The 57,671-nt window shown below is 38.0% G+C and carries 49 protein-coding genes (1 of these 49 running past the window's edge); 43 read left to right on the plus strand and 6 right to left on the minus strand.

Going from position 1 to position 57,671, the window contains the following annotated elements; all coding sequences use genetic code 11:
• On the minus strand, nt 1-251 hold a 251-nt coding region (locus BM183_RS12575), incomplete at its 3' end, for a transposase zinc-binding domain-containing protein (RefSeq protein WP_170847998.1).
• A gap of 77 nt (nt 252-328) precedes the next feature.
• On the opposite strand from BM183_RS12575, the gene BM183_RS12580 reads away from it, so the two are divergent.
• The 3 genes from BM183_RS12580 (at nt 329) to BM183_RS12590 (ending at nt 3,322) form a co-directional block, all read left to right on the plus strand.
• Nucleotides 329-628 (plus strand): uracil-DNA glycosylase family protein, encoded by a 300-nt coding sequence (locus tag BM183_RS12580; protein WP_242960985.1) that lies wholly within the window; start codon nt 329-331, stop codon nt 626-628.
• Nucleotides 629-758: 130 nt separating this feature from the next.
• Nucleotides 759-2,258 (plus strand): chitinase, encoded by a 1,500-nt coding sequence (locus BM183_RS21400; protein WP_091687231.1) that lies wholly within the window; start codon nt 759-761, stop codon nt 2,256-2,258.
• 65 nt (nt 2,259-2,323) lie between these two features.
• Entirely contained in the window at nt 2,324-3,322 is a 999-nt protein-coding gene (locus BM183_RS12590; RefSeq protein ID WP_091687232.1) for a carbohydrate-binding protein, read from the plus strand.
• Nucleotides 3,323-3,523: 201 nt separating this feature from the next.
• Here the strand turns inward: BM183_RS12590 and BM183_RS12595 are convergent, their stop codons facing one another.
• Nucleotides 3,524-4,423, minus strand: coding sequence for an SDR family oxidoreductase (locus tag BM183_RS12595; protein WP_091687233.1), 900 nt, complete (start codon nt 4,421-4,423; stop codon nt 3,524-3,526).
• Nucleotides 4,424-4,641: 218 nt separating this feature from the next.
• Here BM183_RS12595 and BM183_RS12600 point away from each other — a divergent pair, with 218 nt between their 5' ends.
• From BM183_RS12600 to BM183_RS12770, 34 genes are all read left to right on the plus strand, one after another.
• Nucleotides 4,642-5,187, plus strand: coding sequence for a PadR family transcriptional regulator (locus BM183_RS12600; RefSeq protein ID WP_170847999.1), 546 nt, complete (start codon nt 4,642-4,644; stop codon nt 5,185-5,187).
• On the plus strand, nt 5,184-6,431 hold the full coding sequence (locus BM183_RS12605; RefSeq protein WP_091687235.1) for a flavodoxin family protein: 1,248 nt from the start codon (nt 5,184-5,186) through the stop codon (nt 6,429-6,431). Before BM183_RS12600 ends, BM183_RS12605 begins: the two co-directional genes overlap by 4 nt.
• A 52-nt stretch (nt 6,432-6,483) precedes the next feature.
• On the plus strand, nt 6,484-6,921 hold the full coding sequence (locus BM183_RS12610) for a MarR family transcriptional regulator (RefSeq protein ID WP_091687236.1): 438 nt from the start codon (nt 6,484-6,486) through the stop codon (nt 6,919-6,921).
• A gap of 5 nt (nt 6,922-6,926) precedes the next feature.
• Complete coding sequence (locus BM183_RS12615) at nt 6,927-7,358, plus strand: pyridoxamine 5'-phosphate oxidase family protein (protein ID WP_091687237.1); 432 nt, start codon at nt 6,927-6,929, stop codon at nt 7,356-7,358.
• Nucleotides 7,359-7,755: 397 nt separating this feature from the next.
• Nucleotides 7,756-7,923 (plus strand): YezD family protein, encoded by a 168-nt coding sequence (locus BM183_RS12625; protein WP_242960987.1) that lies wholly within the window; start codon nt 7,756-7,758, stop codon nt 7,921-7,923.
• A gap of 182 nt (nt 7,924-8,105) precedes the next feature.
• Nucleotides 8,106-8,966, plus strand: coding sequence for a radical SAM protein (locus BM183_RS12630; protein ID WP_091687238.1), 861 nt, complete (start codon nt 8,106-8,108; stop codon nt 8,964-8,966).
• A gap of 16 nt (nt 8,967-8,982) precedes the next feature.
• The gene (locus tag BM183_RS12635) at nt 8,983-9,312 is read left to right on the plus strand and encodes a NifB/NifX family molybdenum-iron cluster-binding protein (protein ID WP_170848000.1); all 330 of its coding nucleotides are present in this window, start codon (nt 8,983-8,985) and stop codon (nt 9,310-9,312) included.
• Nucleotides 9,313-9,576: 264 nt separating this feature from the next.
• On the plus strand, nt 9,577-10,455 hold the full coding sequence (gene nifH / locus BM183_RS12640; protein WP_091687240.1) for a nitrogenase iron protein: 879 nt from the start codon (nt 9,577-9,579) through the stop codon (nt 10,453-10,455).
• A 101-nt stretch (nt 10,456-10,556) separates the two neighbouring features.
• On the plus strand, nt 10,557-11,891 hold the full coding sequence (locus tag BM183_RS12645; RefSeq protein WP_091687296.1) for a nitrogenase component 1: 1,335 nt from the start codon (nt 10,557-10,559) through the stop codon (nt 11,889-11,891).
• Nucleotides 11,892-11,934: 43 nt separating this feature from the next.
• The gene (locus tag BM183_RS12650) at nt 11,935-13,473 is read left to right on the plus strand and encodes a nitrogenase component 1 (protein WP_091687241.1); all 1,539 of its coding nucleotides are present in this window, start codon (nt 11,935-11,937) and stop codon (nt 13,471-13,473) included.
• Nucleotides 13,474-13,486: 13 nt separating this feature from the next.
• Nucleotides 13,487-14,452, plus strand: a complete 966-nt coding sequence (gene cysK / locus BM183_RS12655) for a cysteine synthase A (RefSeq protein WP_091687242.1) — start codon at nt 13,487-13,489, stop codon at nt 14,450-14,452.
• 44 nt (nt 14,453-14,496) lie between these two features.
• Nucleotides 14,497-14,856, plus strand: a complete 360-nt coding sequence (locus BM183_RS12660) for a NifB/NifX family molybdenum-iron cluster-binding protein (protein WP_170848001.1) — start codon at nt 14,497-14,499, stop codon at nt 14,854-14,856.
• Between the two features lie 3 nt (nt 14,857-14,859).
• On the plus strand, nt 14,860-15,846 hold the full coding sequence (locus BM183_RS12665; protein WP_207650148.1) for an ABC transporter permease: 987 nt from the start codon (nt 14,860-14,862) through the stop codon (nt 15,844-15,846).
• Complete coding sequence (locus BM183_RS12670; protein WP_091687244.1) at nt 15,840-16,670, plus strand: ABC transporter ATP-binding protein; 831 nt, start codon at nt 15,840-15,842, stop codon at nt 16,668-16,670. The genes BM183_RS12665 and BM183_RS12670 overlap by 7 nt, the downstream gene beginning before the upstream one ends.
• Before the next feature lie 96 nt (nt 16,671-16,766).
• The gene (locus tag BM183_RS12675; RefSeq protein ID WP_170848002.1) at nt 16,767-17,945 is read left to right on the plus strand and encodes an ABC transporter substrate-binding protein; all 1,179 of its coding nucleotides are present in this window, start codon (nt 16,767-16,769) and stop codon (nt 17,943-17,945) included.
• A gap of 404 nt (nt 17,946-18,349) precedes the next feature.
• Nucleotides 18,350-19,453: a M28 family metallopeptidase gene (locus tag BM183_RS12680; protein WP_091687246.1), complete on the plus strand. Its 1,104-nt coding sequence runs from the start codon at nt 18,350-18,352 to the stop codon at nt 19,451-19,453.
• A 103-nt stretch (nt 19,454-19,556) separates the two neighbouring features.
• Entirely contained in the window at nt 19,557-20,198 is a 642-nt protein-coding gene (locus BM183_RS12685; protein WP_330392422.1) for a class I SAM-dependent methyltransferase, read from the plus strand.
• An 89-nt stretch (nt 20,199-20,287) separates the two neighbouring features.
• Complete coding sequence (locus BM183_RS12690) at nt 20,288-20,560, plus strand: YciI family protein (RefSeq protein WP_091687247.1); 273 nt, start codon at nt 20,288-20,290, stop codon at nt 20,558-20,560.
• A 154-nt stretch (nt 20,561-20,714) separates the two neighbouring features.
• Complete coding sequence (locus BM183_RS12695) at nt 20,715-21,155, plus strand: GNAT family N-acetyltransferase (RefSeq protein WP_091687248.1); 441 nt, start codon at nt 20,715-20,717, stop codon at nt 21,153-21,155.
• Nucleotides 21,156-21,265: 110 nt separating this feature from the next.
• The gene (locus BM183_RS12700; RefSeq protein WP_091687249.1) at nt 21,266-21,940 is read left to right on the plus strand and encodes a response regulator transcription factor; all 675 of its coding nucleotides are present in this window, start codon (nt 21,266-21,268) and stop codon (nt 21,938-21,940) included.
• Nucleotides 21,937-23,673, plus strand: coding sequence for a sensor histidine kinase (locus BM183_RS12705; RefSeq protein WP_091687250.1), 1,737 nt, complete (start codon nt 21,937-21,939; stop codon nt 23,671-23,673). The genes BM183_RS12700 and BM183_RS12705 overlap by 4 nt, the downstream gene beginning before the upstream one ends.
• A gap of 212 nt (nt 23,674-23,885) precedes the next feature.
• Entirely contained in the window at nt 23,886-24,491 is a 606-nt protein-coding gene (locus BM183_RS12710; RefSeq protein WP_091687251.1) for a GDSL-type esterase/lipase family protein, read from the plus strand.
• Nucleotides 24,492-24,502: 11 nt separating this feature from the next.
• Complete coding sequence (locus tag BM183_RS12715) at nt 24,503-25,909, plus strand: MBOAT family O-acyltransferase (RefSeq protein ID WP_091687252.1); 1,407 nt, start codon at nt 24,503-24,505, stop codon at nt 25,907-25,909.
• A gap of 15 nt (nt 25,910-25,924) precedes the next feature.
• A complete protein-coding gene (locus tag BM183_RS12720) occupies nt 25,925-26,245 on the plus strand; it encodes a DHHW family protein (RefSeq protein WP_091687253.1) in 321 nt (106 codons plus the stop codon).
• A gap of 194 nt (nt 26,246-26,439) precedes the next feature.
• On the plus strand, nt 26,440-32,562 hold the full coding sequence (locus tag BM183_RS12725) for a glucoamylase family protein (protein WP_091687254.1): 6,123 nt from the start codon (nt 26,440-26,442) through the stop codon (nt 32,560-32,562).
• A gap of 20 nt (nt 32,563-32,582) precedes the next feature.
• The gene (locus tag BM183_RS12730; RefSeq protein ID WP_091687255.1) at nt 32,583-35,015 is read left to right on the plus strand and encodes a glycoside hydrolase family 94 protein; all 2,433 of its coding nucleotides are present in this window, start codon (nt 32,583-32,585) and stop codon (nt 35,013-35,015) included.
• A 179-nt stretch (nt 35,016-35,194) separates the two neighbouring features.
• The gene (locus BM183_RS12735) at nt 35,195-35,440 is read left to right on the plus strand and encodes a hypothetical protein (protein WP_091687256.1); all 246 of its coding nucleotides are present in this window, start codon (nt 35,195-35,197) and stop codon (nt 35,438-35,440) included.
• Between the two features lie 48 nt (nt 35,441-35,488).
• Nucleotides 35,489-36,382: a PHP domain-containing protein gene (locus tag BM183_RS12740; protein ID WP_091687257.1), complete on the plus strand. Its 894-nt coding sequence runs from the start codon at nt 35,489-35,491 to the stop codon at nt 36,380-36,382.
• Between the two features lie 238 nt (nt 36,383-36,620).
• Nucleotides 36,621-37,055, plus strand: coding sequence for a MarR family winged helix-turn-helix transcriptional regulator (locus BM183_RS12745; RefSeq protein WP_091687258.1), 435 nt, complete (start codon nt 36,621-36,623; stop codon nt 37,053-37,055).
• An 86-nt stretch (nt 37,056-37,141) separates the two neighbouring features.
• Nucleotides 37,142-38,902 (plus strand): ABC transporter ATP-binding protein, encoded by a 1,761-nt coding sequence (locus BM183_RS12750; RefSeq protein ID WP_091687259.1) that lies wholly within the window; start codon nt 37,142-37,144, stop codon nt 38,900-38,902.
• Nucleotides 38,899-40,746 carry an ABC transporter ATP-binding protein gene (locus tag BM183_RS12755; RefSeq protein WP_091687260.1) on the plus strand — a complete coding sequence of 616 codons (1,848 nt, stop codon included), beginning with the start codon at nt 38,899-38,901 and terminating at the stop codon, nt 40,744-40,746. Before BM183_RS12750 ends, BM183_RS12755 begins: the two co-directional genes overlap by 4 nt.
• 552 nt (nt 40,747-41,298) lie before the next feature.
• Nucleotides 41,299-41,994 (plus strand): response regulator transcription factor, encoded by a 696-nt coding sequence (locus BM183_RS12760; RefSeq protein WP_091687261.1) that lies wholly within the window; start codon nt 41,299-41,301, stop codon nt 41,992-41,994.
• Nucleotides 41,984-43,441, plus strand: a complete 1,458-nt coding sequence (locus BM183_RS12765; protein ID WP_091687262.1) for a sensor histidine kinase — start codon at nt 41,984-41,986, stop codon at nt 43,439-43,441. The genes BM183_RS12760 and BM183_RS12765 overlap by 11 nt, the downstream gene beginning before the upstream one ends.
• Nucleotides 43,442-43,606: 165 nt before the next feature.
• Nucleotides 43,607-44,722, plus strand: a complete 1,116-nt coding sequence (locus tag BM183_RS12770; RefSeq protein ID WP_091687263.1) for a hypothetical protein — start codon at nt 43,607-43,609, stop codon at nt 44,720-44,722.
• 129 nt (nt 44,723-44,851) lie between these two features.
• On the opposite strand, the gene BM183_RS12775 is transcribed toward BM183_RS12770, so the two are convergent.
• From BM183_RS12775 to BM183_RS12785, 3 genes are all read right to left on the minus strand, one after another.
• Nucleotides 44,852-47,233, minus strand: coding sequence for a cation-translocating P-type ATPase (locus tag BM183_RS12775; RefSeq protein ID WP_091687264.1), 2,382 nt, complete (start codon nt 47,231-47,233; stop codon nt 44,852-44,854).
• Nucleotides 47,234-47,481: 248 nt separating this feature from the next.
• Complete coding sequence (locus BM183_RS12780) at nt 47,482-49,218, minus strand: ABC transporter ATP-binding protein (RefSeq protein WP_091687265.1); 1,737 nt, start codon at nt 49,216-49,218, stop codon at nt 47,482-47,484.
• The gene (locus BM183_RS12785; RefSeq protein WP_091687266.1) at nt 49,215-50,951 is read right to left on the minus strand and encodes an ABC transporter ATP-binding protein; all 1,737 of its coding nucleotides are present in this window, start codon (nt 50,949-50,951) and stop codon (nt 49,215-49,217) included. Before BM183_RS12785 ends, BM183_RS12780 begins: the two co-directional genes overlap by 4 nt.
• 153 nt (nt 50,952-51,104) lie before the next feature.
• Here BM183_RS12785 and BM183_RS12790 point away from each other — a divergent pair, with 153 nt between their 5' ends.
• Nucleotides 51,105-51,974 carry a LysR family transcriptional regulator gene (locus BM183_RS12790; RefSeq protein WP_091687267.1) on the plus strand — a complete coding sequence of 290 codons (870 nt, stop codon included), beginning with the start codon at nt 51,105-51,107 and terminating at the stop codon, nt 51,972-51,974.
• 38 nt (nt 51,975-52,012) lie between these two features.
• Here BM183_RS12790 and BM183_RS12795 read toward each other — a convergent pair whose 3' ends face one another.
• On the minus strand, nt 52,013-53,296 hold the full coding sequence (locus tag BM183_RS12795; RefSeq protein ID WP_091687268.1) for a cation:proton antiporter: 1,284 nt from the start codon (nt 53,294-53,296) through the stop codon (nt 52,013-52,015).
• Between the two features lie 583 nt (nt 53,297-53,879).
• Between BM183_RS12795 and BM183_RS12805 the strand changes: the two genes are divergently transcribed.
• From BM183_RS12805 to BM183_RS12825, 5 genes are all read left to right on the plus strand, one after another.
• Nucleotides 53,880-54,782: a LysR family transcriptional regulator gene (locus BM183_RS12805; RefSeq protein ID WP_091687270.1), complete on the plus strand. Its 903-nt coding sequence runs from the start codon at nt 53,880-53,882 to the stop codon at nt 54,780-54,782.
• Nucleotides 54,783-54,908: 126 nt separating this feature from the next.
• Nucleotides 54,909-55,172 (plus strand): zinc ribbon domain-containing protein, encoded by a 264-nt coding sequence (locus BM183_RS12810; RefSeq protein ID WP_091687271.1) that lies wholly within the window; start codon nt 54,909-54,911, stop codon nt 55,170-55,172.
• Between the two features lie 249 nt (nt 55,173-55,421).
• Nucleotides 55,422-55,871, plus strand: a complete 450-nt coding sequence (locus BM183_RS12815) for a helix-turn-helix domain-containing protein (protein WP_091687272.1) — start codon at nt 55,422-55,424, stop codon at nt 55,869-55,871.
• Nucleotides 55,872-55,874: 3 nt separating this feature from the next.
• On the plus strand, nt 55,875-56,198 hold the full coding sequence (locus tag BM183_RS12820) for a hypothetical protein (RefSeq protein ID WP_091687273.1): 324 nt from the start codon (nt 55,875-55,877) through the stop codon (nt 56,196-56,198).
• A 241-nt stretch (nt 56,199-56,439) separates the two neighbouring features.
• On the plus strand, nt 56,440-57,671 hold the 5' portion of the coding sequence (locus BM183_RS12825; RefSeq protein WP_091687274.1) for an AI-2E family transporter. It continues 34 nt past the right edge of the window; only the first 1,232 of its 1,266 coding nucleotides appear in the window; its start codon is at nt 56,440-56,442; its stop codon lies off the right edge, out of view.

Below are 57,671 nucleotides of genomic sequence, written 5' to 3' on the forward strand. Positions count from 1 at the left end.
AGCTTAAAAGACATCATGGTAGAGCGGTCGTTGGAGTACTTGTTGCCACAGGTAGGGCAAAACTTGGAGTGACAGCGAAACGGAACGAATTTAAGTTCACCACAATGGGAACAGCCGTACATGGCACCGCCAAAGGAAGGATCGCCGCAGTTAATCATCTTTTCAATGTTTTCCATAACAACATGGCGAGGATGAAGAGAATATTTAATTATTTCATAATTGTCATTGAAAATCTTCTGTAATATATTCATATGACTATTATGAAACAGAATGACAAAAAAAGAAACCCCCAGATTCCCCTCATGAATGAGGGGCTAGGGGAGCTGATGTGCCGAAGACACTTTTTTATGCTCATTCATTTGTATATAAAAAAAGAAGTCCTGAAAGTGACATCTATTTAACTTATCTTTTAAAATGCAGACCCCTTCGCCAATATAACAAAGAAGAATTGAGAGCTTTCAGTAAACCATTTCTTATCCAACAAATAAAAACCATACAACCGAAATTCATCGTTTGTCTGGGAGATACCGTTGTTCAGGTGATGGTTGATGATAAGGAGGCTCATGTAAAAAATCTGAGAGGGTCATGGCATGTTGTACTTGGATATTCCTGTATTTTGATAAAGTGAAGCTTTTAAAGATGTATAAAAAATAATCTGTTGAATAAATTATACTAATTACATATTCTGGATATAAAGGATGACTAAGCTTTTAGAGATCTAAAATATTTAAAACAAATTAAAATAAGGGGGATATTTCATGAATGTTTTAAAGAAAAAATCCGTAACAAAATCACTGGTATTATTAGTAATGCTTGCTTTACTGTGGAATCTGTTCACGGCAATACCGGTAAGTGCAGCCGGCAGAGGCGCATGGGCTCCAGATACTGCATATGCAGCAGGTGATACAGTAACATATAATGGAAGCACTTATACCTGCCTTCAGGCACATACTTCCCTTGCTGGTTGGGAACCATCCAATATTCCTGCTTTATGGGAACAAAGCGGCAGTGCACCGGAACAGGCGGCAACACCTATTTTCAGTCCTGCAGGCGGAACGTATACATCCCCACAGACCGTAACTATCTCATGTATAACGAACGGTGCTGTCATAAGGTATACTACCGATGGTTCTACACCTACTTCATCCTCACCACAATATACAGGTGCAATATCTGTTGAAAGTAACATGACAATAAAGGCAATTGCTATGGTATCGGGAATGGGCAATTCAGTCATAGCCTCAGCTACTTATACAATTTCCACAACATCACCTACTGGCAAAAATCTGCTTGTTGGCTACTGGCACAACTTTGATAATGGGTTAACTCCGGTTATGGCACTCAGGAACGTATCAACCAAGTGGGATGTCATTAACGTAGCTTTTGCCGATATAGCAGGTGATGGAACCGTTTCATTTACACCATTTAATGCTACGGATACTTCCTTCTCCTCTGATGTCTCATATCTTAAAGGCTTGGGTAAAAAGGTAGTGCTGTCATTAGGAGGACAAAATGGAGCTTTAAATCTGCCTGATGGTGCAGCTAAAACAAGATTTATAAATTCACTTATTTCAACCATAGATAAATATGGATTTAGCGGTGTAGATATTGATATTGAAACCGGTATATTTTTAGGCGGCGGTGATACAGATTTCAAAAACCCCACAACTCCAACAATAGTAAATCTGATTGAAGCAATGAAAGATATCACTGCAAGATATGGTTCAAGCTTCACTTTAAGTATGGCTCCAGAAGTAGCTTATGTGCAAGGTGGTATAACAGCATATGGGGGACCTTGGGGTGCCTATCTGCCTATTATTTACGGATTAAAGGATAAGCTTACCTATATCCATGTACAGCACTATAATTGCGGTGGAAATGCAGCTCTGGACGGCAGAACTTATAACCAGGGAACAGCAGATTTTGAAGTAGCAATGGCGGAAATGCTTCTGAAAGGCTTTCCTGTTGCAAACAATTCAGGCAATATGTTCCCTGCACTGAGGCAGGATCAGGTAATAATCGGTTTACCGGCTGCTGCAGGTGCTGCTCCCAGCGGAGGATACATCAATCCTGCAGAAATGAAGAAAGCATTGGATTACCTGATTAAAGGAACACCCTATGGTGGAACATACCAACTTCAGAATGCTTCCGGCTATTCCGGATTCAAAGGCCTAATGTCCTGGTCAGTAAATTGGGATGCTCAGAACAATTACGAGTTTACAAATAATTACCGTGCCTACTTTGATACATTGAATTAGTACCGTAAACCTGTGGCTGGAATCATGGGTGAGCCACAGATAAATAAATACAAGGAGGTCTGGAAATGACTAATAAAAAGTTTTCTTTTAAAGCCCTGTCACTTATGATAATCTTAACATTATTCATATCCACATTTTGCGTAGCCTTACCGGTAAGCGCAGCCGCTAGAGGAGCATGGGCTCCAAATACTGCATATGCAGTAAATGATACAGTAACATACAGTGGAAGTACTTATACCTGTCGTCAGGCACATACTTCCCTCCAGGGTTGGGAACCATCCAATGTTCCTGCTTTATGGGAGAAAGGAGGCAGCGGAACTACACCACCAATAACAAGCGGAGTGACATTTTATGCAGATATAAACTATGGTGGAACGGCAATAACACTTGGAGTAGGCAATTATACACTGTCTCAGCTGAATGCAAAAGGAATTCCAAACGACTGGATGTCCTCTCTTAAGGTTCCCAGCGGCTGGACAGTTGAAGTATATGAGCATGATAATTTTGGTGGAACAAAATGGACATATACTTCAAGTTCTTCCTGGGTTGGCAGCGCTGTAAATGATAAAATGTCATCGGTTAAGATTTATATCGGTTCACCAGCTCCTTCAGTAACAAAGCCTTCCGAAGTTCCAAGCAACATATGGACTTATACAATAAATGTGGACAATAAATTTGGTAAAGGCGGAGATTTTGCTTTATTGCTGTGTGCTGTTATTAAAAAGGAAAGCAGCTTTGGAGCAGGCTTGCCAGGTAGTCCGTCAGCCGGCGACGGATTGATGCAGGTAGAACCAAATACACGTAATGCTTATTTATCTCAATTCAGTTCAAAATTTGGTCGTACTTATAATCATAGCAGTGAACAAGATCAGGTATGTATGGGCGCAATGATTTTAGATGAAAAGATTATTAAGTTCGGCAACATATATAACGGTTTATTGCACTATAACGGAGGAGATTACTGGTATCCGGGAGCTACAGATTCTTATGGCCGCCCTATTCTGGCAAATCAATATGCTGATGCAGTTTACGCTACATATAAGGGATACGGCGGTAAGAATTAATAGATAGGCATCTGAAAAAACAGGGGTAAAATCAAATAGGAGGCTAGCCAACTAATGACTAGCCTTCTATTTTAATGTCCAGCTCTATTTTAAATGTCTCACTAATAATATATAGCTTCCATAAAAATTAATAGTCAGCCATAAATCTGAATTCAAACAAGAAAATTCAGGTTTTTAGTGCCTATTAAATCTTTAAAGTATTTATGATTGCATCGACTGCCCGCCATCCACATGAAGAACCTGACCTGTAACAAAAGAAGAATCTTCAGAAGCAAGGTATACATAGGTGGGGCCAAGCTCAACGGGTTGACCTGCTCTCTTCATTGGAGTATCGGAGCCAAAGGTTTTAATGTATTCTGCCGGATAACTAGCCGGTTGAAGCGGTGTCCAGATGGGACCGGGAGCTACGGCGTTCACCCGGATACCTTTTGATACAAGGGAATGTGCCATGGCACGTGTAAAGCTGACGATGGCACCTTTTGTACTGGAGTAATCGATCAATAGATCATTTCCCACATATGCAGTTATGGAAGTGGTATTGATGATGGTACTACCGCAAGTTAAATAGGGAAGGACTAGTTTCGTCATCAGAAAGATGCCAAAAAAGTTAATCTGGAAAGTAGTCTCCATCTGCTCCATGGTAATGTCCTCAATACTGGTTTGAGGAAATTGAACACCAGCATTATTTACCAGTACATCAATACCCCCCAGTTTCGAAACGCAACTTTCTACAGCATTCCTGCAAAAGGCTTCGTCCCGCACATCCCCTGCAAATAAAAGACACCTTCTACCTTGTTCTTCTATGTATGACTTGGTTATCATTGCATCTTCGTGTTCGTTGTAATAAATGATACACAGGTCTGCACCCTCTTTTGCAAATGCTAGTGAAACCGCTCTTCCTATTCCACTGTCTCCACCGGTAATTATAACTACTTTATCTTTTAACTTTCCGGTGCCGATATAATTGGGGTTGTCAAAGATCGGGGGAGGAACCATCAGTGTTTCCAACCCAGGCTGTATTGGCTGGTGCTGGGGTGGAAATTGAATTGGAACCTTCTGACATTCTTCTTTATAGCCTAAGTATGGATAAAATAAGTGCATTCTCTGACTCCGATAAAAATAAGGTTATTATATTATAGTAAACTAACTGGACTATTATGTTGATATTTTCTTAACAAAGGGTGAGGTTCAAAAAATACTAAATTAATAATAAAAATATCCTTGACAAAATATAGAAATAGAAGTAGTATTATAATACAAATGATATGTCTAAACGACACATCATAATATATTAATAAAGGAGTAATTGGATGATAGAGTTGATTATTTTAGGATTTTTATCTTATAATTATCCACTCACCTTATACGACATTAAAAAGGGGATGGAAAGAAGCACCGAATATTTTGCAAGTACAAGTCAAGGCGCAATACATCCAGCCTTAGTGAAACTTGAGAAGAATGGATATATAAATTCAAAAGAAGAAGTTAAGAATAACAGGATAAAAAAGTTTTATAGCATTACTGATTCTGGAAGAGAGAGATTTAGCAAGTTGATGAGACAAGATTTGGGTCCTGATAAGTATAAGTCCACACAACTACTAAAGATGCTTTTCTTCAATGAGCTAACCAAAGATGAACGGTTGGTATCTATTAGCACCCATATTAAGTATTTTAGAGATATGCACCAAGATCTGATTCATATTAGAGATGAGGGAAGGCTTCGGCTTGAGGAAATGGGGTTATCTTTAGAAACCTTCAAGCCGGCAAAATATGAAAATGATGCTCTTGAGTTTGGCCTTGCATATTCCAGCTTTATTATAAAGTGGTTTGAAGATTATTTAAAAAGGATTGAGGAGGAGTCATGAAGATAGCGATTTTTGATTTAGGGAAAAATATGAAAAATGAATTATTGGCTCAAGAAATTAAGAATTGTTACAGGGAAAAGAATAAAGAAACTGAGGTAATTATCTATAACTCCATTGATACCGAGATAAAGGATTGTATAGGCTGTTGGAGTTGTTGGTGGAAGAGCCCTGGAAAATGTGCTTTGAAGGATGAAGCTTATAAATTGTATAAGGACTATATAAATAGTGATGAAGTGGTTATTCTTTTTCATACAGAAAATGGATTTATTGATGGCAAGGGAAAAACATTTCTGGATAGATTAATACTACATTATTTACCTTATATTAAATTAAGAAATGGTGAATGTGGTCATTTGAAAAGATATGATAAATATCCCCTTATTAACTTCTATTTTGAAAAAAGTGGGTTATGTAATGAGGAAGTGAAAGTCATAAGGAGTTATCTTGCTCGGACAGCATACCATTTTCACAGCACTTGTAAAGAACTATTGTATGAAAATGAAAAGGTACAAACAGCTGACCTGGAAACTACAAAACCTATGGATGAGGTTCTGTCAAAAGAAGTTCTGGAAAGAAAGGCAAATGGTAAATGGGTGATTTATAATGGATCTCCAAGAGGGAATCATTCTAACAGTAAGCTGATTATTGAAAAGATAATTATGGGAATGAAAGCACAGGGAGTAGAAAATATAGAGGTAAGGAACCTGATAAATATTAAGGAACATAAAATATGGGCTGAGAAGTTCAGTTCCAATGAGAATAACTTATTTGTGTTTCCCCTTTATATTCATGCTATGCCGGGTTCAGTAATGAAATTTTTTGAACAGCTAAAACCTATAAACAATAAAGAGGTGCATATGGCGTTTTTAGTTCAGTCCGGATTTCCGGAGACTAGTCAGTCGTACTATTTGAGACCTTATCTTGAGCTAATAACCAAAAGGCTGGGGGTGTCCTTCGATGGAACAATTATAAAAGGCGGTGTAGAAGGCATTCAGATGAAACCAGAAAAAGCTAACAAAAAGTTCTTTGATCAAATGGAGTTAGTAGGTAGAACCTATGCCAGCAAAGGAATTATGGATTTAACATTGAAAAAAGAGTATGAAAAAGCTGAATATCTATCAAAAGGTACCCAATTATTATTTTCTATATTTTCATTAACCGGATTAATAAACTACTATTGGGATTTCAATCTTAAGAAAAATGGTGCTTATAAAAAAAGATTCGCAAAACCATACATGGAATAAGAAGTTAACAAATTTAGTCCTATATAGTAATATACCGTATAGGAGGATTAACATGTTGGAAAAAACAAATGGAGGATTTCTTATTTCTCAAATAAAACAGATACAAGGAAGGATTTTTGAAAAATTACTTAACCAGGCAGGTATTGAAGAATTTAATGGTGCCCAAGGAAGAATTTTATATGTGCTTTGGCAAAAGGATTCGATACCAATAGCAGAACTGTCAAAGAAAACCGGCCTTGCAAAGACCACCCTTACAAGTATGCTAGACCGTTTAGAGAAAGCAGCTCTTATCTATCGCAGGTACAGCGAGACGGACCGCAGGCAGATAAACATAGTTTTGACTGAAAAGGCGAAGCTGCTAAGTGTTAAATACAACCGTGTGTCTATGCAGATGAACGAAATATTTTACAAGGGTTTTACCGATAACAAGATTATTCAATTTGAAATATTACTAAATAAAATTTTAAAAAATCTTACAGAAAGCGAGTGAATAAAATGACAAACCTATTAAAAAATGAAATTGCCGACCTGGTTGAATCTGCGAAAATCGTATATGTTTCTTCAATTGATGAAGCTGGTTTTCCAAACACAAAAGCCGTGCTATCCTTACAGCATGATGACTTGTTTACCCATTATTTTTCAACTAATCTTTCCGCGAAAAGAACCCAGCAATTTTTAAAAAATCCCAATGCCTGTATTTATTTTTGCAAGGAGGCAGAGTTTAAGGGTTTGATGCTTATCGGTACAATACAAGTCTTAACGGACCTGGAGCATAAAACAATGCTTTGGCGGGAAGGCTTTGAAATCTATTATCCTGATGGAGTAAATACCGAAGATTATTGCGTCTTAAAATTTACTTCTCAAAAAGGCAATTATTATCATGGGCTAAAGAACAATTCATTTGTAGCGGAAGATTTTATAGACTGAAGGGTTTCAAAATAACAGGCCTTGCTTTTTTCTCAGCAATATTGTGAACAGAAACGGGTAATTCCGCAGTTACTCTGTGTGGAAGCGTTAGAGCCTTATTATGAAAAATTGGGGTTTAAAAAATTTTCTCTTGGAATGACACGAGGTGTACTCCACTAAAAATATGGGAAGATTCTATGCCTTTGGAATGCCGAATAAATTAGAATACATCATCTTAACCACAGGTTGGAGTCTGTGGTTTTTTATATATTAACGTATATTATTTATAAATAAATAATTAATCATATTAAACTTATTGACAAAGTGGGAATTAAAGGATATACTATCAAAAAAGAAAAATATTTTATATCTTTTCCAATAGAAATGAATAATTTTCTGTATGAGAGGTGATAGGTGAGTGGAGGTAAAAAAAGACATTTCCATGAAAAGAAACAGTGTAAATGGAAAAGATCTACAAACAATAATTGAATTTATTGAATCCATACAGTTTGGTTCAATAACAATTATAGTGCAGGATGGACGAATCGTACAGATTGAGAAAAATGAAAAGGTGAGAATGAAATAATCTTTGATTAAGTTGACCGGATAACTGGAGGCTTAAGAAAAACACATTGTGTTTTTCTTAAGCCTTTTGCTTTATAATCTTTTGCTTATAAACAGTAAAAAATGAATGGTTATCCTATCCGGCAGCAGAATAGTTCTTAAATTGTAACCCATAACTATAACTTTTATTTTAAGAGGTGTCTTATGGAAAGAGATGTGAAAAAATTGCATCCTTGCTTTGGTAGTTTACCTAATACCGGCAGAATTCATTTGCCTGTATGCCAGAGATGTAATATTCAGTGCAATTTTTGTGACAGAAAGATAAATGATTATGAGAAACGTCCGGGTGTTACAGCCTCTATACTAGAACCGGGAGAGGCTATAGCTATTTTAGAGGAAGCATTAAAAATCTGTCCGGAAATTACAGTAGCAGGAATTGCTGGACCGGGAGATACTCTGGCCTCAGATCATGCAGTAGAAACCTTTAAATTAATTAAGAATACCCATCCCCATCTTCTAAGATGTATGAGTACAAACGGTCTTTTGCTAAATGAGAGGGCACAGGAGCTTATAGATGTGGGCATAGACAGTTTAACTGTAACAGTGAATGCAGTAGCACCAGAAATTCTTGAAAAAATTGTATCGGGAATTGTATACCATGGAACATACATAAGGGGAACAAAAGCTGCTGAGCTGCTTATTTTTAACCAGTTGGAAGGAATTAAAAAAATGGCGGCTGCCGGTACTGCCATAAAGGTTAACACCGTTTTAATCAATGAAATTAACAAAGAGCACATAAAAGAGGTAGCAAGGACTGTAAAAGCAGCCGGTGCATCTATGTATAACATAATTCCTTTGATTCCACAGTATAAATTCAGACACTTGAAAGAACCGGGATGCGGTGATATTGATGGTGCCAGAAGAGAGGCAGGGGAGTATATAGATGTATTCAGACATTGTCAAAGATGCCGGGCAGATGCAGTTGGAATTCCTGGTGTATTGGATGTAGCCGGGCAGCTTTATAAAGGAAAAATAAAGATAAGGGAAACTTTTTCCCATGGTTAATAGCAGGAGGGATGTATTGGGTTATCGAATTGCAGTTGCATCAAAGGATGGAAAAGTAGTAACGGATCATTTCGGTCATTGCAGCAAATTTATAATTATTGAAGTTGATAATGAGAACTACCGATTTATAGAGCAGCGTTTAGTGACTCCGCCCTGCCGGGGAGGAATCCATACAAAAAGTGGTATAGAAGAAGTTTTAACTACTATAGAAGACTGTATGTATATACTGGTGTATCAGATTGGCCAGGGAGCAGAAAAAATGGCTTTAAAAAACAATTTTATAGTAATCACTTACAAAGGATTTGTTACAGATGCCTTAGACCAGATTATGTCCGCTCATCCTTAAGAAAGATAGAATTACAAAACCATTTTTGGCTATAGTTTTAAAGTTATCTGTTGATTAAAAAGAAGAACAGAAAGAGAGTTAAAAAAGTTTCATAAGCTATAACTGCGTTTCGTTAATATTGAAAAAATATTATGTAAGTAGTATAAGCATGATTCGTTATTTGTACCATGTTGAAAGAAAATAATACAAGAAAGGAAAGCCACAAACAATTCTTTCGACGACTTTATGTGGCGGCATCCATATCAGGTATGCATGGAGTAAGAGATGGCTAAGAAAGTAAAACAAATCGCTATTTATGGAAAAGGAGGAATTGGGAAATCAACAACAACCTCCAATATAAGTGCAGCGTTATCAAAGCTGGGTTATAAGGTAATGCAGTTTGGTTGTGACCCCAAAAGTGATTCCACCAATACATTGAGAAACGGCGAATACATTCCCACCGTATTAGATACTCTGAGAGAAAGAGCTGCGGTAAAAGCAAATGATGTGATTTTTGAAGGATTTAACGGCGTTTACTGTGTGGAGGCAGGGGGGCCGGCACCGGGTGTAGGCTGCGCCGGAAGAGGTATTATTACGGCGGTACAATTATTTAAGCAGCAGCATGTTTTTGAAGATTTGGATTTAGATATTGTAATTTATGATGTATTGGGAGATGTTGTCTGCGGAGGATTTGCAGTTCCCATTAGGGAAGGAATAGCAGAACATGTATTTACGGTATCATCAGCGGATTTTATGAGTGTATATGCTTCTAACAACTTATTTAAGGGAATTCATAAATACTCTACCAGCGGAGGAGCATTGCTTGGAGGAATAATTGCCAATTCCATTAATCAGCCTTATGCAAAGAATATTATAGATGATTTTGCTACAAGAACCGGAACCAAGATTATGCAATATGTTCCCCGTAGTGTTACCGTTACCCAAAGTGAGTTACAAGGTAAAACAACCATAGAAGCAGCACCGGATTCAGCACAGGCAGGTATTTATACGGAACTTGCAGAAAGAATAGCAGAACATGACAAATCTGATATACCCAATCCTATGGATACGGTTACATTACGACAATGGGCCTCTGACTGGGGAAATCAGCTCCTTGAACTGGAAACAGGTGTTATAGCGGGAGGTGCTAAAGCCGGAATCTAAAAATAGACGAATCGGTACTAAAGTCTAAATACATGATGACATAAATGGAATATAAGAAAGCTCATAATGGGATTAATCGAAATGGAAAGGGAGGTTTTATTTTGGCGGAATTTATTGAGAGGGCAAAATTTTCTTGTGCTCTTGGAGGAGCACTTACAACAATTGCAGGAATACCAAGGGTGGTACCCATTGTACACGCATCAGGAGGTTGCGCCGCAGCTTTATCCGGTACCTATAATTTAGCCTCAGGATACCGTGGCACCGGATATTGCGGCGGTACTATGATACCTACGACGAATATATCAGAGAATCATATCGTATTCGGCGGAGAAGAAAGACTGGAAGAACAAATAGAGAATTCACTTGAAATACTGGATGGAGATTTATTTATTGTTGTGACCGGATGTCAGGTAGAAATTATTGGTGATGATGCGGTAAATGTAGCAAGACGTTTCAGGGATAGAAATGTAATCGGAGCCAATACACCGGGTTTCCTAGGGAATACCTTTCAGGGCTATGATGCCGTTCTTAATGCCATTATTAGTGAAGTAATTGAAGCTTCTGAGGAGAAGGAAGAAAAAGTAGTCAATATTTTAGGGGTGGTTCCCGGCCATGATGTATTTTACAGAGGTAATCTGGATGAAATAGTACTTCTCCTAAGTAAAATCGGAGTAAAAGCAAATACCTTTTTTGGAACGGGAGAAAGTATTGCTTCTATCAGGCAATACGGAAAGGCTGTTCTAAACCTTTTGTTTTCAGGCCAGGCAGGAGTTGCCCCTGCTAAGTTATTTCAAGAGTTACATAATATACCTTTTATATCTGTTGATGTACCGGTGGGACCTACAGGTACAGAAGAATTTTTATACCGGGTGGGTAAGGAGTTAAAGATTGATAAGGCATCCATTGATAAAGTAATCCGGGAGGAAAGAAAAGAGTATTATTCTTTTTTTGAAAGAATTGTGGATATTTATTCAGACATGGATTTCCAAAGATATGCTCTGATTGCAGCAGACAGCTATTATGCATTTTCATTAACCAGATTCCTGGCCAATGATTTAGGTTGGATACCCCACCTTACGGCTATTAATGATATTGATGATGTTAATGACAGAGAAGAATACTTATCGAAATTTAATAGTCTTACTTCTGAAACAAAACCAACAGTAATATTTGAGGAACATGCTGGGGCAATTTTAAATGAACTTCGTAAAACCTGGCCTAATAATAACAATCAGAAATACTATGATGCATTCAATGCAGCTTTTGTAGTGGGAAGCGGTATTGAAAGAAGTCTGGCAGAAAAATTAGGGGCAGGATTTTTATCCGTAGCCTTTCCGGTAAGTAATCGTGTCGTGCTTAATAAAGGGTATACAGGATTTAGGGGCGGTCTTACTTTAGTGGAAGATTTAATCAGCCAATTGGTGGCAGCCAGATAGGATTGCCTGTTGAGTTCTGTAGATTTCAGAAAGGATGAAAAATATGTCAAATTCAAGTTATGTTAACAGTCTTACTTATAATTATTTAACATCGGATGCCCCACCTACCAGAGAAGAAAGAATCGGTGTCTGTCACGCTTTTTGCGGTTCCTGTGGTGAATTAAAAGATGGGCTGAAATCCGGTTGTGCTCAGCTGCAAAACCGTAGATTTTCACAAAGCGGTGGCTGTCAGTTAACTCTTGCGGTAGGTATCGTAAGCAGTTTGACCAATGTGGTTATGATTATACATTCTCCCCTTGGATGCTGTTCTAATTTTGTAGGAAGCGGCGGGCTTAGAAAAACTATGAGAGCCTCCAAAGGTAAAGTGGATGAGGACTTTATCTGGCTTCATACCAACCTGAACGAGTTGGATGTTGTACAGGGAGGTATTGACAAATTAAGAAAAACCATTCTTTATGCGGAGAAAGAATACCATCCTGAGGCTATTATTATTGCCAACGGCTGTGTGCCCGGGATTATAGGAGATGACATTGATTCTTTGGTAACAGAATTATCTGACAGAATATCTGCTAAGATTGTTCCTGTTCATTGCGAGGGCTTTAAGAGTAAATACGTGGCCTCTGGTTATGACTCGGCCTACCATGGAATTTTAAGACATCTTATTAATCCTGCTCAAAAGTATGAAAAGGTAATTCCTATAATAGACAGGGACTTAAAGGAGGAATATCGAATCAGCCGTACTGTCAATATCTTTAATGTGGGTTCAAACAGTAACGGTGATGAAGTGGAATTGTCAAGGCTTGTCAGTGCTTTAGGTCTTATACCCAGAGTGCTGCCCCTTCATTCTTCATTGGGTGATTTGGAAAGAATAGGAGAGGCGGCCCTGAATGTAAGTATTTGCGCTACTCACGATGACTATTTGTTAGGGCATTTAAAGGAACGCTTTGGTACAGATTATTTAATAGATACACTTCCTATCGGTATTAAGAATACCAACCAATGGATTCGCCGGATTGCTGCTTACTTTCATTTGGAAGAAGAGGCAGAGAAATTAATTAAATTTGAAAATCAACAGCTTATAGCTTCTTTGAAACCCTTGAAGGAAGCCTTAAAGGGGAAAAGTGTATTTGTTGGGGGCGGAGAAACAAGAATCATAACTACAGCGGAATTCTTCTATTATCTTGGTATGGAGTTAGTTGGAGTTAAAGCCCATAATGTGGACCGGTTTGTTGAAGATATACTGGATGATATTAATGAGCCCGGACTTGTAATCGAGGTGGCAGCAGGTATGCCTGCTGAGGAACTAAACTTACTAAAACGTCTGCAGCCTGATTTATATATCGGGCATTTAAATGCCAATGGATGGGTTAGTAAGCTTGGCATACCAAACTTTCCTTTATTTGGCCAGACTTTAAATTATATGGGATATTCCGGTGCATTTGAATTGGCAAGAAAAGCGGTTAAGATTCTTAAGAATACTAATTTCTTTAAGAATGTATCTTCTAATATTTCGTTGCCCTTAAGCAAAGACTGGTATGAAAGAGACCCGAAAGAGAATATTAAAGAAGCAGCTAACTATTAAAGGAGGTTAAAAAATGAGCAAAGTTGTAGAAAATCTAACCCAATTAATTGGAAACACACCTATTTTAAAACCTTTGGCATTTTCTGAACTGGCTAAAATAGAAGATGCAGTACTGCTTCTGAAACTGGAATATTTTAATCCCTTAGGAAGTGTAAAAGACAGAATCGCTTATGCAATGATAAGAGAAGCAGAGGAAAAAGGGCTTCTAAAGAAAGAGACAGTTCTTATAGAACCCTCCAGCGGAAATACAGGAGTAGGGCTTGCCTTTGTGGCAGCCGCAAAAGGATATAAACTTATTATTACCATGCCGGATTCCATGAGTATTGAAAGGAGAAGCCTTCTTACGGCACTTGGAGCAGAACTGGTATTAACACCAGGTACCCTTGGTATGAAAGGGGCAATAAGGAAAGCAGAAGAATTAAATATTCAAATCCCTGATAGTTTGATTTTACAACAGTTTGAGAATAAAGCAAATCCTAAAATACATAAAGAGACTACCGGACCTGAAATCTGGGAAGCAACAGAGGGAAAGATAGATATTCTTGTTGCAGGGGTAGGTACGGGAGGAACCATAACAGGAGCAGGAACTTACTTAAAGGAGAAAAATCCGGATATAAAAGTAATAGCCGTAGAGCCACAAGCCTCACCTGTTCTTTCGGGAGGAAATCCCGGTCCCCATAAGATTCAGGGAATCGGTGCAGGATTCTTTCCGGAAATATTGGATTTATCCGTTATCGATGAAATATATAGAGTAAGAAATGAAGAAGCAATAGATACTGCCAGAGTTCTTGCAAGGGCGGAAGGACTTTTAGTGGGAATATCATCCGGAGCGGCGGCATTTGCGGCAGCCTTAATAGCCAAGAGGCTGGAAAACAAAGGGAAAACGGTTCTGGCAGTATTACCGGATACAGGGGAGAGATATCTTTCAACAGAGTTATTTAATACGGATTCTGCCCAAAAAAGCAGAATCTGGTATTAGGTATCCGGCAGACAGGAAAGTTGAAAGTAGAAATGAGGTGTTTTATGAAGTACCGTGTGGCAATCGGCACAAAGGACGGCAAGAATATAACGGAACATTTCGGCACCTGCGGTCATTTTCAAATAGTGGAAATAAACCAGGAAAACGGTGAGACTACAGTGATTGAAAAGAGAATTACAGTTCATCTGGAGCAATGTGGAAATCATCTTGAGGATAACATTATTGAAAAAATAAAAGCGCTGAATGATTGTCATATTATTTTGGTAAAACAAATAGGAGGAAGATCTGAAAAATTACTAGTTCATTATGGATTCATTCCTCTTACAAATTCCGGGCCAATAGATGTAGCTTTGGCTAAGATTATTAAATTTTACAAGAATCAGATTTTTAAAAGGGAGGAATAAATTTTGGCTGAAAGAAAAGAAATATTAAGGGATAAAAAGATCCGTTTTGACTACAGATCAGCCATTCCCAGCTTAACATTAATTGTCGCCCTTCTGACGGAAATACTTATACCGAATCATATGGATGCAAAGTACAGAACTTTAACGAATTTTAAAAGTGTTCTAATTACTTTTACGGTAGTTTCCCTATTACTTTTATTGATTTCAATATTCCATGAAAAAACAAGAAACCGCTATGTACGTAAAGGCTGGTTTCTTGGAGGAACAGTAGTATTTATTACAATGTTAAATCTGGTTACAGTGAAGCTGCTGTTACTGCCTCAGATTTATTTTCCCAGCATTAACAGAATATTAAATGTCTACATAGAAGATAAAAACCTGCTGCTTAAGTGCCTTATCAGTTCTTTTACTTTGTTAGTGGAAGGACTGCTATTTGGTACGGTAATAGGTATTATAACAGGTATTTTGGTGGGCTGGAGTAAAAATTGGAATTACTGGATCTATCCTTTAATCAGGATATTAGGTCCCATACCTTCTTCAACCTGGATACCACTTACCTTAATTATATTTCCTACCTCCAGAGGGGCGGCTATTTTTCTGATTGCCTTTGGTGTTTGGTTTCAGATTACGATTTTAACCAGTTCGGGAATACAAAGTGTGAAACAATCCTATTTTGAAGTATCCTCCACATTAGGTGCCACAAATTTGCAAAACTTATTATTTATTGCTATACCCGATGCCCTGCCCTCCATGTTCTTAGGACTTTTCAATGCTACCTGCAGTTCTTTTGTGGCACTAATGGCTGCTGAAATGTTTGGTGTAAAAGCAGGAATCGGTTGGTATATCAACTGGCAGAAGGAAATGATAGCTTATTCCAATGTATATGCAGGACTTATTCTGATAGCCGGTTTTTGCTACCTCTTTATAACAGTACAGTTTAAAGTCAGGGATAAGTTACTTAGCTGGCAGAAAGGGGTGATTAAATGGTAGATACGAAATCCCAGGCATCCTGTATTCATTCCCATACTGGTAATATAAGAGCAAGAGATATTTCAAAAGAATTTATAAGACCGGATGGTGAAAAAGTGATTGCCTTAAGTAATTTAGACGCGGATATTAAAGCAGGGGAATTTATCTGCCTTATTGGTCCCTCTGGATGCGGAAAGTCCACTCTTTTAAGATTAATAGCAGGTTTAAATGAACCAAACAGCGGAGATATCAAACTGGACGGGCAGACAATCAAAGGTCCCGGATATGAGAGGGGTCTGGTGTTTCAAGATCCCACTCTTTTTCCCTGGCTTACGGTTCATGACAATATAGCATATGGATTAAAAGTGCGCCATGTATACAAACACAAGAAAGAAGAAATTCATGAATTTATACAGCTTGTTGGACTGAAAGGTTTTGAAAAATCCTATCCACATCAACTTTCCGGCGGTATGGCACAACGGGCAAGTCTTGCAAGAGCGTTGGTAAATCACCCCAAAGTACTGTTACTGGATGAGCCTCTTGGTGCATTGGATGCATTTACGAGAATGAATATGCAGGATGAGATACTAAGAATCTGGAAGGAAAGGGGAACCACGATGATTATGGTCACTCACGATGTGGATGAGGCTATTTACTTAAGTGACAGAGTATTTGTTATGACGCCAAGACCTGCCAGGATAGAAAGAATCATAGATGTGAATATAGGAAGGAATGAGAGTCTGGGAAGACAAAGAGACAGTGGGGATTTCTTGCAGCTTCGTTCAAAAATACTGCAGATACTGGATTTTACCGGAAAAGTACAACAGCCGGAATTTTACTTGTAGATATGGGGATGGAAAGAGAAAACAATAAAAATTATAAAATGAAAAAATTATGGAGTTAACAAATAAATGAAAATAAGTATGGGAGGAAGAAAATCTATGAAAAAGGCCATAAGGTTTACAGCAATCTTTTTAACAATGGCATTGTTTACACTCTTATTTACTGCCTGTCAGAAGGCGGAAAAAACAAATGTCAATGACAGCACGGTGGCTGTAACAGAAGAAGCAAAAGAAAATGGAGATAATGCATCTGATGAAAATAAAGTGAAAGAAGTTGCTGCTAATGGGAATACAACTTCTGATAAAGTTTTGGAAGATGGAATTATTAAAATATTATATGGTTCCAGTTTGTGTGGCATTCCTCTGCATATAGCCAAACAGCTTCAGTTTTTTGAAGGGGAAGGTTTAGTGGAAGGTGTGGATTATGAATATGTGACTTCAAGTACGCCGGGGGTTGAAATGCTTTCTACCAAGCAGGCTGATGTAAGCTTTGGTCTAGTTGCAGCTATGCTTGCTCCTTTGGATAATGGGCTGGAAGCGAAAACTGTGCTTGGCATACATACGGGGTGTATTCAAATCATAGCAGGTGCTGGTTCAGGGATTAAAAGTGTAGCGGATCTTAAAGGCAAAAGAATCGGTGTTACCCAACTGGCTTCATCAGACCATATTGTTACACAGCGCGCTTTGGCAAGTGAAGGAATTGGTTCTACAGCTGATAATATGGAGGTTGAATTTATTGTATATGATAAAGATAATCTTCCCATTGCTCTAAAAGAAGGAGCTGTGGACGCTATAGCCATTGGTGATCCGAAGGCTACCATACTTGTTAATGAAGGAACCGGTATTTCCATATTTAATTCTGCCACCTCAGAGCTGTTAAAAGATGAATATTGCTGTGCACTATGGGCAAGAAATGAAACCATAGAAAAACAGCCTAATAAATTAGCCAAAATAGTAACTGCAATACAAAAAGCTTCAGTATGGGTAGATCAGAATAAAGAACTGGCAGCTGAAATTCAGTTAGATAATGAATGGCTTGTAGGGGATTTGGAAATTGATATTGCTACAATTAAACATTTTAAATATCTCCCTTCTGTAAGCGGAGTTAAAGAAGCATTAACAAGAAATATTTTTGATATGAAGGATCTAGGACTTATCAGGAAAGATACGGATGCAGAACAACTTTCCAGAACAAGCTTTGCAAGACTTGAAGGAGTTGCAGATGAATTAACGGATAAGGTAGAACCACCGGTTGATCCTGCTTTACATTTAAAATAGAAGATATGAAAGATGGCTTATTCCAGCTTATAATGTGTGGACCCGATTCAAAGGACTAAGAAACCCTTGAGCACCCATTACCTGGGGTTCGGGTATATCACAATGGACTTAGGCATGCAGAGACAGTGTTTCTTTTATCTTAAAAAGGAAAATCTATTTTAAGAACTTGTAATGAAGATTAAGAAAGAAAAGAGGTTACTTATAATAGTAACCTCTTGCTATTTATGCATACAAATGATAAATTTATAGATATAAATTTTCCGGACAAATATGCCCATAGATTGGTGAGAAATTTACGGGTTTTATTACATCATATATAGAAGTTAAAGTGAAATTATAGTGGATGGAACAGAACCCATAATGGAGTTTTATTACATCATATATAGAAGTTAAAGGGGGAACAAATGGATAAATTAAAAGTGATAACTGCAGTTATGGTTATAGCTGTATTTTTAGCAGCCTGTCAAAATAAAGATGAACATTCAGAATCAAAGGAACCTGATATTACAGATGTATCGGCTGCTGAAATAGAAGACGGGAATTCAACGATAGTAACTTCTGAAGAGCAGACATCTTCACAGGAAACCCTAAAAGAAACAAAAAAAGCAGATGCCAAAATTATAGAGCAGAATATACAGGAGCTTATAAAAAACGGTAGCCGGAAATGGAATACGGATAGTGAACTTTTGGCTGCGAACTACTTAAAGAAACAAATGGAGAGCTACGGATATAATATCCACATTCAAGAATTCCCTGCTTATGAGTTTGATATAATGGCATCAGGAAATGGCGATTATTTTAATTTAAATCCCTATAATAGTGAAGCCATTGGAACAGGGCATAATGTTATAGCAGATATTAATACAGGAAAAGAGACAGATAAAGTCCTTGTAATGACTGCCCATTATGATACGGTATCAAAAGAACTTGGTATTATAGATAATACTTCCGGAGTAGTAACGCTATTAGAAGTTGCACGTCTGGTTTCTGAATTACATCTTCCTTTTAATCTAAGATTTATATTTTTTAGTTCGGAAGAAAGGTTTTTATATGGATCCAGGTACTATGTATCATCCTTAAGTTCAGAAGAATTGAGTAAAATAGCAGCATGTATTAATGTTGATATGGTGGGATATAAGAATGGGCAGGAGTTAATTGTGGCAACTCCTTACTTTGCTGACGACATTAATATTGTACACAACTCAGTGGATGGGGTAGAAAATTCCCTGGCCAAAGAATGGCATAGGATATTCCCTGAACTGGAAACCTTTGTTAAGGTTGAATCCTCAAGCGACCATTTCTCCTTTGAGAAAATGGAAATACCCAATATGATGATCACACAAAAATATTTCGATGTGGAGACAACCAGAAAGACCGATTCCGATCTGGACAATTTATCAATTACTGAATTGGAAAATACTATAAACTTAATAAAAGAGTATATTGAAAATTTAGATATATCAAAAGTTTATTATGAAAACATTCCATTAGTACCAGCAGTTAAGTAGAGAAATATCAGGAAACAAAAGCCAAATCAGCTATTCAGGTATTTTTTCTTACGAAGTGCCTTTGAAACACAAATACAGTCAGGCTCCTTAAGGAGTTAAACAGATGACATTAAATTTTTCATGGTGGATTGGAGAGGAAATGATGGGAAATACAGATAAGTTTGAAATGATAGCTAATATATATGACACCTCTGAAAGAGTCCAAATTGCTAAGGTATCATCAGATGCCATTCGTGAATGTTTATTTGATACTAAAAGCAAGAAAGCTATAGATTTCGGGTGTGGAACTGGTCTTGTAGGAATGGATTTGTTAAAGGATTTTAATACTATGCTTTTTCTGGATACATCACAAAACATGATTAATCAAATTAAGCAAAAAATATCCGGTTCTAATATACAGAATGCAGATACACTATGCTTTGACTTTGAAAAAGATAGTCTTTTGGATTTACATGCTGACTATATTTTTATGGCTCAGGTTTTACTCCATATTAGCGATGTTGAATTAGTGTTATCAAGATTATATGAGGTTCTAGAAGAAAGCGGACATTTACTAATTGTAGATTTTAATAAAAATGAAGAAATAGTTTCAGATATAGTTCATAACGGATTTGACCAAATAGAGTTAACGGATATTATGACTAAAATAGGATACAGGAATATTCGATCTAAAACTTTCTATACTGGAAGTAAAATATTCATGGGACATGACGCATCTTTATTCATTCTTGATTCTCAGAAGTAGAGCCAAAAATATTTATTATTATGCTGGGCTTAAGAATCTTAAGATTAATTGAAATTAGAAATCTTTAATACAAAGGAGCTGGAACAATAATGTATGTATACTTAATGAATAACATAAAGCCTCTCAATGAGGAGCTCATAAAAAGCCACGTGGAGCATTTAAAAAAATTAAAGAGCCAAGGTAAACTTGTACTTTGCGGGCCTTTCACGGATTATCCAGGAGGAATGGTTGTTTTCTTGGCTGAAGATTTGGCTGAAGCCATGAATATAGCAAAAGCGGATCCTTTTATTGCTTCAGGATGTAAATCCTTTGAGATTAGAACATTGGAATCAGCCAATGACGAAAATAATTATTTATTGTAGAATAGATAATTATTTTTAAAATTGAAGTAACATTTATCTTTGACGAAACTCCCTTATGTACCAAAGAGAGACGAGTTTGAATAGGTAAAAGATTCATTAATATTTAATACTAGCTACACAATTTAATAAAAATTATTAAACAATTGAGGTATAAATGAAAGATAATATTTTAGTTTTAGAAGCCAAACAAACAAATTATGAAGAATTACGGGATATATTCTTTACTGTCCGCCGAGATACTTTTCACTGGATAGATCCAAAAGAGTTGAAATTATCAGATTTTGACGAAAGTACAAAAGATGAGCTAATATTGGCTGCATTTATAAAAAATAAAATTGTTGGATTTGTATCAATTTGGGTACCAGATAAATTTATTCATAATTTATTTGTACTACAAGACTTTCAAGGTAAAGGTGTTGGAACAGTTCTTGTTAATGAAGCCATTAAAAAGGTAGGGCTGCCATTAACCTTAAAATGTGTAAAATCAAATACGAAGGCTTTTAATTATTACAAATCCCACAATTGGAAAATTGAAAAAGAAGAAATGGGCAGTGAAGGGTTATATTATCTAATGAAATATAGTAATCCTTCATAGATGAGTATAGGTTGCAATTAAAAATGAAAATAGTAAACCTTGAACTGCTATTTATGACTAACTAATGTTAATTCTAATTAAGCTTGTAATGACACAGATGGAGGCATGGGATGAATAAAATATTGGTTGTTGAAGATGAAGATATTTTACGTGAAGTGATAGTAGACTATCTAATGGAGGATGGATATCAGGTATTAGAGGCTGCAGATGGTGAAAAAGCTTTTGAGCTGTTTCAAACAAATTCCGTTGATTTAGTTATTTTAGATATTGTTCTTCCAAAGATTGACGGTTGGTCAGTATGCCGCAGAATACGGAAAAGTTCCGGTATCCCTATAATTATCTTAACCGCCCGCTCAGATGAGGATGACTCCCTTCTGGGATATGAGCTGGGAGCAGATGATTATCTGATTAAACCTTATAGCCCCCGCGTTTTAATGGCAAAAGTGAAACGGTTTCTTGAAAAATACTCAAGTACTGTGGAAGAAATACACCTGTCCGCTTGTGGTATTGTCATAAATATAGGATCAAGGCTTGTTTCTGTTGATGGTATTACAATAAATCTCACACATACAGAATTTGAGATTCTCCTTTACTTAATGCAAAATAAAGGAATTGTAATTACCAGAGAGCAATTAATCTCTAAAATATGGGGATATGATTTTTATGGTGATGAAAAGACAGTGAACAGCCATATCAGAAACCTGCGTGCCAAGCTGGGAAATAAGGGAAGCTGTATTGTAACGGTCATCCGTTCTGGATATAGATTTGAAGAGGAACAGATATGAAGAAAAGTATTGTTTTTAAATGGTTTGTTCTGACAGTTTTATTATTCTCTACCATGTTCTTATTCGTTGGAATCACGCAAAATTACTTTTTTGAGAAATATTATATTAATGAGAAATCAGATACCCTTGGAATGTATATGGACGAATACTCGGAAATAGCAATAAAAAAAGGAGGGGAAGCTGCATCTGGAGAGTTATATAGGAATAACCATGTTTGGATTACTAAGTTGGATGAATATGGACGCATTTGTGATGTGGAAAATTACTATATCGAAGTGGAATTGCAGAATGAATCCCAGAGTACTTTGCGAATTCCAATGTATTCCTTTGAAGGAGAATATTCTTCAGATGTACTCTCTTTATTAGAGGCAGGTGAAGAAGTGATTATAGATACAGTGAATATAGCAGACGAAAGGATACCTTATCTTATACAGACTGATTCCACGGGAGCGGTAAATTTAGATATTGCAAACAAGCTCCATGGCCCTTATGCAGATAAAGCTTATAATCACCTTATCACTGGCATATTAAGAGGAAGGATAACGAAAACTGAATTCCCTGAGCAAAGTTCCTATATTTTGTTTCCTTACAATGAACATTATTTTATAAAACAGGTAAAAGAATTTCAAGTTGGTCTGTTGGCGGACAATGGGAAACCCCTTCAGCATACGAAAGAACTCAGTGCAACAGAAAATTTTGCAGAATATAAGATCATTATTAAACCAGTTATTGAAAATGGTGTAACGAAATATATTTTTGCTATGACTTCTCTTCAGCCGGTAGATGAAGCAGTGGCGGTTATACGGCAATTCTATCCATACTATTTTGGATTTACCTTTCTATGTATTATATTTTTAGCATTTATTTTTTCAAAGTGGCTGGCAAAACCACTGATATCTATTAATCAGGTAACAGGGAAAATAGCAAACATGGATTTTACAGAAAAGCTGCCGGTACGTTCTGCAGATGAAATTGGTCAGCTATCCCAAAAAATTAACTACCTGTCGAATCAGATGGAAACATATATTGGTCAGCTTAAACAGGATCTTGATAAGGAGAGAAAGCTGGAAACTATACGGAAGGAATTTATTGCAGGGGTATCTCATGAACTGAAGACGCCTCTTGCTGTTATGAAAAGTTGTCTGTCTATTTTAAGAGACGGAATTGCAGCTGAAAAAAGGGAACATTACTTTCAGGCCATGGAAGACGAAATACAGCGGACGGACTTGCTGGTTGTTAATATGCTGGATCTGGCTAAGTTTGAATCTGGTACCTATAAGCCTGAAATGGCTCCTTTTGAAATAGATATGGCGATTACCGAAGTATGCAGGTCACTGGCTGAGCAAATAAAGAAGAAAAATCTCTCTCTTACATTAAGTATTTGTTCTCAAATGGTAGTTGGTCATAAAGGTCTAATCAGCCGTGTTATCACTAATTTTCTAAGTAATGCAATTAGGCATACTGAAAATGGACATACAATCGTAATTGCTGTAAAATGCAATGAACAGACTGCAGAAATCAGCGTAGAAAATCAGGGGAACCCCATATCGGAGGAATACAGAAAAAAGATATGGGATCAATTCTACCGGGTAGAGGCACGGACATCCAAAGCAGGTACAGGTCTTGGACTATCCATATCCAAGGAAATACTGGAGCTTCATCATGCAGTTTATGGCGTAGAAAATACGAAAGATGGCGTACGATTTTTCTTTACTCTGCCAATACAGCCGTAAAATATTATTATATTTAATATGAAAGATATATACTTTAATTGCAACACCTCTTATTCAAAAATTAAGATTTAACCGATGAAACAGCTATGGAGAATTCTTCATAGCTGTTATTTTAAAATAATTATTTAATATCTAAACTTTATCCTATCTGCATCTGTTCTGCATCAAACAGATGTAATATCTATGTATCAAATAAGAAAAGAGGTTTTTATATGAAAAAAATAATGATCAGTTTCCTAATAGGTATTTTACTGGTTGGTGTAACTGCCTGCGGGAACACAAAGGACGAAAAAGATATTGCAGCTAATTTTAAGAACAGTGTACTTATGGGAGATTCCATTACCGAGGGCTTTGCCATTAATGAAATTCTACCGCTGGAAAATGTAATAGCCGGGGCGGGAGCTACAGCCGGTTTTACTTATGATGATATTGACACTTTGGTTGAAAAGAAACCGGATAACGTCTTTATCATGTTAGGATCCTGTGACATACTCATGCCTGTGGATGATCCTAAAGAATTATTCAGAGATGATTTAACGAAATTAATCAACTCGATAAAGGAAGAACTTCCTGACTGTAAAATATATCTTCAATCCATAACACCTGTAACACAGGAGACAATAAAACAAGAACCCCGCTATGAAGGAATAGATGAATATAATGAACTTATAAAGGAGTTAGCAGACAAGTTATCGGTAGATTATGTTGACATAGGAACAATAGTAAAGGAAAATACCCATTTATTTGCCGAAGATGGTGTTCATTTCAAGAAAGAATTTTATAACATATGGCTAAAAGAACTCTCTAAATCATTATAGGGGGTGGACATATGGTTTTCAGCAGTCTGTTTTTTATATTTGCTTTTTTACCGGTTACAGTCATTTTGTATTATTCTTCAGGAAAGCATCTCAGGAATATTGTTCTGCTGGTCGCAAGCCTGTTTTTCTATGCATGGGGAGAGCCTGCCTATGTGTTATTGATGTGTATATCTATAATAATTAATTACTATATAGCAACTCTCTTTGGTAGAAATGACATCTGTAATCGAAAAAATAAGTTTTATTTAATTATAAGCCTGGTGTTCAATTTAGGCTGCCTTGCATATTTTAAATATTTTGGCATGATCATAAGTACAATAGCATCCATGGGCAATTGGAAATTGAATGGGGGAACACCAGCACTTCCTATAGGAATTTCCTTTTATACCTTTCAGTCTCTATCCTACGTGATTGATGTATACAGAGGCAAAACAAAGCCTCAGAAAAACCTGATAATTTATGCTCTTTATATAACTATGTTTCCCCAGTTAGTGGCAGGTCCTATTGTAAATTATGGAGATATTGAAAGACAGTTAGCTGACAGGAGGGTTAATTTAAAGGAATTTTCCTTCGGAATACGGCGTTTCCTATGTGGACTTGCAAAAAAAGTTCTTCTTGCCAACAACATAGGTGTATTCTGGTCTAATGTAAAAAATATGCCAGGTACAGAAATTTCAATGGTCATGGCATGGGCTGGAATTATTGCTTTTACATTACAAATTTACTTCGATTTTAGTGGGTATTCAGATATGGCCATTGGTTTAGGAAAAATGTTTGGATTTCATTTCAAAGAAAATTTCCAATATCCATATATTTCACAAAGTATCTCGGAATTTTGGCAGAGGTGGCATATCTCTCTGGGATCATGGTTTAAGGAATATGTATATATTCCTCTAGGCGGAAGCCGTGTCGGTAAGTGGAAACTGATACGGAACTTATTCATCGTATGGTTCCTCACAGGACTCTGGCATGGTGCAAGCTGGAATTTTGCTTTATGGGGATTATATTTTGGAACTTTAATTTTTATAGAAAAAGTAGTTTTTCGTAAAAGTATGATGGTTTGGCCAAAGGCTATTCGGCATATATACTCCTTGTTCTTTGTTGTTATAGGTTGGGTATTTTTTGAATTTACTAACCTGACGGACATATTTTGCTTTCTGAGGCTCATGTTTGGAATTAAGGTAAATTCCTTTGCAGATAATCAAGCAATTGTTGAACTAAAATCTTATATCATATTATATATGGTTTGTATCATTGCCGCTTCCCCATGGCCAAAGAAAGTGTCATTGTATTTTAGAAATACCTATAGTAATTTTTACAGGTTAGCCGTTAACATATATTATTGCATACTGTTGTTCTTTTCAACAGCATATATGGTCGCTTCCACCTATAACCCATTTATATATTTTCGATTTTAAAGGGAGGATTCATAAATGAATAATAAAAAATACTTTGATATTATAAAGAATTTTCTAGATATGGTTCCAATTTTATTTATACTTGCTATGTTTATATTACATCTGGTTCTTCCCAATAAAACCTTTTCAACAGAGGAGCGGCGTTATTTAAACCAATGGCCCTCTTTTCATATTGAAAAAGTATTAAATGGTAGTTATGGTACTAAAGTCGAATCCTATTTTTCAGATCAGTTTCCTTTTCGTAATTTTTGGATTCAAATTCAGGAAGATTGCAATCAAATTATACATGAAATAAAAACTGAAGAAAATTATAGTCATACAAACTACCTTAAATAGATATTTAGCCATGGCCAAGGTTCGTAGGAACAAGAAATTTTGTATAAATTTTATAAATCTGACAGGAAATTAATAAGAAACATAAAAATTGGCACAATATAATATTGTGCTATTTTTTTTGGAAAAACAGACAAACTATCTGTAAGAAGATACTAATCTTGTCAAAGGATTTCTTAAATAAGGAGGAGCTTCAATTGCTGATCATCTTGTTGGAAGGAATTAATTTTTATATAAATTCACCGTTTTTGCTGATTATTTTATTGATATTAATTGCATTGATCTGTTTTGTTTTATTAATGCTATATTATAGGTACAACCATATTGGTAAAAAAGTACATTTTCCCGTTTGTTTACCTGATGAAGGAGAAAAACCGGGTCACAGTGAATGGGAGAAACAGATGCTTGATCTGGCAGAAAGCCATGATCAGGTCAGACTAATCGGATACAGCTTTGTTCTTAATGACTATAATCAGGCTGCCTATAAAAAACTGAATAAAATTAGGGACAGCATCTCTGTCCTGTCCACTGATATTATTTCCCTGATTCCGGCAGCACGCTGGCTCTTTGACAATTTCCAGATGATGTACCGGGAGATTAAAAAAGTGCGTACCTCGGGAAACAGTTATGCGGTATTGCCAATCCTGAAGGTAAAGGAATACCGTAACTTTCCACGTATATATGTTGTGGCTAAGAAAATGGTGGCCCTTACCGGCGGACACCTAAGTGAAGAAAATATTTCTGTGATGCTGAAGGCTTATCAGCAGAAGATTTCACTTACGGACAAGGAAATCTGGGTTTTGCCGGAAATGCTGGGATTTTGCCTTCTTGAAGAAATCATTGTAATTGCGGATGAGATTCTTCATATAATTGATGTGAAGTCAAAGGCTGATAAATTCCTTAGGGAAAAGCTGGAGGAGAAGCAGGGATTGGTAGATATATCGGCGTTGCTTTGCGAAATAGAAGATAACCTGAAACTGAATTACTCGTTTCATGCCCATGTAATATACCTGCTGAAAAATATGTCTTTTAATGAAGCATCCATTCAAAGGTATTTGGAATATCATTTTGCTTCCTTAGATAGACAGGTAAAAACCTCTGACATATTTTTGGAGGAAGGAAGGATTGAATCATTCCTTGAGACGAATATCAGGACTTTAATTGTCAGCCTCAGGGATATTGATGAAGTGGATGAAGAAAAATTCTTTGAAGAATATTCCTGCCTGGAGCAGATTTTGTCACAGGATCCGGACGGTGTTTATTCAAAGATGGATTTGGAAGCCCGGGGAATGTACCGGGGAGTTATCGTTAAATTATCCCTCCGTTATCAGCTGGCGGAGGAAAAGATAGCGAAAGATTGTCTGGAACTGGCAATACAGGGAAGGGAGGATCTGCACTGTTCTCATCATGTGGGTGCCTATCTTTTGGGCAAGGGTTACCCTATTCTGAAAGCAAAGGTATTAGGTAAACCTATCCCACAAAACCTAAAGAAAAAGAAAAATGTAAAGGGCATCATTTACTTCCTTTCTCTGTTCCTTATTATTCTGGGGCTGAGTGCCTGCCTGCTCTATGGCTTCCGAACCTCTGGTGCCATACAGCTTACCATCCGGTCTGTAATTACCCTTCTGGTGGTAATGCCGCTATTAATGGGTATTTCCATAGAGATTACTAATTTTATATTTACCAGAAGAATAATGGTTAAGAAGATTCCTTCTCTTAATTACTTGAAAGAAATACCTGAGGAAGCAAGAACATTTGTAGTCATGCCAGTTATCGTCTCCTCCAAGGAACAGGGGATTGAGTATATGAACCGCCTTCAGAAGAATTATCTGGCAAACCGGCAGCCCAACCTTTACTATGCATTGCTCCTTGATTTTGAGGATTCTCCCCGCCAGTTCATGCCGAAGGATAAGGTGATCCAGAGTGCCCTTGTTGCACGTATGGAGGAACTGAATGAACTCTACCCATCAGAACACCAGCGGTTTTCACTATTTTTCCGCTACCGCAAATGGAATGAGGCGGAGAACTGTTATATGGGCTGGGAACGCAAGAGAGGAAAGCTGGAAGAGTTTAATAACCTTTTAAATGGGGTCAAAAAGGAGAATACCACTTTTTCTTCCGTTTTTTGTGATGATGAGCTTCTTACCACCTTCCGATATGTTATTACACTGGATGCAGATACGAATCTGATTCGTGACAATGCTTCAAAACTGGTGGGATTGATTGATCATCCTTTAAATAAACCAATTTTGGATCCCGTAGATCAAAAGGTAAAGGAGGGCTATGTCATAATTCAGCCTTCGGTAAGAAATCATATTGCAGATAAGAACGGCAGCAGGTTTACGAAAATCTTTGGAGGAGAATCGGGACTTGCTCATTATGGAACTGTAATATCGGATATCTACCAGGATATTTTCAACGAAGGTATCTATATCGGGAAGGGCATCTATGATATTAAAGCCTTTCACAAGGTCCTTCATAATAAGGTGCCGGAAAACCGGATACTCAGTCATGACCTTTTTGAGAGCTGTTATGCACGAACGGCTTTTTCCAGTACTGCTAAGATTATGGACAATTTCCCTAACAGCGTTTTATCTTTCACCAAAAGGGAACACCGATGGCTGCGAGGGGATTGGCAGCTGCTGCCCTGGTTGTTTATGAAGAAGACCCCTGACGGGAGATGCCTAAGCCCATTGTCAAAATGGAAAATCTTTGACAACTTAAGACGAAGCCTGGTTCCCTTAAGTAAAACTCTGTTCGTCTTACTGAATCTGGCATGGATGCCAAAAGCATATTACCTTTGGATACCATTGGTTTTCTTTAATGATATATTTAACCTGATTATTTTATTGCTTGCAGTAATTACCCAGAAGCTGATCCGGCCAAAGCTTGCTCTTGTTTATAAAGGCTTTTTTAAGGAGCTTGCTGCCATGTTGGAAAGAGCATTCCTGGAGTTTACAATCACTCCCTACCGTGCCTATGTGGCATCAGATGCAATTGTCAGAACCCTGTATCGGATCTTTATCAGCAAAAAGGATCTGCTTCGCTGGAATACGGCAGAATCAGTAGATGCCTCCATTATAAATACCAGAAAAGGATATTTTCTTACTATGTGGAGCTCTCTTCTTCCGGCATTGGCAATTTTGATGATTTTATTCATGGGATATTTGAGCCCGGCAGGAATTATTCTGTCAGTAATCATTATTGCCGACTGGAGCATTGCTTTTGAAATTGCATACCGTATCAGCCAGCCGGAAAAGAAGCATCATCAGAGGGATAAAGCGCAGGACAGAGGAGTACTTTTGGATACTGCCCGCAGAACCTGGCAGTTTTTTAAGGATTTTACTAACAAGGAGAATAACTGGCTTTGTCCGGATAATTACCAGATTGGGGTAGTTGAAAAAGTCAGTGAAAAAACATCTCCCACCAATATCGGACTTCAATTTTTGGCAATCCTGTCAGCAAGGGATTTTGGGTTTGAAACTCTCAGCTCTACGGTAGAAGCCGTGGAAAAACTAATGGATACAGTTCAGAAAATGCCGAAATGGAAGGGACATCTCTATAACTGGTATCATATTAAAACCCTGGAAGTTCTGGATCCTGCCTATATATCGACTGTAGACAGCGGTAATTTCCTGGGACATCTGGTGGCCTTAAAAAACGGCCTTCTGGAACAGATTGACAAACCAGTTTATCCGGATAATTTTCTTTCTGAACTTAAGATTGCGGTAAAGAACAGCAATAAGGAAATTCAGCAAAGAACAGGAAAGCCTGGGGGAAATGAGCTTAAAATGGGTTATACAAGGATAGGTGAGCTAATAGAAGATGTTGCGGATATATGGGAAAATTTAAACGAGAGGGATCTTAGACCAGTAAAAGATTACCGCTATACCCGGAAGCTGATGAACCTCATTGATAGTTTTGTTATTGAAGCTGCGGTTTTAAAGCTGAAGGAAGAAAGTTTTTCCTCCCATCCTACCCTTCGCCGTATTGCAGCTGAGGGAAATAAATTTGCTAATACCATGATTAACCGGATTATAGAACTTAGTAATAAAATAGATAATATTTTAGAAAATGTTGATTTTCGTTTTTTATTCAACAAAAAGAGAATGTTATTCCATATCGGATATCACGTACCCTCCCACATGCTGGATGAGGGTTGTTACGACCTGATGGCATCGGAATCAGCACTTACAAGCCTTCTTGCCATAGCGATGGGGGAAGTACCATTAAAACATTGGAATAAATTAGGAAGACCCCTGACTATCGTTAAAGGTATTCCGTGCTTTGTATCCTGGAGCGGTACCATGTTTGAATATCTGATGCCCAATCTTGTATTCAAAGAATATGAAGGCTCAGTTTATGCACAGACCTCCAGAGCAGCGGTATTCCAGCATATGAAGTATGCAAAGGATTCCGATATACCTTGGGGTATATCAGAATCCCAATATTACCGTTTTGATTTACACTCAAATTACCAGTACAAAGCCTTCGGTGTTCCAAAAATAAGGCTTCAGCCGGTCCGTAAGAATCCCCTTGTGGTTGCTCCCTATGCAACAATGCTGGCACTGGATATCGCAGGAGAGGAATCCATGAGAAATCTTAAGCGGCTGAAGGAATTAGGAGCCTTTGGGGATTACGGTTTCTTTGAATCTATAGATTTTAACGTACCGAATTCTGTGGAATTGACACCCTATTGCATTGTGAAATCCTATATGGCCCATCATCAGGGGATGAATCTGGCTGCCATTAATAATTATCTGAATAAGGGTATCCTTAGGGAAAGATTTCATGGGGAGATGATGATAAAGGCAACAGAAGTCTTACTGGAGGAAAAACGCCAGTCCCATTTGATTTCCATTGCCAAACGTGGATATACAATAAAGATCGGTAAACCTCTCTTTAAAGAAATTATTTACAGTAATCGATATGTTAACAGTGTGGCAGTGAATCCAACCGTTGCAAATTATCTGTCAAATGGCAAGTATTCACTGATGATAACTTCTGATGGGGACGGTTTCAGTAAATATGATGACCGGATGCTTTACCGCTGGAGATCGGATATTTATGCAAATACAGGCAATTATATTTATATTAAAGATATGAAGCAGGGGAAGATTTGGAGTACCACCTATCATCCTACAAAGACGGAGCCTGAGGATTATCAGGTAGTATACTGTCCCCATAAAGCGGAATTTAAACGGAGGGACGGGGATATCTCAACACACATGATCGTAAGCCTGGATGCGGATCATAATCTGGAGATACGAAAGGTCACACTTACCAATCACGGGAATGAAGAAAAACAGTTGGAAGTGACCAGTTATCTGGAGGTGGTGGATGATACCCATCTGGCAGAGATAAGCCATCCTGCCTTTAATAAACTCTTTCTGGAAAGTGAGTATTTGGAAGAACAGGAAATCTTTCTTGCAAAAAGACGGCGCAAGAAGGAGGAGGATAATCCTTATCTTATGCATATGGTAAGAACAGGAAGAAAGTTATGCAAAAAAGTAGAATACGAAAATGACAGAAAGCGCTTTATAGGAAGAAATAACACCTTAGAAAATCCGGATTCAGTAGTTAACAGTATCACCTTTTTCAATAATTCGGGCTTTTGCAATGATCCCATTATGAGCCTGCGGGCGCAGTTTTGCATAGAGCCGGGTGAAACAGCCTGTATTTCTTTCATTACCGGAGTGTGTAACAGTAAAGAGGAAGCAATAAAAATAGGAGGGGAATTGAATGTATGTTACCGGATTGATGATATCCTGGAGAAATTCCGGCTTCAAAAGAACCTGGAGTTAAAGTATTTGGAAATAACAAGGGCTCAGCTAAACGCCTTTCAGGATCTGATCAGCCCCATCTTCTATCCTGCAGGTATTTATCGGGGGCCGGATGAAAATATAAGACGGAACTTTAAGAATCAAAGTTTCTTATGGAAATTCGGCGTATCCGGCGATAATCCCATTCTGCTTTTAACGGTTCGCTCCATTGATGAGGAAAGAATCGTAAGGGATGTATTAAAGGCTTACGAATATCTGAGAATCAACCGTGTTATGGTGGATCTGATTATCCTTATTGATTCTAAACATGGTTATCTTCAAGAAGTAGATGAATTAATTAATGATATGACAAGTTCACTTCGGATTTATGATTCCGGAAGCGAGAAACCAAGCTTTTTTACATTGCATACCTATGATATGATACCGGCGGAAATTGATTTGCTGTACACGGTAGCCCGGGTGGTATTTTCAGAGAAGACGGGAATTTATTTTACCAATGTAAAAGAAAATCAGTATGAGTTACTTGAGGAATATTAGGTTTTAAGGAGGAAAAGGCTTTGAACACAGCATATGTACCAACGATACAGGAGAAAGAAACAGGAAATTATGAATTTTTTAACGGCTTCGGGGCATTTGTCTGTGAGGGCAGAGAGTATGAAATTCTGCTGGAAGGTAATAACAGACCGCCGGCACCCTGGATTAATGTTGTCTCAAATAAGAACTTTGGCTTCCAGATATCGGAGTCGGGCGGGGGTTTTACCTGGAGTATCAACAGCAGGGAGAATAAGCTTACACCCTGGTCCAACGACCCTGTAAGTGACATGGCCTCCGAGGCGATCTATATTCTGGATGAAATAACCGGTGAGGTGATAACGCCCATGTCCCTTGGAAGATCTGACCGGGGCATTTACCGGGTAAGACACGGTTTTGGCTACAGCAAATTCCTTCATGAGGAAGGACTCCTTAATCAGGAACTGACGGTTTTTACTCCTCTGGATGAATCATTGAAGCTATGGAATCTTAAGCTGACAAATCACTCTGATAAAGTAAAATATTTAAGCCTGACCTATTATGTGGAATGGGTTCTTGGCACCCAGAGGGAGCAAACCAGTCCCTATGTTCTAACTTCTTATGACAATGAGCACGAATATTTATATGCTAAGAATATTTACACCCTGAATTTTCAAAACAGCTATCCTTATCTGTTTTCCAGTGAGATGATTGTCGGTTATACTGGAGACAGGCAGGAGTTCCTGGGACAGACAGGCAGTATCCGGGAACCTCGGGGAGCTGAAGTCAAGCTATCCTGTAATACAGGAGTGTGCTATGATCCCTGCGGAGCAATTCAGGTATCTGTGGCAATACAGCCCCAGGAAAGTAAGACTGTATTGTTCGGACTTGGGTACAGCAGCAACCTTAACGAGATATATAAAATCAGGTACAAGTACAGGGATGTGACCGCTTCAGAAAAGGAGCTTGATAGGGTGAAAGCCTACTGGAACAGGTTATTAGGGACAGTTCAGGTGAAGACGAGAGACAGGGCTATTGATATTCTGGTTAACGGCTGGCTGCTATATCAGACTGTATCCTGCCGTATTAATGCAAGAGCAGGCTTTTATCAGTGCGGAGGGGCTTATGGATACCGGGACCAGCTTCAGGATACCCTTTCCCTTCTTTTTACAGAATCAGATATTCTGCGCAGTCAAATACTAATTGCCTGCAGCAGGCAGTTTGAGGAAGGGGATGTCCAGCATTGGTGGCATCCTCCGATGGGGTTAGGGGTAAGAACGAGAATAACCGATGATTTACTATGGCTGCCTTATTGCACTGCCGCTTACATCCGAAGTACCGGAGATACCACAATTTTAAAGGAGCAGGTGCCTTATATCAAAGGTCCGGTACTGGAGGAAGATCAGCATGATGTAATGTTTACCCCTGAAATATCCCAGCGTTCCGAAAGTGTTTATGAACATTGTAAAAAAGCCATCCAACGGACTGGTTTTGGAGAACACGGACTTCCTCTCATGGGGGGAGGTGACTGGAATGACGGTATGAATGAGGTAGGAATCATGGGGAAGGGAGAGAGTGTTTGGCTGGCCTGGTTCTTATATACCGTATTGGGTGACTTCATTCCTTTGTGTTATCTTGAAGGCGATGGGGCTTACGGCCAGGAACTGGAGAAGAAGCGGGAAACCCTGCTAAAAAGCATTGAAGAACACGCCTGGGATGGGGAGTGGTATCTTCGGGCCTTTTATGATGACGGCTCGAAGCTTGGTTCAAAGGAAAATGATGAGTGCAGAATAGATTCCATCAGCCAGTCCTGGAGTGTGATATCTAAAGGGGCGCAGAAGGAACGGGCAAAAACAGCAATGCAGTCGGCATGGCGTTATCTGGTAATGGAGGAAGAAGCACTTTCTTTACTTTTGGCACCTCCCTTTAATAAAACAAGCAAGAACCCAGGATATATCAAGAATTATATCCCCGGTATCCGGGAAAACGGAGGCCAATATACCCACGCGGCAGCTTGGCTGGCGATTGCTACATCCATGCTCCATGACTATAATATGGCAGAAACCCTGTTCACCATACTTAATCCCATTCACATTACGAAAAACCGGAAGGATGCCCTTAGATACGAAAAGGAACCTTATGTTATGACAGCTGATATATCTCTTAGCCCCCCCTATACCGGAAGAGGTGGTTGGAGCTGGTATACCGGTTCCGCAGGCTGGATGTATCAGGGGCTGCTAAGCTGGTTTTTAGGCATTCGTAAAGAGGGGAATGAGCTGATCATTGATCCGGCAACACCGGCAAGTTTTGGCGATTTTTCCATTGAATATAAGTATGGCAGTTCACTCTATGAAATCAGAGTTGAGAGCAGAAGCAAGGGAATGCTGACAACGGAAACAATCATTGTGGATGACAGGTTGGTACAGGGGAACAGAGTTATGTTGGAGGACGACGGAGAAAGGCATCGGATTATAGTATAGTTCCTTGTTTTTATGGTTTACAATCAATAGGATTGAGGAAATCGGACGGCAGTTAAATGGAAGTTCCTCTACATTGATTCATAGCGTGCTGGTTGCTAGGGGAAAGGGAATAAGTAATATTTAAATACAATATTGACAGAAATAATACTAAAGCTTATACTTTCGATATCCAATACTCCATGCTTGTGTCAAAAATCATTTGCTGGATATACGGTATCCTAAATCCCAAGTATGTTGCCCTTGGAGGACCTGACTTTAGAAAAGAATGCATTGGAGCAATCAGGGATAACTTGTATGCCTCACTTCCCCATAATATGCTTGCTGAAATCCTCCATTCACCGGATATCCGGCATGATTATTATGAGGGCATGGCTTTTCTTACGGCAGGCAGGATTTTTGATGATGTTCAATTCTTAAAGGAGTAACAGAAAAAAAGCGCGGAAAGCCGCAGCAAAGTATCAGGGGGAATTTTAATGTCAAAAGTTGATTTGCATATTCATTCGAAATACAGTGATGACGGTGAATTTTCAGTTACAGAAATCTTAGATAGGTGTAAAGGGTTAGAAATGAAGCTGGTGTCTATTACAGACCACAATTCCGTAAAGGCTGTAGCCGATGCACTTGAATGTAATGCAGGACTTCGCGTTATATCCGGCGTGGAGCTGGATTGCACCTATAAAGGCATGAATTTTCATTTACTAGGTTACAGTTTTGACCATACACGAAGAGAATTTTCAGAAATTGAGCAGGACATATTTACCCAAGAGATGGGGGCGGCGGAGGAAAAAATCCACTTATTTCGAAAAGCAACCGGTATTCCGGTTAGCATAGTTGAGGTTGTTACCGCCGCAAAAGGCGGCATTATTACAGGAGAACTAATCGGGGAGATTGTTCTGGCAAAAGAAAATGCCTCAGAGTTCGAGGTGTTAAAGCCATATTTGCCAGGCGGAGTAAAAAGCGATATGCCAAATGTTCGGCTCTATTGGGACTACTTTTCTCCGGGGAAACCGGCATACGTACCAATCCGATATATCTCCCTACCGGACGGGATAAAGCTTATCCATAAAGCAAATGGATTTTCTGTATTAGCTCATCCCGGTCAAAATTTATCCAATCATTATAATGTGCTAAACAAAATCATAGCGGAGGGTATTGATGGTATTGAAGTTTTTTCATCCTATCATTCTCCGGAGGAAAAAACTTATTTTCTTAATGTTGCGAAACAAAACGGATTGCTGATTACCTGTGGAAGTGATTTTCACGGAAAGAATAAGCCTAATATACAGATTGGCTGTCACGGTTCCACATTAGATGATAGAGAATTGATTGAAAACATTATTGAAAGACAGGGATCAGGGGCTTTATAGCTGGCACGTTATGATTTAGATGAAACTGTAAAAACACAAATAGAATAGAGGAAATCCAAAGGCATCAGCATGAAAATTCTGGTGCCTTTGTTTTCATAAAAACCAATATGGTTGATCCACCACTATAATAGTGGCTTTGGAGCAAAAGAAGAACAATTAAAAAAAATCTTGACAAAAAATATATAACAGGCTAAAATACTAACAGTGTTAGGCTATTATTGAAAGAAGGTGTGTATTAATGGATTACATGGAGTTAGCAAAACAATTTCTTCATAACTCTTACCAGTTTCGGAAGCGGGGGCATCAAAAGAAAATTGATGAAACCATGCAGGGAGAAGCTTTTGCCATACTATATATTTTAAGACAAGGGGACATCGTCTTGCCAAGTGAGATCAGCAATGAAATGAATATAAGCTCTGCAAGGGTTGCTGCTATGCTGAACAGCCTTGAGAACAAAGGGCTTGTCACACGGCAAATTGACAAAAGTGATCGAAGAAAGATTTTGGTTGAACTTACTCAGGAAGGAAAAGAACTGGCAGAAAAACATAATCAAATGGTTGTTAACAATACAGCGCGGATGCTGGAGCTGTTAGGTGAGCATGACGCCAAAGAATTGGTGAGAATTATGGGAAAGCTGGCCATGTTAGCACCGAAAATTACACATTGTGAATAATGCGGCCGATATTGCGGCCGTAAAAAATACTCAGATTACTAACACTATTAGTATGTATCATTATTAGGAAAGGCAGGAATCAATAAATGTTAAAGATTTTTAAATATCTAAAATCAAAAGAATGGCTTCAGATTGCTGCCAGCCTTGTGTTCATTGTGGCACAGGTTTGGCTGGATTTGAAACTGCCTGATTATATGTCCCAGATTACAATGCTTGTGCAAACGCCGGGAAGCGCCATGAGCGACATTTGGAAGCAAGGGGGATACATGCTTCTTTGTGCCCTGGGAAGTGTTGCATCTGCCATTGTTGTAGGTTTTTTTGCTGCACGTATTGCTGCGTCATTTTCACAAAGGCTTCGAAGCATGCTGTTTTCCAAAGTAGATTCTTTTTCTATGGAAGAAATCAACAGGTTTTCAACTGCCAGCCTTATTACCCGTTCCACCAACGATGTTACACAAATTCAAATGATTGTAACAATGGGGCTTCAATTGATTATAAAAGCACCTATTATGGCAGTTTGGGCAGTTACTAAAATTGCAGGCAAAGGTTTTGAATGGTCCCTTATAACCGGAGCCGCAGTTTTGATACTAGTTGCTACTATCGCTTTCATCATGATCTTTGTTATGCCGAAGTTCCGGAAAATGCAGACGCTGACAGACAACTTAAATAAAATTACCCGTGAGAACCTCACAGGACTACGTGTTGTACGGGCTTACAATGCCGAAGCTTATCAGGAGGAAAAGTTTGAAAAAGCCAATGATGATTTAACTGGAACACATCTTTACACCAGCCGTGGTATGGCTGTTATGATGCCAATGATGAGCATGATTATGAGTGGGCTTTCCCTGGCAATCTACTGGATTGGCGCATACTTAATCAATAATGCTGAGGCAATGGATAAACTAGCTATTTTTTCCAATATGGTTGTATTCTCCTCTTATGCCATGCAAGTTATCATGTCATTTATGATGCTGGCAATGATGTTTATAATTCTCCCAAGAGCGTCTGTGTCCGCCAAACGTATTAACGAGGTATTGGACACTGAGCCGACTATACTTGACGGCAGGGAACATAGTGGAAAACCGGGACATATTGGGGAGGTTGAGTTCAAGAATGTAAGCTTCAAGTATCCCGGTGCTGCTGATTATGTTTTGCAGAATATCAGTTTTACTGTAAAGCAAGGTGAAACCATAGCTTTTATCGGTTCTACCGGAAGTGGTAAGAGCACATTAATTAATCTAGTACCGCGTTTTTTCGACGTTACGGAAGGTGAGGTACTGATTGACGGAGTGAATGTTAAAGATTATGCCGGAGAATCCTTATTCAATAAAATCGGCTATGTTCCCCAAAAGGCAGTTTTATTCAGAGGTACAGTCAGTTCTAATGTTGGATACGGTGAGAACGGAAAAGAAGCCCCCACTGTTGATGAAATAAAAAGAGCTGTTTCGATTGCTCAAGGCACAGATTTCGTGGAATCTATGAACGGGCAATATGAAGGGGATATATCTCAGGGCGGTACCAATATATCCGGTGGACAAAAACAGCGGCTTGCCATTGCTCGTGCTGTTTGTCGGAAGCCGGAAATCTATATCTTTGACGACAGTTTTTCCGCACTGGATTATAAAACCGATCGTATACTGCGCAGAGCTCTAAAGGAAGAAACTGCCGGAGTCACAAGTATGATTGTGGCACAGCGTATTGGAACTATAATGGATGCTGACCAGATTGTTGTTCTTGACGAGGGCAGAATGGCAGGTAAAGGTACCCATAAAGAACTTCTTGTATCATGCGAAGTATACAAAGAAATTGCAATGTCACAGTTTAGTGAGGAGGAGCTTGTATCATGAGTGAGAATACAGAGAAAAGACAAATGCCCATGGGCGGACGCCGGGGTATGGGCGGCGTAGTGGAAAAACCGAAAAACTTCAAAGCAACATGGGCGAAACTGATAGAATACAGCAAATCTTATGTACCGGCAATTATCATTGCTTTATTAGCGGCAGCTATCGGTACCCTGCTACAGATCGTCGGCCCGGATAAGCTCAAGGATATGACAAACGAGATTGCTAAAGGGCTTCCGGCTTTGATTAATGGAAAACCTATTATTGGAAGCATTGATATGAATGCGGTAATAAATATCGCATGGCTGTTAGTATTTTTCTATGCAGGTTCGGCTCTGCTGAGCTTTGCACAGAGCTTTATCATGGCTACGGTCACCCAGAAAATCTCAAAAACTATGCGTACAGACATCTCCCAGAAAATAAACCGTCTGCCCCTCAGATACTTTGACAAATCCAGTTATGGCGATGTGCTCAGCCGTGTTACCAACGATGTTGACGCCATCGGGCAAACCCTGAACCAAAGCATTGGATCCCTTGTCACCTCCATTACCATGTTTGTTGGCGCTTTGATCATGATGTTTTATAATAGCTGGATTCTTGCTTTGACTTCAGTAGGAGCAAGTTTGATTGGTTTTGTTTTAATGATGGTTATCATGAAAAAGTCCCAAAAACATTTTGTATCTCAACAAAAAAGTCTAGGAAGTATTAACGGTCACATTGAGGAGATTTATTCCGGCCATAATGTGGTTAAGGTATATAACGGTGGTAGAGAAGCAAAGAAAACTTTTGAAGAAATCAATGAGAACCTATATAACAGTGCATGGAAATCACAATTTTTATCAGGGCTTATGATGCCTATAATGCAGTTTATTGGAAACTTCGGTTATGTGGCTGTCTGCGTAGTTGGCGCGGCTCTGGCCATAAACGGTACCATCTCTTTCGGTGTAATCGTTGCATTTATGATGTATATTCGTTTGTTCACCCAGCCACTCTCACAGATGGCACAGGCCGCAAATAACTTACAAAGAGCAGCCGCTGCCGGAGAGCGTGTATTTGAATTCCTGGATGAAACGGAGCTTGAGGACGAGAGCCATAAGGCTAAGACTTTACAGAATATACAAGGTAATGTTGAGTTTAAGCATGTCAAATTTGGATATACTCCCGAAAAGACAATTATCAACGATTTCTCCGCTAAGATAAAGCAGGGACAGAAGGTTGCAATTGTGGGGCCAACCGGTGCAGGTAAAACTACTATTGTGAATCTGTTAATGCGGTTCTACGAATTGGATGGCGGTGAAATTTTCCTTGACGGGACACCCATCAGCCAAGTGCCCAGAGAGAACGTTCATGAACAATTTTGTATGGTTTTGCAAGATACATGGCTTTTTGAAGGTACTATTAAGGAGAATATTATTTTTAGTAAACAAGGTATTACCGATGAACAAGTTATTAAGGCTTGTAAAACCGTTGGTCTTCATCATTTCATCAAGACTCTGCCGGATGGCTACGATACTATTTTGAACGACAAAGCCAGTCTGTCCGAAGGACAAAAGCAGCTTATCACTATAGCCCGTGCTATGATTCAGAATGCGCCGTTACTCATACTTGACGAAGCAACCAGTTCGGTGGACACCCGCACCGAGCGCATCGTACAGGCGGCAATGGATAAGTTAACAGTTGGAAGAACTTCATTTGTTATTGCCCATAGGCTTTCCACAATCAAAAACGCCGATATGATTCTTGTAATGAAGGATGGTGACATTATTGAAAGCGGCAGCCACAATGAACTACTTGATAAGGGTGGCTTCTATGAGGAACTGTATAACAGTCAGTTTGAAGCGGTAGCATAACCATATTGAGGCTGTTTGTCTGCTTGAATAAGCCCATCAGACTGGAACATAAGAGTCTATGCTTTTCTTTTTGAGAAGCATGGGCTCTTTTTATTGCCAAAAAACCCAATCAATCCTGATTTAGCCTTAATAGAAAAGCAATCCATTTTATTTCATAAATTGAACAATCATAATTAACCTTCCTATCCTATTATAAAATTAAAATTAATAAAAATCATCTCATCCTTAGTGGGGGTTTTTATAGTATAATAAGTTTAATAAAACTTTTAAAATTGATTATTTCCCAAGATTTTAAGTAAGATTTACGAAATCATATGGATTATTTTAAATTTTGTTGAAATTGCTTAATATAAAAGAGGTAAATTCAAATTGGTAAAGAGACTTAGGTATCTGTACGAATAATTTACCGAGATATAAAAGAGTTGTATCTCCCCAGAATATTTATATATACAAAGGGTAGAAAGGGTAGAATTACCTGGTGGAAAATTATGTATTTGATGTACCTTATTATAAAGAAAATGTATATTTCCGACGAAAAGGAGTGGTTGCGTAATGAATGAAAAAGTTCTGGTGATAGAGGATGAGAAAAAGATAGCAGATGCAATTATGTATGCGTTAAAAAGGGAAGGGTATATTGCGGAGGCTGTTTATCATGGAGAAGCAGCTATGAAGAAACTGGGGGAGTTTCATCCGGATGCCATTATTTTAGATGTAATGCTTCCTGGTTTGGACGGATATGAAATTCTTAAGAAGCTCCAGGATAAAGGAAGGATAGGAGTTATCATGGTAACAGCAAAAGAGGATATTGTTAATAAAATACTGGGACTTGAACTGGGAGCGGACGATTATATAACAAAGCCTTTTGATATGAGAGAACTCCTTGCACGCTTAAAATCTTTGTTACGGAGAATGCAGATTGCGGAAAAGAAGCAGGAGTCTGCCAAGGTTATTCTGGGAGGAATTGTACTTTATACCAATAAAAGAACAGCTTTTGCAGGAGATAAATCCCTGGATCTGACACCGAAAGAATATGATCTGCTAGCTCTTTTATTGTCTAATCCGGACCTGGTCTATACAAGGGAGCAGCTTCTTAATCTGATATGGGGGATGGATTATATTGGAGGAACACGTACTGTGGATATTCATGTCCAGCGGGTTAGGAAAAAGCTTGGCAAGGAATTTGACGATGTAATTCAAACGGTTTACGGGATTGGCTATAAAGCCTTAGGAGGCAGCAGTGAAGATTAGTATAAAAATAAAATTCAGTCTGTTTCTTGCTGGTTTGCTGCTTCTGGTAGTTTTTTTACTAAGTCTGCTGGTTTTACGAGGCATAAAAAGTAACCAACAAAATCAGTATGAACAGTATTTAGCCGGGCAGGGGAAGACTGCAAATACGTATTTTATTCAGAGTATTTTATCGGAAGAAAACAAGGTGCCCCAGACCTTTCTATCAGAAAAAGGGCAGAGGTTTGCAGAGCAATTGGAATTGATCAGTGGTTTACCCCTGGTTTTATATGATAGGCAGGGAGAACTGGTCAGTAAAAAAGTGACGGATACGGAGTCGGACAATATAAAGAAAACACTGGGATATGCACTAAATAATAAGACTGCGTATCTTATGGAAGGAGATTCACTGTACTACCTGACTCCTTTAAAAATCGGAAATGATCAGGTAGGTGTCATACAATTTTATTATTCTCTATCAGAGCATCATGCATTTTATAATAATATCAGGCAGTTGTTTATCTATATAGGAGCTGGTTTATTTATTCTGAGCTTCTTTCTTGGCAATATATATTATAACTCCTTTGCTACCGGCATAATAAAGCTTGATAAGATGGTGGATAAGATACGGGAAGGTCACTATGAAACCACCGTATTAAAACGTAAGGATGAAATCGGTAAATTAAGTGAGGGAATTCATGCAATGAGCGGGCAGATTATGAGAACCATACAGGGTATGGAAGCCGAACAGAATAAACTTAAGCTTGCCGTTGATAAATTATCTCTGCTTGATAAGCAGCAGAAGGAGTTTATTGGTAACGTGACCCACGAATTTAAAACTCCCTTAACCTCAATTAAGGCATATATTGATTTATTAGAAATGTATCCGGATGATGAAAAACTTTTGCAAACTTCGATAGCCAATATTAAGAGTGAAACCGAACGTTTATATGAAATGGTAGATAAGGTATTACAATTATCTTCTCTGGAGAAATATGATTTTGAATTGAAATTTGAAAAATTAGCGGTTAAGCAGGCAATTGAGCGGGTGCTAAAGGGCTTAAAGGGCAGGATGGATAAGTTTGGAATCGGGCTTAATAGTGATCTGAATGAAGCCTATATTGAAGGGGATAAAGACAGTTTGACAATAGTACTGATTAACCTTTTGGACAATGCCATCAAATACAATAAAAGAAACGGAGCCATTTTTATTAAAGCTTATGTATGGTCTCATCAGGTGTATATTGAAATATCCGATACCGGTATCGGTATTCCCAAGGAATTGATTCATAAAGTGTTTGAACCTTTTTATATGGTGGATAAAAATAGAGCAAGAGAAAGTGGCGGAGCCGGCTTAGGATTGTCACTTGCCAAAAAACATGCAGAATTAATGGGTGGTACTATTGTTCTGTTAAATACCGGGATTGAGGGCACCAGTTTCAGAGTCACCTTTCCGACGGTGATAAACTAAAGTATATGGCTTGTGTCCACATGGAGCAAGAACTGCTTACAGACTTGTTTTATGGGATTTGATTTAATGTTTACATTTTAGATACAATTGTTTACAGGAAATCTATAATTGTATATTGTGCGGAAACAAATTCTTGATAATCTATATCTCAAGGAGGTGATTTATATGAAGAAGACACAAATAATAAAAATAATATGTGCTCTTATTTTATTAGTAACTACAACAGGCTGCAGTGCGGAAAATAAAAAAGATAAAGTAACAAGGCAGGAACCCGGAGGTTCCATAACAATTATTGATAATGCTGGCAATGAGGCAGGTAATCCTGGTGTCTCCATAGTCAGGATTGATTCCTATGAGAATCTGGAAATCTCTGATTGGCTGGATTCAGATACCCTTATTGTTTCAAAAGAAAATCAGTCTCTGGGAAAAATGAGTCTGGAAGAATTATCGGATTCTTATCCAAGAAGCCTTTACCGGTATAATCTTAATACTAAGGAATACAAGCTGTTAAAAGAACAGAAAGAACTTAACCTTGGAGGGGCAAAACTATCACCTGATAAGAAAAACCTGTTATACTATGGCTACAGTCTGGGCGATCCTTCCTATTATATGCTTAATATTGAAAGCTTGAAAAGTTTTAGTATTTCAGGTGAGCCTATAGGAAATGCAGGGAGTGCTAAATGGGCTGATAAAGATACCGTTATGGGAGCCGGATATGTGAATGGTGCCTATTCTGCCACTACAGAAGGCCATATTACTTCTTTTGAGGAATTGGATCAAAAAGCTGTATTAATTATTGAGAAGATAAAAGATACGGTTTACTACAACACTGCCGATGATGCTACTTTGATGGCTTTAAATCAGTCTAATAAAGATATAGTGAGTCTTGGACTGACCAATGTTTCTGGGGTATATCCCTCTCCGGATGAAAATCAGATGCTGGTTTTACAGTATAACGGATCAAAACAGATTCTATTACTTTGTGACAGGGATGGAAACAATATTAAAACCATTGCCGAAGGGATTGAGCTTGGGGGAGTATCCTGGTCTCCTGATCAGCGGATGATTGCTTACAGCATAAAGGGAGATGGAAGGGGTACTGGAGCTGGCAGTTTGAACATATATGATATGTTAACCAGCAAGTCCACTCAGATCGCGGTGGATATCGGAAATGCAAATACCTGCTGGAGCCCATCCGGTGAAGAACTTGCTTATTCCCAGTGGGATGGAAAACAGTATAATAGCAGTATTGTTTATTTGGAATATTCCTTGCAGAAATAGTTGCAATAACCAAAATTAGAAAAATTACTTTAGAAAGTCAGCAGTATGCTGTAGTATGGAGGTGGGGAAATTTATTTGAATTTTCCCACCTCTTCATTGTGTGCCCACCATGGGCATAATCACTATATACTAGTTTCCAGATACCAGCACCTTTTTATCCTGCTCAAACTTAAAAACCAGGTCTACCACCTTTGACAGGATAAGTATGATTACCGGACAGAGTAATGCAAGACCGGCAAAGAGTAGAACGGCAGGTAAAGAAAGTGGAGCCACATACAAAATACGGGCAAACAGGAAGGTTGCAATATAAAATCCGAAAAATGCAGTGATACAAATAAATGCACGCACCAAATTAAAGGGGCGGCAAGCCTTAAAGACTGCCAATAGGCCAACAAAGCTGGTAATGTAATACATAACCGTATTAGCCGCCGTGCCGGAGACACCGACAAGTGGCGAAATGATGGCCGTCAGTATTATATTAATAAATACCAGTATCGCATATGGAGTGGCCCTGCTAATGACATTGGGCAAAAATCTGCCCCGGATAGGGCTATTGTCTGGCTCCAGCATCAGAAGGAAGGATGGGTATGCTTCTACCGCGAAATCATATAAAGTGACTTGTATGGGTACAAAGGGAAATACCTGCATGGTAAATAAGGACAGAATGGACAACAGCATGGAATAGATGGTCTTAATTAAAAAGACACCGCCGAACCGTGTAACATTGTTGACAACGCGGCGGCCCTCCATTACCATATCCGGCACCACAGTAAAATCCGAATCCAGCAGGACAAGATTAGCTACCTGTCTGGCTGCGTCACTGCCGTTTCCTACAGCAATACTGCAATCGGCTTCTTTAAGAGCCAGCACATCGTTCACGCCATCGCCGGTCATGCCTACAGTATGACCTTTAGCCTGAAGAGCTTTGACAAGTTGGCTTTTCTGCTGGGGGGTAACTCTACCGAAAACACTGTACTGTTCAGCTGCCGCCGCTATCTCAGTTTCCGTTTGTATCTTTGACATATCAATATAATCACCGTAGTTTTTCAAGCCTGCTTTCTTGGCAATACCGGAAACAGTAGCAGGGTTGTCCCCAGAAATGATTTTGATGTCCACTCCCTCTTTGTGGAAAAAAGTAAGGGTTTCCCTGGCGTTTTTCCGAATGGGGTCATCCAACTCGATTACCGCTATCAGTTTCATGGCGGGCAGCATGGTATCTACAATGGGATCTTTTGTGTAGGCAAGGCACAGGATGCGTCGCCCGGCATTCTGTGCTTCCACAGCCTCTGACGGCAGCAGAGTCATATGATGTTTTAGCACCATTTCAGGGGCGCCTACCACAAGAGTCCCTATATTCTCAAAAGTGACAGCGCTCCATTTCCGTTCAGAGGAAAATGGTATGCTATGGAGGGCCCTAATAGGACAATCTTCAGTAAAATACTCTTTTAGTGCAGCAAAAGTAGCGTTGTTGTCCTGCAAAGCCCCTACAAAACTGGAAATAGCCTGACTTGCTGAGATTGATAATGACTCATCGTCAATAACATGGAAGGCTGAAACACACATTTTTCCCTCTGTAATTGTGCCGGTCTTATCAAGGCAAAGGATATCCACATGGGCCAGCGTTTCCAGGGCATATAAGTCCTGCACAAGCACCCGCTTCTTTGACAATTTGACAATGCCCACCACAAGGGATGTGCTGATAAGCAGCACCAAACCTTTGGGCAGCATCCCCAAAAGACTGGCAGAAGAAGAGACTACCGCATCATATAGGGAATCGCCCCTTATCACAAAGGATTCAACAAACAACAGAACCCCAATGGGAACTATGAAATAGCTGGTAAACTTCGTTACCTTCCGCATGGACATCAAAAGTTCGGATTTTGCTTTTTTGTACCTTTTAGCACCTGTAGTCAGCCTTGCTACAAAATTGTCAGCGCCAACATGTTCGACCTTGGCATATCCGTTTCCGCTGACAATAAAACTGCCGGAGAGCAGCTTGTCCCCAGGTTTTTTGAACACAGGGTCAGCTTCTCCGGTAAGCAGGGATTCGTTTACTTCCAGCTCTCCCTCTACAACTATGGAATCTGCACATACCTGATTCCCCCTTTGCAACAGGGATATGTCATCCAAAACCAAATCTTCCACAGGAATTCTCTGGGTTTTGCCATCCCGTACTACCCACGCCATAGTGGCGCTTAGCAAGGACAAGTTCTCCACCATCTTCTTGGCGTGAAATTCCTGAACAATGCCAATCAGCACGTTGATAGTCACAATCACCATAAAGAACATGTTGGAGTATGCGCCAACCAAAGCCAGACATATCCCGATTGCCAGATTGTAGGCATTGAAAAGGGTCAGAACATTATCCTTGATGATTTGACCGGTGGTTTTCGTAATCTTTTCCTGTGCTATATTTACATAACCCTGTTCTATCCGGGTTTCAACCTGCTGTGCTGTAAGTCCTTCTTTGACAGATGGATGATACCTTATTTGTCTATTATTTTCATTCATATTTGGTCTCCTTTGGAAGTAGTCTTGGCATCAAAACACTGTATTTGTTCTCTTTTTATGCTTTAGTATTCTAACAATAAACTATATTTAAGTCAAGGATCCATCCACATATTCCCCTTAGCCCAGCATAAACTAACGAAGAATTTTTGATGACTCTATTTGTATATAGAAAAGATGCTCCTTTCAATTCATGCTACATGGACGCTCATCTTAAACCCTACTCAGCATGGTATATGGACTACAATAATTTAAACAGGTGCGAACTGACTGTTATATAGTTTTTTATAATAACTTCCATTATTTAATAGCTGAGTATGAGTTCCACTCTCTACAATATTACCATTATCCAATACCAAAATCAGATCTGCCTCCCGTATTGTTGAAAGCCTGTGGGCTATAACAAAACTTGTCCTGCCTTCGATCATTTTCAGAAATGCTTTTTGAATGTGTATTTCCGTTCTGGTATCTATGTTACTTGTGGCTTCATCCAAAATAAGCATAGGCGGATCAACAAGCATCACTCTGGCAATGGTAAGGAGCTGTTTTTGCCCTTGAGACAAATTTTCACCAGCATCTGAAATAAGGGTGCTGTAACCCTTAGGTAAACATTTTATAAAGCCGTGAGCGTCAGCAGATTTAGCCGCAGCAATAATTTCTTCATCTGTTGCATCTGGTTTACTATAAGCAATATTATCACGTATGCTGCCTGAAAATAACCAGGTGTCTTGCAGCACCATCCCAAAGCTGCATCGTAAATCATCACGGGCGATATCCCTAATATCAATACCATCCACAGATATGGAACCACTATCAACATCATAAAATCGCATAAGTAAGTTTACGAGAGTCGTCTTACCCGAACCGGTTTGACCAACTATGGCTATTCTGGTTCCGGGCGCTACGTTCAGATTGAAATCAGTAATCAGAGGATGGTCGGTGGTGTATGAGAAATTTACATTTTTAAAGTCAATTTCACCTTGACTATTTTTAATGCTAATGCTTTCCTTATCATCAGGTTTTTCTGACTGCAGATCAAGAATATAAAATATACGCTGTGCTGATGCAGCCGCAGATTGTATCTGAGTAAATACTCCGGTTATTTCGTTAAAAGGTTTTGCAAACAGACTTGAGTAAATTAGAAAACTTGATATATCACCAACTGATAGCTTGCCTGAAATAGCTAAAATACTTCCTATCACCCCTATGGCAATGTAGGTAATATTATTTACAAGACGGGTAGTTGGGCCGGATAATGAACCATAGAACTGAGATTTTACACCGGAACTATATAAAATATTGTTAATCTTCTCAAACTCTTTATAAGAACGTTCTTCATAATTAAAAGCCTTAACAACTTTTTGTCCGTCAATAATTTCTTCAATATAGCCATTTAATTTACCTAAACTTTTTGCTTGAGTCTTAAACATTTGCTGTGAACGCTTGGTAATAAACCGTGCCATCAGAAAGGAAGCCGGAGCAGATATTAGAACAACAACTGTCATAATTGGGCTTATATACAACATAAATGCTACGGAACCTATTATAGTAACAATACCCGTAAGTAATATTGATATAACTTGAAGCATTCCATCAGAAATTGCATCCATATCATTTATAAAACAGCTTATTGTATCGCCATGGGCATTGTTGTCATAAAATTTTAGGGGTAAAGTATTAATTTTATCAATAAGCTGATGACGCATATCATTAACAATTTGATAGGATACCCGGTTGGCTAAATAGGTCAAAAGCCATACAAATAGATTACCAATGGCGTATACTATGGCGAGAATAATTAAAATCCTGAATAATGCTCCGAAGTCTACCGCTCCTATTCCAGTCATATAGTCAATAGACTTACCAATCAGCATCGGTCCAATCAAGCTGGAAACAACACTTAAAATGGCAGCTATAAATGAACTGTATACATAGCATTTATACTTACTGATATATTTTGAAATTCTTGTCAATGTATCTTTGCTCATTTTGATGCCTCCTCATTTGAAAGCTGTGATAGACATATTTCTTTATATACTTCACAGTTATTCATAAGTTCCTTATGTGTACCAAAACCCGCAATATGTCTGTTATCAAATACAATAATCTTGTCAGCTTGCTTTATTGTGCTTGCTCTTTGAGATACAATAAGAACCGTCATATTTTTACTGCTTTCAGTAATTGCCCGTCTAAGTTTTGCATCGGTGGCAAAGTCCAATGCACTTGAAGAATCATCCAATATCAGAATATCAGGCTTTGAAACCACAGCACGGGCAATGGTCAAACGCTGTTTTTGACCGCCTGAAAAATTTAATCCACCCCGAGATACCTGAGTGTTATATCCCTCCGGCAGTTTGGAAATAAATTCATCAGCCTGTGCAATTTTGGCTGCTGCTTTAATTTCTTCATCTGTTGCATTTTGTTTTCCCCAACGTATATTTTCAGCTATGGTCCCAGTAAATAGCACAGCTTTTTGAGGTACAATGCTGATTTTATTACGTAGTTCGTGAAGATGATAATCTTTAACATTTATACCGTCTACAAAGATACTGCCTTCCGTCACATCATAGAATCTAGGAATAAGGTTAACAAAAGTAGACTTTCCGGATCCGGTACTACCTATAATTCCAATGGTCTCACCACGTTCAAGAGTGACCGAAATATCCTCAAGGACCTTATCACCTGTATTATTGTAAGCAAAGGACACTCTATTAAACTGAATGGATGGGGAGGTGCCGCTAATAACATGCTGAACTTGACTTTCGCTGTCCTGTATTGATGTGCTTACTGCCAACACTTCATTTATACGGCTGGCAGAAGTAACTGCCTTGGTGAATATAATCACAAGATTGGACACAACAATTAGCGCCAACAGTATTTGAGTAATATAATTGACAAATGCAATAATCTCCCCCTGGGAAAGCCTTCCTGCATTGATATGGAATCCGGCAAACCATAATATAGCTATGATGGCAGCATTCATAACAAAGGATGTCATAGGATTAAGCAATGCAGATACCTTACCAACATGAATTGCAGTGTGGGTCAAATCATCATTGGCAGCATAAAAGCGTTTCTTCTCGCTTTCAGTCCTGGCAAATGCGCGGATTACCCTTACTCCGGAAAGATTCTCACGCAAGATTAATGCGATTTTATCAAGCTTCTGTTGATATTTACGGTAAAGAGGTGAGGATTTACTTATGACAAGGTACAATATAACAGCAAAAACAGGGGTAGCAGCTAAAAAAATCAATGATAACCGAAAGTCCATTATCATGGACATGATAATAGCACCGATACATATAAATGGTGCCCGTATGACGAGACGTATCAGCATGGCTACCGCTAGTTGAAGTTGATTTACGTCATTTGTAATTCGATTTATAAGGGATGGTGTACCTAATGTATCTATTTCCGCATAGGAAAGAGTGGATATATGTTTGAAAATGGTATTTCTCAAGGTGGTACCGAACCCCTGTGAAGCCCGGGCCGCATAATACTGGCATATCATGGAGCAACAAAAACCCAGTATTGCCATCAGAAGCATAACCCCGCCCATTTTAAGTACATATTCTATGTTACGTTTATCAACTCCATTGTTAATGATAAGTGCCATAATTGTGGGCAGCAGTAACTCAAAAGTTGCCTCCAGCAGTTTAAAAGCCGGACCAATTATACATTCTTTTTTGTATGGTTTTAAAAAGACTGCAAGTTTGAACAAATATATCAACCTCCAATTTATAATTTTAGAAATATATTGCATATTTTCATATCTCCGGCTATGATTATAGCATACGAACTTCCATATGAATAATATCTGTTTCGTATACGTAATATATGAAAATCATATAGATAATAATTATTGGAGGCTTTTATGGATATTAAACAATTAAAATATTTTCTTACAATTGCAGAAGAAGGACAGATAACTTCTGCTGCTAAAAAACTTAATATGGCACAGCCGCCATTAAGTCAACAGCTCAAGCTGCTGGAAGAAGAACTTGGGGTGAAGCTTGTAGAGAGGGGCTCACGGCACCTGAAGCTAACGGATACGGGAAAAATACTTATGAACAGAGCACGTCAAATTTTAGAGCTAACCAATTCAGCAGTAAAAGAAGTCAAGGATTTCAGCAAAGGATTACAAGGAACCTTATCTATAGGTACGGTTTCCTCCTCAGGAGCAACACTTCTAAATGAAAGTGTGTTAGAGTTTCACAAGGAGTATTCTGGAATTGAATTTGAGATATATGAGGGTAATACTTTTACACTTATTGATTTATTGAATAAAGGTATTATTGAGGTGGGCATTGTAAGAACGCCCTTTAATGCTTTAAATTTTGAGTGTAAATATGCAAAGACTGAACCTATGATAGCAGCGATACCAAGGGAATACTATTGGGAACCAGCTAAGTATTCTATATCAGTCAGTGCACTAAAAAATAAGCCATTAATCATTTACCGCAGGTTTGAACAACTAATTTGTGAGACTTGTATGGAGTATGGTTTCGAACCGCAGATATTCTGTAAATGTGACGATGCACGAACCGCACTTTTATGGGCAAATGCAGGGGCTGGAATAGCTATTGTCCCCAAATCTGCATTTGAACTTGCAGCTAATAGTAATTTGCTTTACAAAGAGATAGAAAATGAAAAGCTGAAAACTAAGATAGCTGCCATATGGGTAAAGGATAGATATATTTCTCCTCTTGCATCGAAATTTATAGAAAGCTTTGGAATCGTGTAGAGAAAATATAATTGTGCACTCTTAAAAAGTCATAGTGATCATGAACTTCTCTGAAGTACATTTAGATCTTCTTCCTGTGTTTCATCAACTGTTAGCTTAGCTTTATCGTCACTAATGGTCAGTTTCTCTTTTTTTATTGAACCAGAATAGATCAGTGCAATCTTAGCACATGCAGGCCCAATTAACTCGTATAAAACCGAAGAGGATAATATTATTGTCAACAGCATATTACCCATGGCATCAGGTAAAACTCTTTTGCCTAAAAAAGCAAGGCCAATTGCAACCCCGGCTTGAGGGATCAGGGCTAACCCTAAATAATTTCGTACAGCTTTTGGAGTTTTAGCCATCCTACAACCCAGATAAGCACCAAGATATTTTCCGGCAATCCGAATTATAAAATATGATGCACCTATTATCCCTAAAGTGTTAAAGGAGTTAATATCCAAACTCATTCCCGATAATACAAAAAAGATTGATAAAATAGGGGGAGTGAATTTTTCAACCTGCTTATATAACTCCTTGTCTTTTGTCATGTTGATATATGTGGTGCTAAATAGCATACAAGATAGTAAAGGAGATATATCCACTGCGGCACATAGACCTGCAATGCCCAAAAGAAGTGAAATTGTTAATATCAGCCGGTTATCTTCACTCCGTTTCGAGGTCATAAGTTTACTTAGTCCAATTCCACTTACAAAGCCAATTGCCAATGCCCCTATATTATAAGCTAAAGGAAGGACTATTTCAGAAACAGAAACACTTGCCCCGGTATTGGCATTGATAACGGCAGTAGCGATGCTAAATGCAACAAGACATACAGCGTCATCCAGTGCCACCACCTGCAATAAGGTATTAACAAAGTTCCCACGTGCATGATATTGGCGGATGGTAACCATAGTGCTTGCAGGTGCCGTTGCTGTTGCAATAGCTCCTAAAAGCAGGCAAAAGTTCCAATCCAAACGGAATATATAATGCATACATATGGTAACAAGTATTCCGGCCAGTAAAGATTCCAGTAAAGTAATCACAATGATACCAAATCCGGTTTCCTGAAAAGCCTCTTTTTTAAAAAAACGCCCCACACCAAATGCGATAAAGGCTAAAGCAATATCGCTGACAAATCCCATATTTTTAACTATGTCAGAAGGAACCAGATTTAAAACATAGGGGCCGATTAAGACACCGGCAATAATATAACCGGTTACGTTAGGCAGCTTTGCCAGTTTTGTAATACGTGTAAGCAGAAATCCGGCAAGCAAAATTACTGATAACGATAATAGAACAATTGTTGTGTCATTTAATTGACTTAAAATATTTTTCATTGATTAACTCTCCTCTAAAATACAATATTTTCAAATGCGGCTAAAAACACACATGTCAAAGTCCAATATGATGATGATATCAGACAGCTAAAAATGTAAAGAAGTTTTAAATAATTTCGACTGTCACGAAAATAAAGGATATCAAATTTACTTAACATCATCAAAAGAAGTATTACATTGATTATTACTCTAATCGAAAGCAAATGTGTAATATGGATTAACCAATCCGCTGAAATGCTGATTGGTATACAAAAAAGCAAAAGTGCAATATTTACTACAATTACACCTAACCAACCAAACTGTTCTTTTCCAACCCTAACAATCTGTATATAGTGGGATGAGAATCCATATTTAACAGTATTTTGCCTTAATAAGCGAAAGTGCTTGTTAAAGTATCGGGACGAACACGGAAGGGGCTTAATAACATTAAAGATTAGAATATGCCAAATAAATAAAAGCTTTTGTCGCATTATCCTTGCCTCCTCTCTTGACTTATGCTATCATTATAATCACAAATTGCATAAAGTAAATTTATTATTTATTAGGATGTCATAACAAATCATTATAATTGGAGATGGACAAAATGATTGATTCTAAGCTTTACACCTTATTAGCGGTAGTTGAATTTAATAGCTACACACATGCGGCAGAACATCTTTCTTTGACGCAGCCAGCCGTAACTCAACATATAAAACAATTGGAAAAGGAATTAAATATTAAAATTTTTAACCGTGTTGGAAATGAAATAAAGCCCACAAATGAAGGGAATATCGTAATTAGATATGCCCGGCGGATTATTGCTTTATATCAGAACATGGAACAAAGTATTATAGACGAACAACGTAATATAAGACGGTTTACCGTTGGGATTACCCATACTGCTGAGAGTAATGCTGTGGCAGAAGTGTTAGGAAAATATAGTGCTAAAAATCCCGGTACCAGTATAACGATTATTACTGACTCTATAAGTAATCTTTATGATATGCTTAAGAACTATGAGGTGGATCTGGCTGTTGTAGAGGGAAAAATGCAAGATGACAGTATTAATTCTCTTTTACTTGATACCGATTCTTTGGTATTGGTTGTATCGAATAATCATCCTCTGGCAAAAAAAAGCATGGTAACCATCAATGAGTTGAAAAAACAACCATTAATTCTTCGCAGACCATCATCGGGTACCAGGAACCTTTTTACAGCACACTTGGAAAGTAATAACATGTCACTTGATGAATTCAATGTTATTTTAGAAGTAGATAATATAGCAACTATCAAAGACCTGATAAGACGAGATATAGGCGTCTCAATACTCTCCCGCAGTGTTTGTCTGAATGAGCTTAAGAAAGGCAAAATAACAGTATTACCTATTGAGAATCTAAGCATGATTCGAGAAATTAACGTTTTATATCACAACGATTTTAAGCATGTAGATATTTTGAAAAACATTATGAAAGAATACAGTAAGGTAATAAAGTTCTACGCCTCTTAAGCCAACCTTTAGTTTCCGGTTATTTTGGGTATAATAATTAATATATCTTTTAATTTATAATAAAAGTGTGTCCTAAGGCGAACTATTTATTAAGTATTTATATATTTATACGAAAGGGATGATAAAATGGCAAAAGAATCAATGTGTCAAAGTTGTGGTTTACCATTTAACGATGAACATGCACATTTCATGACAACTGAACCAGATGGAAGTATAAGCATTTACTGCACAAACTGTTATAAAGACGGAAAATTCACTGATCCCAATCTATCTATGGAAGAATTGATTGAGATGATTGTACCTGTTTTAGGAAAAGCAATTGGTGAAGAAGAAGCAAGAAAAGAAATGGTGGCTTTACTACCAACTCTTAAGCGTTGGAAAAAGGAATAATAAACGAGAAAACTTAATACAATATTTATGTTTTATAAATACTTCCATCAGTTAGGAGGATAAGAGTCTATGTTTTTTTATTAAGAAGCATAGCCTCTTTTTTGATACTATTATAGAAGAAATATTGGGAAAAAGTATTATGTAACATGGAATGCAACTGTAATGTAACATTAAGAAACCAAAACTTGATTGAGTATTTATAGTATTTTGATATACTTTAGAAGTACATAAAAAACACGGAGGTGCTATATGGGTTTAGGTAATAAGATAGCAGATGCCAGAAAAGCAAAAAATATGACACAGGAGCAGCTGGCAGAATTAATGTCTGTAACCAGACAATCAATTTCGAGATGGGAATCAGATCAATCTTGTCCGGAGATGGATAAGGTTGTTTATTTAGCTGAAATTTTAGGGGTAAGCTGTGACTACCTTTTAAAAGACAATTATGACAAGACAGAGACAAAAAAAGAAGGCGGCAATGTCATCACCCGTCTTTTGTATGGATTAAAAGGTAAAAGTGTCCGTTTAAGTTTTTATACTAACGAGGTGGATTATGATCTGGCAAATACAGACTGCACAATAGTAGACTTTGATGGTCAATGGATTAATGTTGAATATACAAAGGGCAAGAAAACAGAAACTAAGCTTTTGCCGGTATCATCAATACTCTCTATTAAGTTTGTAAAGGAGAGGAGGTAGTATATGGAATATTTAGGTTTTATTTTTGGAATCATTGCATTTACCTGGTGTATGAATTTAAAATCACAAGTTGACAAGTTAGAGCGTATTCTAAAAGATAATGGTATGCTTGATATAGAAAAAACCTCTTTAAAAGAGATTATTGAGAAGAATATAGGAAAGCATGGGAGAATTAACCTGGAAAATAATGCAACGGATTATGAGATATTATCAAAAGACTGTATACTTAAGGATGTGGATGAGGACTGGCTGCTGTTAGAAGTTGAAAAATCAGGAATTCAAAAATTGATAAGAATTGAATCAATTAAGGGTATACAATTTAAATAGTTCTGTTTGACATAACAGAGCTTGCAAAATGTAGTCGAAGCATGGATGCTATAGCATTCATGCTAAAGATTGCAATCAGGAATATAGAAGCAAGGGATTCCTAACCTCCGAAATAGCGGAATGGAAGCGGTACCGGACCTTATTTCTCACCACTTTTCATAATTATTTAATAATTAATAAATTGATTTACTGAGGGGTAGTCTGTATAATTGTTGTAAAACGTTAACAGAAAGGAATAATTATGGCAAAAGTATCAGAGAGTAAATCACATAATTTATCAGAGAAAGAGCAAAAAAAGTGTGAAAATCCGGTAAATGAAAGGGTTGAAGAAACAAAGGACCAGAGAATACAATTACTGGCTAATAAGAATTATTTGACCATTAGCATATATGCACTTTTTGTTATTGTAATAGGGGCATTTATCATATATATGTTTGTTAATATGAAACAAACAAAGACAGTTATCTCTAATTTTATCAATAATATATCCCCTTTTATCGTTGCCTTATTTATAGCATTTTTAATTAATCCTATGATTAAGAGACTAGACAATTTTTTGCATCATGTTGTAAAACTTAAGTCCAAAGGTTTAAGGATATTTATATCTATGCTTACTTCATACCTGTTAGTAATTGGGGGATTAACCATTACGATTCTTTATGTAACCCCTCAGTTAATTCAGAGTATTTCAGATTTAGTGTCTAAGCAATCTTTAATGCGTGACGAAGTGTACAACTTTTTTTCAGGTATATATGAGAAATATCCCGACTTGAATCTGGAGTCCGTTGTTCAGTATGTAGAAAATATGATACCTGATTTATTCATTCAGGGAACCCAGTTACTAAGCAGTATGATACCAAAGTTATATTTGTTCTCGGTATCTTTAATTAAAATGTTCGTTAATATTTTGCTTTCTATAGTAATTTCCTGCTATTTGATACTGGACAAGAAGAATCTTAAATTTAATGCCAAAAGAATTATCTTTTCCGTAATGTCCGAAGAAAAGGCGAGAGGTTTTATTCAGACAGGAAAAGAATGCGCAAATATTTTTAACAAATTTATTGTAGGAAAATTTATCGACTCCCTTATTATTGGTATCTTATGTTTTATCATAATGTCCATACTAAGGCTACCTTATTCTATATTAATCAGTGTTATTGTAGGAATTACCAATATGATACCATATTTTGGTCCCTTTATCGGTGCGATTCCGGGAATAGTAATTTATATTTTTATCAATCCTATCCAGTGCCTGATTTTTACCGTTATGATATTTTTACTTCAGCAGTTTGATGGCTTGTATTTGGGACCTAAAATTCTTGGAGAATCTACCGGTTTAAAACCCCTTTGGATTATACTTGCCATAACTTTAGGGGGAGCTTATGCAGGTGTGGTAGGAATGTTTTTAGCAGTTCCTGTAGTTGCAGTAATAACCTATCTAATGGATAAGGTTATCAAGAAGCGTTTGGATAG

The organism is Anaerocolumna aminovalerica (assembly GCF_900115365.1).
In the GTDB taxonomy this organism is placed as follows: domain Bacteria; phylum Bacillota; class Clostridia; order Lachnospirales; family Lachnospiraceae; genus Anaerocolumna; species Anaerocolumna aminovalerica.

Bases quoted from the DNA above. Each gene is read 5' to 3' on its own strand.
- BM183_RS12775 (WP_091687264.1), bottom strand. From the start codon at position 47,233: ATGAATGAAAATAATAGACAAATAAGGTATCATCCATCTGTCAAAGAA.
- BM183_RS12745 (WP_091687258.1), top strand. From the start codon at position 36,621: ATGGATTACATGGAGTTAGCAAAACAATTTCTTCATAACTCTTACCAG.
- BM183_RS12605 (WP_091687235.1), top strand. From the start codon at position 5,184: ATGAAGATAGCGATTTTTGATTTAGGGAAAAATATGAAAAATGAATTA.
- BM183_RS12590 (WP_091687232.1), top strand. From the start codon at position 2,324: ATGACTAATAAAAAGTTTTCTTTTAAAGCCCTGTCACTTATGATAATC.
- BM183_RS12815 (WP_091687272.1), top strand. From the start codon at position 55,422: ATGGGTTTAGGTAATAAGATAGCAGATGCCAGAAAAGCAAAAAATATG.
- BM183_RS12675 (WP_170848002.1), top strand. From the start codon at position 16,767: ATGAAAAAGGCCATAAGGTTTACAGCAATCTTTTTAACAATGGCATTG.
- BM183_RS12805 (WP_091687270.1), top strand. From the start codon at position 53,880: ATGATTGATTCTAAGCTTTACACCTTATTAGCGGTAGTTGAATTTAAT.
- BM183_RS12810 (WP_091687271.1), top strand. From the start codon at position 54,909: ATGGCAAAAGAATCAATGTGTCAAAGTTGTGGTTTACCATTTAACGAT.
- BM183_RS12680 (WP_091687246.1), top strand. From the start codon at position 18,350: ATGGATAAATTAAAAGTGATAACTGCAGTTATGGTTATAGCTGTATTT.
- BM183_RS12630 (WP_091687238.1), top strand. From the start codon at position 8,106: ATGGAAAGAGATGTGAAAAAATTGCATCCTTGCTTTGGTAGTTTACCT.
- BM183_RS12780 (WP_091687265.1), bottom strand. From the start codon at position 49,218: ATGAGCAAAGATACATTGACAAGAATTTCAAAATATATCAGTAAGTAT.
- BM183_RS12670 (WP_091687244.1), top strand. From the start codon at position 15,840: ATGGTAGATACGAAATCCCAGGCATCCTGTATTCATTCCCATACTGGT.
- BM183_RS12615 (WP_091687237.1), top strand. From the start codon at position 6,927: ATGACAAACCTATTAAAAAATGAAATTGCCGACCTGGTTGAATCTGCG.
- BM183_RS12710 (WP_091687251.1), top strand. From the start codon at position 23,886: ATGAAAAAAATAATGATCAGTTTCCTAATAGGTATTTTACTGGTTGGT.
- BM183_RS12795 (WP_091687268.1), bottom strand. From the start codon at position 53,296: ATGAAAAATATTTTAAGTCAATTAAATGACACAACAATTGTTCTATTA.
- BM183_RS12715 (WP_091687252.1), top strand. From the start codon at position 24,503: ATGGTTTTCAGCAGTCTGTTTTTTATATTTGCTTTTTTACCGGTTACA.
- BM183_RS12700 (WP_091687249.1), top strand. From the start codon at position 21,266: ATGAATAAAATATTGGTTGTTGAAGATGAAGATATTTTACGTGAAGTG.
- BM183_RS12595 (WP_091687233.1), bottom strand. From the start codon at position 4,423: ATGCACTTATTTTATCCATACTTAGGCTATAAAGAAGAATGTCAGAAG.
- BM183_RS21400 (WP_091687231.1), top strand. From the start codon at position 759: ATGAATGTTTTAAAGAAAAAATCCGTAACAAAATCACTGGTATTATTA.
- BM183_RS12770 (WP_091687263.1), top strand. From the start codon at position 43,607: ATGAAGAAGACACAAATAATAAAAATAATATGTGCTCTTATTTTATTA.
- BM183_RS12705 (WP_091687250.1), top strand. From the start codon at position 21,937: ATGAAGAAAAGTATTGTTTTTAAATGGTTTGTTCTGACAGTTTTATTA.
- nifH (WP_091687240.1), top strand. From the start codon at position 9,577: ATGGCTAAGAAAGTAAAACAAATCGCTATTTATGGAAAAGGAGGAATT.
- BM183_RS12820 (WP_091687273.1), top strand. From the start codon at position 55,875: ATGGAATATTTAGGTTTTATTTTTGGAATCATTGCATTTACCTGGTGT.
- BM183_RS12690 (WP_091687247.1), top strand. From the start codon at position 20,288: ATGTATGTATACTTAATGAATAACATAAAGCCTCTCAATGAGGAGCTC.
- BM183_RS12790 (WP_091687267.1), top strand. From the start codon at position 51,105: ATGGATATTAAACAATTAAAATATTTTCTTACAATTGCAGAAGAAGGA.
- BM183_RS12750 (WP_091687259.1), top strand. From the start codon at position 37,142: ATGTTAAAGATTTTTAAATATCTAAAATCAAAAGAATGGCTTCAGATT.
- cysK (WP_091687242.1), top strand. From the start codon at position 13,487: ATGAGCAAAGTTGTAGAAAATCTAACCCAATTAATTGGAAACACACCT.
- BM183_RS12735 (WP_091687256.1), top strand. From the start codon at position 35,195: ATGCTTGTGTCAAAAATCATTTGCTGGATATACGGTATCCTAAATCCC.
- BM183_RS12660 (WP_170848001.1), top strand. From the start codon at position 14,497: ATGAAGTACCGTGTGGCAATCGGCACAAAGGACGGCAAGAATATAACG.
- BM183_RS12740 (WP_091687257.1), top strand. From the start codon at position 35,489: ATGTCAAAAGTTGATTTGCATATTCATTCGAAATACAGTGATGACGGT.
- BM183_RS12720 (WP_091687253.1), top strand. From the start codon at position 25,925: ATGAATAATAAAAAATACTTTGATATTATAAAGAATTTTCTAGATATG.
- BM183_RS12695 (WP_091687248.1), top strand. From the start codon at position 20,715: ATGAAAGATAATATTTTAGTTTTAGAAGCCAAACAAACAAATTATGAA.
- BM183_RS12755 (WP_091687260.1), top strand. From the start codon at position 38,899: ATGAGTGAGAATACAGAGAAAAGACAAATGCCCATGGGCGGACGCCGG.
- BM183_RS12650 (WP_091687241.1), top strand. From the start codon at position 11,935: ATGTCAAATTCAAGTTATGTTAACAGTCTTACTTATAATTATTTAACA.
- BM183_RS12610 (WP_091687236.1), top strand. From the start codon at position 6,484: ATGTTGGAAAAAACAAATGGAGGATTTCTTATTTCTCAAATAAAACAG.
- BM183_RS12685 (WP_330392422.1), top strand. From the start codon at position 19,557: ATGACATTAAATTTTTCATGGTGGATTGGAGAGGAAATGATGGGAAAT.
- BM183_RS12760 (WP_091687261.1), top strand. From the start codon at position 41,299: ATGAATGAAAAAGTTCTGGTGATAGAGGATGAGAAAAAGATAGCAGAT.